The sequence below is a fragment of the Spirochaeta cellobiosiphila DSM 17781 genome, assembly GCF_000426705.1.
GTDB lineage: Bacteria > Spirochaetota > Spirochaetia > DSM-17781 > DSM-17781 > Spirochaeta_E > Spirochaeta_E cellobiosiphila.
The window spans coordinates 1-57,671 of the sequence record NZ_KE384555.1 but is presented as its reverse complement, the minus strand read 5'-3'; the positions used below and the strand labels follow the sequence as shown (position 1 = coordinate 57,671).

Here is a 57,671-nt window from a genome sequence, read left to right as displayed (position 1 = left end):
CAATAGAGTTCATGATCCGGGAAGGGTTAAATTCCTTCAAGATCATTTTGATCAGGCTTTAAGGGCTGTTAAGGATAATATCCCCTTAAATGGATATTTTGTATGGTCCCTCATGGATAATTTTGAATGGGCTGCAGGATATACAATTCGCTATGGGTTACATTACGTAGATTATGACACCCAACAACGTATCCCAAAGGATTCTGCATTGTGGTATAAAGATTTTATTGATTCGGGTAAATGAATACTGGAAGGATAGATGATATGAATAGAATGGATGAAGCTGTCCAACAATTGAAAGAGGCTAAGAACATAGTTGTTTTTACAGGAGCAGGAGTCAGTACCTCTTCAGGAATACCTGATTTTCGTGGCCCTAATGGTCTATATTCATTCGCAGAAAAGAAATACAATCTACCTTATCCAGAAGCTATCTTTGATATCAACTACTTTCATAAACATCCTGAGCCTTTCTTTATGTTGTCTAAAGAACTGCTGGCCCAGGATATTCATCCCTCTCCTGTACATGAATTTCTATCTTGGTTGGAAAGTAAAAATAAATTGGAACTTATTCTTACCCAGAATATCGATATGCTTCATACAAAAGCAGGAAATGAAAAAGTTCTTGAATGTCATGGTTCATACTTAACAGGCCATTGTATGGAGTGTCAAACAAGCTATCAATATGATGAGTATGCTCAAGATATTCAATCAGATCAAATTCCCATCTGCCAATGCGGAGGTATCATAAAACCTGATGTGGTTTTTTTTGGTGAAGCTCTGCCCGATGAGTTTTATCGAGTTGTCAGGAATCCACCAAAAGCGGACTTCATCCTGGTACTAGGAACAAGTCTCCAGGTTCATCCTGTTGCAGGTATTGCCTTGGATTGGGTCAAAAACGTCTCCTCTCTACTGATCAATCAAGAGCTTACAGGTGTAGAATCCTCCTTCTCCTTTACTTTTCAGAATGATCTGGATCAGACCATTAAGGAAATATGGGATAGACTAAGATAATTTATTCTATTTTTTGCATTTCCTTGTCCCTTAACTAATACTTAAAAGTAATGACAGTTAAGGGGTTTTATAGATGAAGATTCGTGGCAAGCTCGGTATTATGGTTGCTATTCCTATTCTTTCTGCAGTCATAGTTTTTATTATAGGACTAACTGGCTTCCTTGCTATACGTGAAGTAACAGAGTTAAATCAACAAATTGAAGAGTATCGCGCTTTACTTCTTAATGGTGATAGAGATGCTTACCAGGCATATGCAGATATTGTTGCCATTTTTAATAGTTCCAGTTTAGAAGAAGCACGTAATTTAGAAGATGATTACAATAAGAATCGAGACCAGACATGGGAGCGGATTAATGCTGGTAGTGAAATATATGATGATGAATTGTCAAAGATTTTAGAGGATTTTAGAACTAAATTTAAAACCTGGGATGAACTGAATAAAGAGATTCTAGTACATGCATTATCAGTAGTCGCATCTCGTGTTCAGATTGATGATTCCAATGCCAAGGCCGTTAAGCGTTTTGATGCTATGCGTGATCATATTGATTCACTAGGCGAGTTGATTGATAGTTCTCTTAAGACAAATATCTCCTCTGCAAGAAGGGCCAATCTTGAAAGTGCCTTATCCTTGGTTCTTAATGGAGACAGAGATGTTTATCAAGCCTATGTCGCCCAGTTATTGATCATCGACAGTAAAGCGAAAGAGGATATGATGGGCTATGCTGATAGTTTTTCTGAAAATGCCCAGCAAACAATTGATCGTGTATCAGAAGCTGCTAATATCTTTGGGGGGAGAGCTCTGTCTATCAGAGACTCCTTTATTGGGGACTATGAAGAATGGTTTAAGTATTCCGAAGAAACTATTAATTTGTCTCAACAGAATTTTGATGATTACGTGAACATGCTTTCCTTACAACCACAAACTGAGGAAGCGTTTAGGACTATGAGAGAAGATATTAATACCTTATCCGATGGTCTTGCCTCTTATTCAGATGCTCGAGCGAAGGAACTGCTCATGGAGATAAATCGTGACATCCTATCCTCAATAATCACGCTTATACTTGCTGTTGTTCTCTCTGTTAGTATTGTCATTAAGTTAGCCTATGATATCAGTAAAAATATCAGTAAAGGACTACATTTAACCGAGTCTCTGGCTAGTGGTCATCTATATGCTGTAGAACAATTTGATATCAATTCTAAAGATGAAATTGGTGCTTTGGTTCGTGCCCTCGTTACTATGGCTAATAAATTAAAGGGTATAGTCGCTTCAATTAATTTAATATCAGGACATGTCAACTCCGGAGCTGATCAGGTTGCTGAAAGTGCCCAGAATTTGGCTCAGGGCGCTACCGAACAAGCTGCTTCTACAGAAGAAACATCAGCAGCCATAGAAGAAATATCTGCTAATGTTGAACATACTGCTGACAATGCCAGACAGACAAATGCTATAGCACAAGCTGTTGTAGATGATGCGCGTAAGAGTGGACATGCTGTTGAAGAAACGGTGGATGCCATGAGTCTGATAGCAGAAAAAACCAGTATTATTGAGGAAATAGCCCGTCAAACTAATCTCCTTGCTCTGAATGCCGCGATTGAAGCGGCAAGAGCAGGTGAAACAGGAAAAGGCTTTGCGGTTGTCGCCTCAGAAGTCCGAAAGCTAGCTGAAAGAAGTGGCATGGCTGCAAGCGAGATTAGTCAGTTATCAGCACAGTCGGTGGATGTTTCTAAAACAGCTGGTGTGTTATTGAAAAAATTAATTCCGGATATTCAAAAAACCTCAGAACTTATAGAAGAAATATCCTCCTCCGTCCAAGAGCAAAAGATTGGCCTCGGTCAGATCAATAAAACAATGACCCAGTTAGAAGAGGTTGTGCAATCCTCTTCTGCTTCTGCTGAAGAATTAGCTGCAACAGCAGAAGAGTTTTCGGGACAGGCTCTTAGTCTCATGAATGAAATACATTTCTTTCAAGTGAGTAAAGAATCAGAAGACAGAATGTTATTGCCTGAGTCTTCTGATTCGAGTATGTAGTCTATCCTTTTTATGTGATATGGGACCCTCTTTATATATCTGTAGCAGTGAAAGGAGGGTCGCTGCTATGACTGGTCCAGCAATAAAACCTGTTAATCCAAAAAGGCCCATTCCTCCTAATGAACTAATGAATACCAATAGTTCATGCATTCTGGTATCTTTGCTTAAGAACACAGGACGAAGTAAGTTATCTACCCCATAGGACGCAACTGTTGCGGTGAACAAGATGAAGATAAATTGCCAGATATGACCACCTGCCAGAAATATAAGAGCTGCTGGAACCATTATAATATAAGATCCTACGAGAGGGACTATAGACAATATGGTCATAACAGCCCCCCACAACATCCAGGTATCTATTCCAACAATAATAAAAGTAATCGAGCCAATGACTCCTTGAAGGACACCAATAAATAAAGTGGCCTGTACAGCAGACTTACTTGTCCCTTTAAATTTTTGAGCTAAATGATCAATAACAGTAGGTTCCAAAGGAAGTAATTTCTTAAGACCCTCCATCATACGTTCCTGATCTTTTAAAAAGAAAAATAAAGAAAATAAAACTATGAACAAATAGGCTATACTTTGGAATACCCCGTTAGATGTGGTATTAACGGCTTTTGTCGTAAATTTTGTTATTTGGGATATCCCCTGTGATATTAGGGATTGCCAATCAATTTCATTAAGATTAATCCGATCGAGAAGTGGCCAATCATTGACCGTTTGAATAAACTGACCTATGCCTGGATCTTTCAGATAAGTTTGTATTTTGGAATAGACTTCAAAAGACTGTTTGATCAAAACCTGTAAAAAGAATCCTACAGGAATCAGTATAATTAAGAGAATTAATAAAGTCGTGATGACTGCAGCTAAGTTACTCTTATTATTAAGTTTTTTCTCTAATTTATGATAGAAAGGATTAATAAGCACAACGATTGTTAGGCTCAACATCAATGGTAAAAGAAAAAAACGGGTCATATAGAGGAATAATATAGACACAGCTAATAATAAAGTTGTCAAGATAATACGGTTTTTCATGGTACTAAATATATATGTTTAGTACTGTTGTTTACAATATAAAAATAGCAGTCTTGCCTTTCGTGGACTATGGCCTAGGTAAATAATTTGTTGAATTGTTATGCCAAATGCCTTACTATTAATGGTAAGGATCAAAATGGAGGAGCCGTGCATCCCATCTTAGAGCATCATAGCGGAGAATACGGGAAGAACCCTTTCAGTGTCGTTTCAGCCCCTGGCCGGGTTTCCTTGTTAGGGGAATTTTCAAGCCCCGGCGACGGTCTTCTCTTGCAATTAGCCATAGATAAAAGGCTTTATGTCGCTTGTTCTCCCCGCAGTGATAATAGTCTTAGATTTTATTCTGTTGACTTAGGGGAGCGTAAAAAAAGTAGTTTATCCGGCCTGAAATACAAACGGGAAGATCGCTGGGCCAATTATATAAAAGGTGTTATCTTCGCTTTTCTTAATAGTGGACATCCTATTAAAGGAATGGATATTACTATACAAGGTGACATACCACAGGGTGTCGGTCTTGGTTCTAGTGCTGCTCTATGTATTGCAGCTGCTTCGGCCATTTGCCAAGTCTTTTCTCTAGAGTTGAGTACCTTCCAGATTTTAGATGCAGCCAGACAATCGGAAGTTCTATTCCTTGGACAATATACAGGGATGGGGCAGGCTATGGCCGCTCTGAAATCTGAAAAAGGTAAACTTCTTTTTACAGATCTTAAGAATCTGGAGAATACTTCCATAGACTATCCTCGAGGGGATGCTTTTTTTGTCTTAACAGATTCCAAAGTGCCTCAAAATAGTTTTGAATCTGATGGTATTGACTATCAACAGGAAATAAAGGATTTAGTCACTTATCTGGGAAAACGTAAATCAGGCTCTTCGTTGAGGGATTTTTCAAAGGATGATTTACGAGAAGTTGTTGGCAAAATATCAGAAGAGGTTCGGCGTCGTTGTATTCATCTTTTAGAGGAATCTGAAAGAGTTGAAGATGGGATAAACTATTTGGAAAAAGGTGATTTCGAATCTTTTGGTCGCCTGATGAATCGTTCTCATGAGGGATTAAGGGATATGTGGGAAGTGAGTTGTCCTGAAATTGATTGGCTTGTCAAAAGGGCATGGGAGACCCCAGGAGTCTACGGATCCAAGATGACTGGAGAGGGATTTGGAGGCTGTACTGTTTCATTAATGACAAAATTAGCCTTAGAAGAGTATACAAAACATTTAGAAGAATATGATAGAATATTTGGGTTCACACCAGAATACATGATTCTTGAACCGTCAGATGGTTTGAGATTCGAAAATACTTTATAACAGAGACTAATAATCATGAACATAATATTAACAAACGATGATGGGTATTTTGCCCCCGGTATCCAGGCTTTATATAAGGCGTTAAAGGATAAATGCAATGTCACCATTCTTGCTCCCGATAGAGAACGGAGTGCTACTAGTCATTGGATTAGCATAAGAGAGCCTATGGTTATCAAGGAACAGGACAAAAATATCTATTCCTGTTCTGGAACGCCTGCAGATTGTACTACTTTGGCTGTAAAGGGGCCATTGGATTTAAATCCTGATCTGATAATCAGCGGCATCAATAATGGACCCAACTTGGGGACAGATATTATCTATTCAGGAACAGCTGCTGCAGCCAGACAGGCGGCTCTTATGAGTTTACCTGCTGTCGCTGTAAGTATGGCATCATTACGTGGTCCCTATAATTATGAAGCGGCTGCACAGTTTATTGCTGCCAATACAGATATATTTGTGAGAAAAGCTGATCCTGACCACTTTCTGAATATTAATATTCCTAACTTGGACAAGGAGTATGATGTTCAAATAACAACACCAGCCCGTAGGTATTATAATGATACAATTCATACTTATACAGCCCCTGACAAAGGGGTGTATTGTTTTGTTCAAGGTGCTTTACATGATGTTGTTCCAGAAGCCAACTCTGATTGGGCTGCTGTTCAACAGGGAATGATATCCATTTCTTCTATCTATATACATCCACTTAATCATGATAATAATGTTTATCAAAAGGTGGAATTTACAAAACCATGAGTTTAGATCTTGATGAGGGGATTCGATTATACAGGGAAGGACATTATGAACAAGCGTTAAAAGTATTTGATGCTCTCAATGAAGAAGAGTTCCCTTCCTTACCATATTATCTGGGTTTAGCTTGTACTAAACTAAAGGAGTATGAAAAAGCCCTGGAATATTTTGAGCAAGTAATTTCTCAAGACTTTGATTTGGTATATACCTATCAAAGTCGTATGGTTAAAGCTTTAATTTATACAGAGCTTGAAGAATATCCCCTCGCTGTCAAAGAGTTAGATAGTATTAGAGAAGAAGGGTATGAAAGCCCTATGGTTTTTTCAGCTCTTGGACATATCTACTGGCAAATGGGTAATATGACCGGAGCTCTTACAACCCTGCAAAAGGCTCTTGCCCAGGACCCCAATAATACAACAGCTCTTAACTCAACAGCCTATATATTGGCAGAAAAAGGTATGTATTTGGATAAGGCCTTTCAGTTTTGTTTGAAAGCTATCAAAGAGCAACCAGGTAATCCTGCCTATTTAGATAGTTTGGGCTGGATATATCATCAGAAAAAAGATTCGATCAAGGCAGAAGAATTTATTGGAAAAGCACTTAAACTAGCACCTGATAATCCAGTTATTCAAGATCATTATAAGATTGTCAAGAAGGCCAAAGGAAGGATAAAGTGAAAAAAATTATATTCTCTATAATGTTTATCCTTATAAGTATTTCTTCTCTAATGGCTCAAGTGGATATGGAACAAGTTAAAGCCAATGATGAGTTTGGCTGGTCTGTAAGAGCCTTCCATCAAGGTCGGTATAATGAAGCCATTTTAGGTTTGGAAAGATCTTTAAGTTTTAAGCCCAATAATTTGTTATTTCGCCAATGGCTGGGGCGGGCCTACTATTATAGTGGATTCGAAGGTTTGGCTATCAGTGAATGGCAAAAAGTAACGGCCAAAGAAGAGAATGGCGTTCTCAATAATTGGATTTCTATCTTATCTAGCCGTCGAGGATCTCTTCTTTCTGACAATAATACATCCCGGCTGGTACAAGCTCTGTCCCTGGAAGGAACAAGTGCTGAGCCTCCTCTCTTCCTGCAGCCAGCAGGTTTCCGTCCTTTGAACAATGGAAGTCTATGGATGGCTTCCTATGGATCACAGGAGTTAGTCAGATTGAATATGAATGGATCCATTCTTGATAGAATAAAAGGGGGGATTGAAGGCATTGACGCCCCTTTTGACATTATGATTAGGGATGATGATGTTGTTATCTCAGAGTTTCGAAGGGATATGCTTCGTATTCTCTCTCTGGATGGTCTTCATTCCAAGACAATCGGTCTTACAGGACGTAATCCTGGTCAACTCTTAGGTCCGCAATTCCTAACAGAAGATGATTATGGAAATATCTATGTTACAGAGTGGGGGAATAAAAGGGTAAGTAAGTTCAGCAGAGAAGGTGACTTTATCCTTGTATTTGGGAAAAAAGCCAGTGGTTTTGAAGGATTGGAAGAACCAACAGGGATATTATACGATTCAGGTTTACTCTATGTAGCTGATAAGCAATTGAATTCCATATTGGTTTTTGATGATAGTGGTAATTATCTAAGAACGATAGCTGAAAAAATGCTCTTTCAGCCTGAAGGAATAAGCTGGGCAAGGGAAGGAGAGGTTTTTTATATTGCCGAGGATAAGGGAATATATACTCTTGATATAAAGAATGAAATCCATACCCAGATATGGGAAAAGTCCAACAAAGGTGACCATAACTATATCATGGCCCAACCTGATATTAATGGTAATTTATGGGTATCTGACTTTAAAGGATCCCAAATAGATGCTCTTGTAGAACTCCCGGCAATGTATTCCGGTTTATTTGTAAAGATTCAGCGAGTCGTTAGCGATAATTATCCTCAAGTTTGGGTTGAAGTGGCAGTAGAGGACTATAAAGGTATTCCTATGGTGGGATTAGATAAAAGCAACTTTGTGTTATCTGAAAATGATATACAATTAGAGAATTTTGATTTAACAGCCACCAGTTCGGATATCAATAGGATCAAATTGTCCATGGTTATCGAAGAATCTGAAGATATGAAAGAGTATCAAGGACCTCTAAGACAGGCCCTGTTAGAACTTACGTCTTCCCTAACAGCTAGAGGGTATAATGATTTTAATATTATTAAAGCAGGACCACAACCTGAATACCTAAGGCAAAATGGTATACAGGATAATGTTAGCCTGAATAATGGAAACCTGGTCGATTCTAATGAAGGACAAATAGACCTGGGGCTACGTTTAGCCGGTAATAGTCTATTACCAGGTTCTCATCACAAAGTGATAACGTATTTCTCAACAGGTAAGATAGATCCTAATGATTTTGACCAATATAATGTTACTCAGTTAGCAGATTTTCTAAAAAATAATCAAATTCGGTTAGACGTTATTATTATGTCTTCCAATGAACCAGATGAGGAATTGAAGTATCTTGTTCAAAAGACTAATGGTAAGTTTATACCAATACTGAATCCTGAAGGATTAACTGAGTATCCTGATACCTTAACTAAGATTCCTGAGGGGCTTTACGTTTTTAAGTATAATTCCAAAGCAGATACTGATTTTGGTAGAAGGTACCTTCCTCTGGAAGTAGAATCAAAGATTCTTCAAAGAAGTGGTAGGGACGAAAGTGGATATTTCGCCCCCTTAGAATAAAAGAAGTTTTATTCAATTCCGGAAATAAGCCATGTTTTACCGGATGGTGTGAAAATAAAAGTTTGTTCACTGTTCCAAAAAGTAAATATCTGTGCCATTTGGTTATCATAAGTGCTGTTTGTTGAGACCGTTAGGGCATAGGTCCCATCTTCTCTATGACCAATAGTTATAGAGCTTAAGTCATACAAGGCATTAGGTGGTATAGATGTAAAATCCCTTGATTCAAACATCTTAGGCAATTGTATTTCCAACTGATTCCTATCGATTTTATTATCCATATTCCCAACATAAAGCTGTGAATCAAGAACAGATAGAAGCATTCCTGTGTTTTCTGTTACTAAGGCTCGGACCGCTTTTGTGAATTGATAATGGACAAGTCTTTCCACTTGTAGATTTTGCTGTCTAACTCTGGTAACCACTTCTTCTTTGATATTCTCTGAAGATGGAATGGATTCAGCCTCTTTATCTGTTTGAGGTACTGACATTTTAGGAACTTCTTGGCCAGGTTTATATTCTGGATATATTTTAAGTGCCATAGCTTTGTACTGTTTTGCTTTCTCAGCTTGATTGCTTTTGGCATATTGCTCACCTGCTTGATAATAGGCATCTGCAAGATCGGGTCTAAGCATTTCGGGAACATCATTCCAGAATTCACCAAATACGGATGTTGTAAGTATTAACATCAAAACTAATGCAAGATTTTTCAAATGAACCCCCCTCTTTAAATCTGGCTACAGTATATCTCATTAAAAGAAATTTGCAACTTATTATCTATTTTGATAGATTGGTTTTATGTGTTATAACTTGTCCTTGGACAGGAAGGCAAAAGAGTTGGAACGGCATTTTAACGCCTACCAACAAGATAACTTTCCCTCTCTTCCTTACTACCATTTTACACCATATAAGAAGGATTTCTACCCTATTATCTTACAGAACCACCAAATATTCAAAGGGGAATGGGGATTGATCCCCCATTGGGTCTCCTCATTGGAAAAAGCCAATAGTATAAAGAAAAATACAATAAATGCTCGCATAGAAACATTGAGGACTAAGGTCAGTTTTAAAGAAGCACTTAATCAACCTATCCTGATTCCTGTCACAGGTTTTTTTGAATGGAAAGCTCGAGATAAAAAACGTTATCCCTATTATTGTTATTGTGGCAATTCACCACTTTTTGCCTTAGCAGGATTGGCAAGCAAGAAAAAGTTTGATGATTTAGGGTGGTCTTTTACGGTAATAACACAGCCATCAACAGGTACTATGGAAAGAATACATCCCCGTATGCCTATCGTATTAGCAACAAACAATGAATATGAGGATTGGTTGACCAATCCCTATTGGATAATAGATAATTACAGAGATATCACTGAAGATAAAATCAAGATTCATCCCATAAAGAGGATGATTGATGAACCATCGACTACTGATATTTATCACAATCCTGAACAGCTGGAATTATGGAATGAGTAATGTATCAGACTTTCAAATATCCCAAACATAATAAGCTCATCAATGGTATAGGAATACTTTTATCCTTATCTATGATTGTTTATACAAACATTTATACCGATTCCCTTTATTGGCCTTTCAAGTTAGGTGTTAGTGTTGTTATGGCCATATTGGCTATTGTCCTTACGATCAGACTCTTTCAGTTACAAGCTCAATACATTATTGATGATAATCGATTATCAATAAAAGGACTCTTTTTTCAAAAAACAATATTATACAAAAATATAAAGTCCTTTGTGATTAATCCTAGTGCTGGCGTTTCCTATGTGAATGGACAGGATACAAAGATCCATATTTCAAGAAACCTTAAGGATTTTGATATCCTGGCTGACAATATTGAACGCCGGATGATTGAAAACTCAGGACATAAAAGGTTCAAAGCTCCCTTTGTCATTAATACAGAACGTTTTAGTTATTTCGTATTTGCTTTTCTCATTGTGTTAACCTCTTGGTTCGGGTATCGAATGTTTCTATTACTCTATAATAGTGAACGTGTAATTTTTGCTTTGGGTTTTCAGTCAGTTGTTATTATATTCATAGCTTACTTGCTATTTAGAATGGTTTTCATGATACCAAGACAGTATGTCTTTCTTAAGGAGCAGATAAGAATAAGGTACCTATTAGGAGAAACCATATTCTTGGTAAATAAACTGGATGTAATACATAAGCAAGTTTATTATTTTCGGGGGGCTAGGCTATCAAGATACAAACTTAAATTTCTAACGGGAAAAGAGTTTGATATTGATGAATTGACTATCGATCGAAGTTTGAAGGATTTGCAAGAATTCCTAAGGGTTCAATATCAGTATAGTCATTTTAGGCCGGGAGTTGATGGTTGAATAAAAAAGCAGTAAATTTGTCTATAAATATCCCCAGGAGGTTGTTTCTTGGCTGGAAATAAATCAGACATTAGTGAGAAAATTAAAAGTAGGGAAAAGGACGAAGTTCAAGAACCTAATAAGTATAAGGTGATCCTTCATAATGATCACTATACAACAATGGAATTTGTCGTGCATGTGTTGATGGTCGTTTTTCGTAAATCAACAGATGAAGCCTCAAAAATTATGTTAGATGTACATACGAAAGGTAAAGGCTTAGTGGGACTTTACTCACTTGATATTGCCAAAACAAAGGTGATTCAAGTGACACAAATGGCAGAAAAAGCTGAGTATCCTCTTAAATGTACTTACGAAAAGGCATAGGTGTATGAATATTAGTGAGACAGTGCAGGATGTAATCAATTCTGCTTACCAAGAAGCAAAAGAAAAGGGGCATGAATATTTAACCCCAGAACATATATTATTAGCATCTTTCAAGTTTGATCGTCCCATCGGTATATTAAAGGCCTGTGATGTAGATATTGAAGATGTTAAAAATAAAGTAACAGAATATCTTGATACGGAGATGACTTTTATTGATGAAGGGGAACCAACACAATCCATTGGTTTTCAAACAGTCATTGAGAGGGCTCTCTTCCATACAGAAGCCTCCAGTAAGCAAACCGTAGGGATTGGTGACATTTTTGTGGCTATCCTTGAAGATAAAGAAAGCTTTGCTACCTACTATCTACTCAGAGCGGGATTAACACGGTTGCGGTTATTAGAAGTGATCAGTCATGGGCCTTTAGCGGAAGACTCTTGGGAAGATGCAGAAACCTTTGATATGGATAGTGATGAAGATACGACAACCGAACAAAGTTCAAAAGGGAAGGCTACCTTTTTAGAACAGTTTACCAGAGATTTAACTCAAGCAGCCCGTGATGGCGAACTAGAGCCTGTTATCGGACGTGAAGAGATCATCGAAAGAACTCTTCAGGTCTTGTGTCGCCGAATTAAGAATAATCCTATTCACGTTGGTGAACCTGGAGTAGGTAAGACCGCTATAACAGAAGGACTTGCCCAGCGTATAGCAGAAGGCAATGTGCCAGAGTTACTTAAAAACTTCACCATCTATTCTTTGGATATGGGATCATTATTGGCTGGTACCCGTTATAGGGGAGATTTTGAAGAACGTATCAAAGGCATCATGAAAGAACTGGAAACCAAAAAGGATATTATCCTCTTCATTGATGAAATTCATACCATAGTAGGAGCAGGAGCCACTTCTGGAGGTTCCATGGATGCCAGTAATTTGTTAAAACCAGCTCTTACTTCAGGTAAATTAAGATGTATCGGTTCCACAACATATGATGAGTATAAGAGATTCTTTGAAAAAGACAGAGCCTTGGCCAGACGTTTTCAAAAGATTGATGTACCTGAACCAACACCTGGTGAAACAATTCAGATTATCAAAGGCCTGGCCCCCAAATATGAAGAATATCATCAAGTACGCTATGAAGAGACCGCTCTAGAAGAGGCGGTAAGTCTTTCAACACAATATATCAATGATAGACATCAGCCTGATAAGGCTATTGATGTTATTGATGAAGCAGGTGCTCTTAGTAGAATGTTAAGAACCAAAAATCCGGAAACCCCTGATGTCATTGGTTCTGAAATGATAGAGAAGATTGTATCAAAGATTGCCCATATTCCTGAGAAGAGTGTTACCACAGGAGAGTTAGGCCGTCTCAAAGACCTGGAGGTGAATCTAAAAGCAAGAGTCTTTGGTCAAGATCAAGCCCTTGAACAAGTGGTTCAAGCGGTAAGAAGATCCCGGGCTGGATTCCATAAAAAGGAACGTCCTGTTGCGAATTTCCTCTTTGCGGGACCTACAGGTGTGGGAAAAACAGAGTTGGCCAAATCATTGGCTGATGTATTGGGAATTGCCATGCATCGATTCGATATGTCCGAGTATCAGGAACGACACACCGTGTCTCGTCTCATAGGTTCTCCTCCTGGTTATGTAGGATATGAAGAGGGTGGGCTTCTAACAGATGCCATCCGTAAGACACCCCATGCGGTTCTCCTCTTGGATGAGATAGAAAAGGCTCATCCAGAGATCTTCAATATCCTGCTTCAAGTAATGGATTATGCTACTTTGACAGATAATTCAGGAAGAAAGGCTGACTTTAGAAATGTCATAATAATAATGACATCCAATGCAGGGGCACGGGATATCGGTAAACCTATCATTGGCTTCGGATCCCCTGTATTAACAGATTCTGTTGTCAATGATGCTGTGAACAAGATCTTTACACCAGAGTTCCGTAACAGATTAGATAAGGTCGTCACATTCGGTAGACTGCCTGAAGACATCATACAAAAGATCGTATGGAAAGAAATACATGAGTTTGAAAGCATGCTAGAGGAACGGAATGTTACCCTGGAAGTTAGTCCTAAGGTTATTCAGTTCTTAGCAGAAACTGGTTATGACCCAGAATATGGCGCTCGAAATATTGGACGGGTTATAGAACAGGAAGTAAAATCCTGGTTTGTGGATGAAGTCCTTTTCGGACGCCTGCTTAACGGTGGTACTGTTCGTCTCTACATGAAGAAAGGAAAAATCGCCCATCAGGTTAAAAATGGATCTACAGTTTCCTTATCTTAGTACAGAAGAGTATTTTCAATTCCCCCATCCCAATACGGCTACATCAGAAGGAGTTGTGGCCGTAGGGGGGAATCTCAGTCCAGGTATGTTATTATCTGCTTATAAACAGGGAATCTTCCCTTGGTTCTCTCCAGATGAGCCCCTTTTGTGGTGGTCTCCAGATCCTCGTTTTGTCTTATATCCTCAACATTTACATATATCAAAGAGTATGAAAAAAGTTCTTCGCAAAGGGGTCTATGATATAAGTTTTGATACAGCCTTTGATCAAGTCATCAAGAATTGCTCCAATGTGTATAGACCTGGACAGCCTGGAACCTGGATCACAGATGATATGGAATCTGCTTACAACAAATTTCATGAATTAGGATATGCCCATTCTGTGGAAGCCTGGGATGACAAAGGTAATCTTTGTGGTGGATTATATGGTGTCAGCTTAGGAAGGTATTTCTTTGGTGAATCCATGTTTGCTTTAGCCCCAAATGCATCGAAAGCTGCCTTTATCACATTAGTCAAAACATTAGAACAACAAGGTTTGTTCTGTATAGACTGTCAGGTCCACACAGAACACTTGGAATCCCTAGGGGCTCAGCATATTAAACGGGATGATTTTTTAGAAGAGTTATCCCTTAACTCACTGGGAAACGATTTTTTCGGAACTTGGCAAGGAATGGTCAAAGCACCAATCTAGAGCCTCTGTGTAGACTTTTCCAAACAATAATAGAAGTAAATTGGTCTCCTTCTGAACATTCATCTTCTTGTTAAGCTGTGCTTTTGAAAACTTCTCATTTAACATATCCTTATAAGTGGATAATATCTTCGCTGTGTCATCATCATCCATTCCTAATGAGGTTAAGAGATATGTCGACATAAGAATGATGATGGGATTCTTTGTCTGACCCAATAATTGAACCAGTACTTCCTTTCCGTCCTCTCGTCGTTGTAAATTCAGCAAACAAAATGCTTTGGCCCAATGAATCCAGTCCCTTTGATTACTTGTACTGGAAAAGTTATTGAAGTAATTATAGCCCTCCAGGGATTGGCCGTCCACGAGGTAGGGGATACCCAGTTCCAGAACAAACTTATTAAACTTTCTGGGGGCATTGGCTTTCAATTTATCTCTAAGTTCAACAATTTCATCGACCTTAGACAATACCAATGCTGTGTTTAGATACATTCGTATTTGACGGATTGATAATTGTCCTCTTTTTTGAAGTTTCGCTGATAAGTAGTCAAAGAGTCCTGACCAATCTTCTTTCTCCAAGTATTGAAACATTTTCCAATTCAGCAGGAAGTAAATATTCAGGACAACCATGGCCAATACAAACAATAAAGCCACATACCAATTGTTTTTTAAAAAAAGATGTCCATAATCCGCTCCTAATATCATAATTGGCATTAAAAACACAAATAAGAATGATATAATGATGATAGAATTGAAAAGAATGAAAATTGTCTTAAACTTCACCTGGAAAGACTCCTATAATATAATAATAGAAGTTTAAGTGACAGATGATGAAAGGTCAACGGAGTTTCCTTAATGAAAAGTATCTCTACCAATACAATTAAACCTAATACTTATTATGACTCAGATATATACTTGGATGATAAGTACATCTTATTAACACCAGAAACACCTGTTACAGAGGAGCTTATTAAGCGCCTGAGCAAATGGAAATATACAGAAATTGTTACAGAAGGATCTACCTCTGGTAAGATGACCATTCCTGGTATGGATGGTATTGGCCAGTTTGATTCAGACATAAAAGAAAAAGAAGCCTTGAAAGAAGTTAATGAACTTTTTGATAAAAGCCTGGATTATACAGAAAAGCTGTTTGATGACTTTTTGAGGAAATCAGACTTAGCGATTGCTCCTGCTACGGATATGGTAAAAGAAATCATAGCCATGGTTAAGAAAAATAAAAAATACATCCTTCGCCTTGCTGAGCTAGGTAGTACTGATTATGACTTTCTCATAATCCAATCGGTCAAGACCTGTGTTCTGGCCATCGTTATTGGGGAGGACATGCGTATGCCTGCCCATAAACTTATTGAATTGGGAATTGCCGGCTTATTACACAAGATAGGAATGTTCCGGCTTCCCCCGGCTCTTCGTAATCAAACTAATCCTTTGTCAGCAGAAGAGAAAAAAGCTCTCACAGCCTATCCCATTATAGGATATAGAGTCCTTAAAGAGTTCTCCCTTCCTGCTAATATTACTTTAGCGATTCTGGAACATCAGGAACGAATGGACGGAACCGGATATCCCCAAGGCTTGAGCGGTGATCGCATCAGTATGAATGCACGGATTATTGCCATCGCTAGTAATTATAGTGCTCAGATATCTTCCCGACCTTATAGGGAAGCACGGAATGGTCACACTAGTATAGTAGAACTGCTAAAAGGTTCTGGCAGAATCTATGATGAACAAATCTTGAAACGTTTGGTATTTATCATTAGTATCTATCCACTCGGATCCTATGTGATTCTGAATAGCGGCTCAATTGCCCAAATTGTTGATACGAATACCCAGGAACCCAGATTTCCCATGCTCAAATTACTAACAGATGAGCATGGTGCTTCCTTGCCAGAACCTCGTGTTCTTAAAACAAGTGAAGATTCTGAACTTCAGATAAGCCGGGTTCTTGATATGAGTGAAGTCAGCAAATTACGGGATAGGGGAATACTCCCTTCCTAGAATTTCCGTTGGATGGGACATGAACAGGTACAATCAAGATTCACTCCGTTTATTATTAATACGATTAGATCGATACCCTAGCTGGGAAGATACTCTGGGTATGGATATAGATAACTCCTTACTTAATCCCAGAGATGTTTATCATTCCTCTCATATCAAGGATACTCATTGGCTAAAGGAAGATTCTCTTACCATTTTAGATGCTTTAGAATCTACAACAAATGGTATGTTGAATCCCCAAGTTTTTAATAAGCTGGAGACCATTCCTCCAAAGCATCCCTATTATGAATGGAGGATATTCATTTATCTCTTGGAAGCTTTGTATACAGGGGGTAGGGACCGAGCGAAAGCCCTCTATCATCAGATTCCTAAGAATCACATTCTGCATAACCTGGATTTTTTATTTGATCAAAATATGATATCCAGTAAAGCCGGATCGAAACTCCTTTCAGAACTTACCGAACCCCAGGATGATGTTCTCTCCGCTCTTCAGCAAATAGAGGAGGCCGCTCTAAGTGGATTCGAAGATCTCTTCTTTGAATCCTTTCAATATGTGGTCGATAAACTTATAGATGATAACTATGAACAAATACAGCGTCTGACTCTTAGAGCCCTCCATCTTGTTATCACAGAGGATTTGCAATGTGATGATATTTATCCTTATGTGCAAAATATATTTGGAAAATCAGAAGGAAACAGGCTTATCGCCTTATCTTTAGTTCCTTATGATCTGGAAGGTTCTATTCTCTTCTTGATTCAAAGTCTGACCCATTATATAAGAGAAGGGCAAGAGCTGGAGAGCATTGAAGAAGGCTTAAACTATCTTCTATCACTCTGTACAGAATTGGGACCGGAATCCTTATCTGATGAAGAATTCCGTGAACATTTACGGATACTATTAAACATACTAGCTAGAGAACTGATCAGTGAGTTCGGTTCTAAATGGACAACTCTGGAGCATGCTATGGACATTGAAGACAGCCTTACCTCTATAGGAGATCTCATTAAGTGGGATGGCCCCCCCTTACTGAAAAGGATTGAAATCATTGAAAAGAAGGACAAGCCCGTCCCTGTAAAAGAATCCCCTGTAACAGAACCTACAAAACAATTAGAATTATTCTAGGAGTTCTTGTCTATGTCACAAAACAATAATAAAACATCTATCCACTGGACTAGCCCTGTGGCTTACAAGGATGCTCTGGATCTTATGAAAGACCTTTCCCCAAAGATAAAGTATGTGGGCCCTGGACCCTGGCTAAACTTCATAAAAGACCTTCAGAGAAATAAGAAATAACCTTGTACTCCCGGATAAGGCCTATTACATTGAAAGTATGGATAAAGTTAAAGTTTCTTACCCTTCCGGTGATGTTTATGAAGTACCCTACGGGACTCGATTAAAAGATTTATTTGGGACTCATCCTCTCTCTACTGAAGATAATCCTCTTGCTGTGAAAGCCAATAATAGAACTGTCAATATGAGTTATCGAGTAAAGAGTAATTGTCAGATAGAGTTAGTCAAAAAAGACTCTACAGAGGGCATGCATATTTACAGAGATAGTTTAGGATATCTCCTCTGCCTGGCAGCAAGGGAAGAGATCCCTCAATTGTCAATCAATATCAGTCATTCCCTTGGAGATGGCTATTACTACTACAGTGAAGAGGAAGATCTTTCTCTCTATACAGATCGCTTGACTCAAAGAATGAAAGTTTTCGTACAAGAGGCTCTGTCCATAGACAGAATTACCCTTAGTTATGAAGACAGTATTCAATACTTCAGACAATACAAACAAAAGCAAACTTTGGAATTGCTAGCTCACCAGAATTCCTATCAGGTATCCATATATCAATGTGGGGAGTATTGGGATGTGGCTCACACTACCTTAGTGGATAATACAAAATACTTAGACACCTTTGAACTAAAGCCCTATGGACAAGGTATACTGCTCAGAGGCCCCTTGAAGGGACATGTGAACAGATTGGCTTCCTTTAAAGACTATCCCAAGCTATTCAATGTTTATCAGGAATACAAAGAATGGGGGCATATTTTAGGTGTGAGTTCAGTAGGAGCTCTCAACAAAATCAACAAGGAAAAATCCATTCCCCAATTCATTAATCTGGCAGAAGCCTTACAGGACAAGAAGATTGCCCAACTGGCTGATAAGGTTGTGGCCAGTGAATCAAAGGTTGTGCTCATTGCCGGCCCTTCTTCTTCAGGGAAAACAACTTTTACGAAGAAACTAAGTATTCAACTCAATGTGTTAGGCCTTGAGACCGATCAAATATCCCTGGATGATTACTTTCTGGATAGGGAGAAGACTCCCCTGGATGAACATGGTGAGTATGATTTTGAAGCTATTGAAGCCATCAACGTGGATCGATTGAATGATGATCTCTTACAGCTTTTCGCAGGTCAGAAGATTACTTTACCCCGTTTTGATTTTAAAACCGGAGTGTCCACAGATGGACCTCGCTTATCATTAGGACCTAAATCTATTCTTCTTATAGAAGGAATTCATGGCCTCAATCCCGAGTTAACCCCTCGCATCAAGAGAAGTGATAAATTCTTAATCTATGTCTCCGCCTTGACCCAGCTGAATCTTGACAATCACAACCGAATATCAACGACAGATAATCGTCTTATTAGACGTATCGTTCGTGATTATAATTTTAGAGGGTATTCTGCGTTAGAGACTATAAAACGCTGGCCTAGTGTTCGAAAAGGGGAGGAGCGTAATATTTTCCCCTATCAGGAAAGTGCTGATGGACATTTTAATTCTGCTCTGGATTATGAACTAGGTGTCCTCAGGGGCAGGGCGGATTTGTTATTACGTCAGATTAAACCCTATCACAAAGAATACTCTGAGGCATTACGTCTTTTGGAGTTCCTGGACAACTTTGCCATGATCTCTGAGATCACAGTGCCCCCTTATAGCATCCTTCGAGAGTTCATAGGCCACAGTGGATTTCATTATTAGTACTGAGGAATAAAATTAGAAAGGCCTTCTAACTTTTTTAGCTGGCCCTTCTAAAAGTTTTAGAAGGACCTTCTAACATTCTTTCTAGCCTTAGAAAACATCCATATGAAACACTGGACAAGGCAATATCCTGTTAAAGGGAGACGCCCCTAAAAGCGTAAAAAAGAAAAAGCCCACCTTACACCAGGTGGGCCTGCTTAATATGAGCTTCTTTACTCTTCTTCTTTATTGTTCAAATTCTGAGGAAGAATTAAATTCAGAACAATACCAACGAGGGTAGCCAGGGCTACGCCCCCTAATTCAAAGTTAAGACTGGAAGTGATAGGGAATTGAATAAGACCTCCACCAATACCTAAGACCAGGATAACAGAAGTGATGGTCAAGTTACGTTTACAGGAATAATCGACACCACTTTCAACCACAGTTCTTATCCCCGCACTGGCTATAATACCAAAGAGCATCATACTGATTCCTCCCATAACAGGGCTGGGAATAGTCTGTATCAAGGCACCGAACTTATGTATAAAGGATAGACAGGTTGCTACTACAGCGGCTCCTCCAATCACCCATACAGAATACACATGGGTGATAGCCATAACTCCAATGTTTTCCCCATAAGTAGTATTGGGAGGACCACCAAAAAAGGAGGCAAAAGCCGTAGCTGCTCCGTCACCGGCTAAGGTTCTATGCAGCCCGGGATCTTTGTAAAAATCCTTTCCCGCTACCCGGGACATAACCAAAGTATCTCCCAGATGTTCTGCGATGGTTGCCAGAGACACAATCAAAAAGGTGATGATAGGAATAATACCAAATTTGGGAATGGCAAAATGGGGTAGGCCAAACCAGGCTGTCTTACCTACAGCGGTGAAGTCAATCAGATGAAAGCTTGGAAAAAAGAGTCCCATGATCAAAGTAAAAAGGTAACCACCTATGATACCGATCAAAACAGGGACTACTGTGAAAAATCCTTTTAGGAATATCGTTGCAAAAATAGCAATTCCCAGGGTTACCGCTGCGATTAAAAAGTAGCTGAGATGGTAATCTTCTGTTCCTCCTGTCATAGCCATATCCATAGCTGTAGGAGCCAGTTTGAGACCGATTACCATGATGACAGAACCAATGACAACAGGAGGTAGAACTCTATCTATCCACTTATAGCCAAAGAAACGGATGATCTGTGAAATAATGATATAAAAAATACCAACCGCAAAAGCTCCCCCTAAGGCATAGGCTACACCGAAGCTTTGACTGATCATAATAATGGGTGTAATAAAGGCAAAACTGGAACCTAGATAGGCTGGGACTTTACCTTTTGTAATCAAAATATAGATAAGAGTCCCTACACCGCTGGTAAACAAAGCGGATGATGTTGGTAATCCCGTTAATATGGGAACCAAAACGGTCGAACTGAACATGGCAAAGACATGTTGAAAACTTAAGGGAATCCATTTTTTGAGTTCAGGCTTTTCATTAACCCCTATTGAAATCATATTACCTCCTGATGGGATTTTCTCCTGTACAGAGGTTGAGTGTCAAGAAAAGTCAGTATTTGGGCAAAAAAAAACCTGATCACAGGATCAGGTTTTGCCACCGATGAGAATCGAACTCATGACACGAGGATTTTCAGTCCTCTGCTCTACCGACTGAGCTACAGCGGCGAAAAAAAGCATCCAAAAAGCTGGATGCTTCTTATAAATGTTAATGCCACCGATGAGAATCGAACTCATGACACGAGGATTTTCAGTCCTCTGCTCTACCGACTGAGCTACAGCGGCTTAACGGAAACAATTTATAGCTTATGAGGTGAAAAGTGTCAACTAGTGACTACAAAAAAAGAAATACTTCTAGTAGTATAGGGTCATGCCAGCCCAAATTACCCATTGGTTATTTTTTAACGAAGTCAAAGAGATTCTTCAAAATACTCATCCCTTGTATAAGGAAGACAAGAGCGATCCCGGGTGGCTTTTTCTAGCCTCTCAGGGAGGAGATGTTTTTTATCATAATCAACATAGTATGCCCAGTGGTGTCTCCTATGGTGCTTTAATGCACCGCAGGGATGGGGATTCCTTTCTTATGAACCTGGCCAAACAGATCGGTCAGAGCCATCCTTTATTCTGGCTGGCGTTTATGACACATGCCATACTAGATCAGGAAGGCCATCCCTATGTTGTGTATTTTTCTACTGCTGTTAATCCTACTGGAAGTATGCGCAAAAAGTGGTATCAAATGCATCCTTTCTTTGAACGCATCATGGATCGATTATGGTTTGAGCAAAGAACAGGTCAATCTTTGTTTGCTCATTGGCAGGAAGGAAAAGGCTTTGATCTAAATAGTTTACCAGAAAGAACGATTTTGGATGCTCTGGGACTAGCTCTTGAGTTGACCTATGGTGAGAAGGTTCGCCAGCCTGACCGCTCCCTTCGTATTCATAATGCTTATCGGGATACTATTGGTTTCTTACAGTATAGTGACCCCAGCCGTCGCGATAATGCCTTATGGGCGGCTCAGAGGGATCAGGAGGATGGTGAACAAGGAGGACGGAATCGTCTGGCTCTGTTCCATCCTGTAGGTGACCTGGACGCCTATGATTTTCTCAATCAGAATCATCAGAAGTGGCAGCATCCTGTATCGGGAGAACCTGTTTATGACTCATGGGAGGACATCTATGATCGAGCAAAGGAGAGGGTCTTGAAAGCAGGAGCTATCCTGGCTGACTCTCTTCAGGGCCATAATAGTCTGGAAGCTTTAAAAGATATCATAACCTCCCGAACCTGGAATGTAGGGGATCTGGATGGAAAGAGCCATTCTCCTGTGTTCACCAAACCTTTTCCTCTCCCAGATATCCTTAAGCAGGAATATTCCATTCTTGACGGCAAACAGTAGCCTAGTTATGATGATAACATGAAGTATAATCAGCATGGCATTAATGCCTATCGCAAAACATTGAATACAGTGAAGGAGGCTTCTGAAAAAGATGAAGATCTTTTTGCCTTCCTTTCTGATGTCCCTGATGAGGATATAAAATATTTATTCAATGATGAAGATCCGGGAACCTTAACTAAGGTGTTGCCTTTGCTGGATACTGCCAGAAAGAAGATCGTCATCAATTCTCTTCTTCCTGCCAAACAACAGGCTGTCATCAAGGGCTTATTGTCAAAGCAGGTTCTTATGGATGGTGAACAACAGACAATATCTAAAAGGCTAAGAGAAAAAGTGGCTTTGCTAGAGAAGGATAAAGCTGATCGTATCGATGGACCTTCTGTTTTGTCGGCGATTATGCTCGAAATGAATCCTCTGGAGAGACAGAGTCTTCTCAAAGATCTCCACCAAAGCTCTCCTGATATAGCCAGACTGATTGAGAATAAAGTGGTAGAGCTTCGCACTCTGGAGGATGTTGTAGAACGGGACAGGCAAGAGTTTTTATCCTCATTGGATGATAATACTATTCTCACTCTTATGGCCGTCTATGGAGATAAGAGTGCCGATCTCATTCTGAATCAATTATCCAAGAGACGACAGGCTTTTATTATTCAGTACCTTAAGAGCTCTCCTCCTCCTTCTGCCAGTGAAAGGGCCGCTATAAAAGACAGCTTTCTTGAACAGCTTAAACAAGGGGTTCTCGATGGTAATCTTCGTCTTAAATCAGATGAATGGATCGAATAAATTTGGTAGTCCCCATAAAAAATAGTATAATAGTACCATTATTAAAGATAGGAGTATGAAATGTATTCTCTTCCAATAGCTTATCTTCTGTGGGCCTTAGGTGGTTTTGGAGCTCTCGGATTACATAGATTTTATATGGGGAAATTTGGAACAGGAGTTCTGTACTTGTTTTCCGGTGGCCTTGGAATGATTGGGTCTGTGTATGATTTTTTCACACTGCCCGGTCAAATAGAAGAAGCTAATATCCGTTTATCTTATCGCAAAGCAATGATTCAACATGGGGCGGAAGCCTATGCCAATCATCATTATTACAAATCAGAATCAAAGGATACTCTGGAAAGAAAGGTATTAAAACTAGCTAAGAAAAATAATGGCGTTGTATCTCCTTCTGAACTGGCTTTAAGTTCGGATATTAGCATTGAAAAAGCCCAAGCTCAGCTGGATAAGTTAGTCAGTAAAGGTTTTGCAGAGATCAAGGTTCGTAAGTCAGGATCTCTTGTCTATTTCTTTCCGGATTTCATGACTGATCCTATTGATGGATCCGATTGGGAAGTCCTTTAATATTGACATAAACCAGACTTAAACATACTATCTATCCCATGACAGCGAATGAATTAAGACGAAAATACATAGATTTTTTTGTATCACATGATCATGTAGAAATATCAGGTAAATCCTTGATTCCAGAAAATGATCCCACTGTGTTATTTACCACTGCCGGGATGCATCCCTTAGTTCCTTACTTATTAGGTGAACCTCACCCGGCTGGGAACCGTTTGACAGACGTTCAGAAGTGTATTCGTACCGGTGATATTGATGAAGTAGGGGATCCTTCCCACTTAACATTCTTTGAAATGCTTGGCAACTGGTCATTAGGGGATTATTTCAAAGATCTATCCCTTCCTATGAGTTGGGAGTTCTTAACATCATCCCAATGGCTTGGTTTAGAGAAAGAACGCATCTCTGTTACTGTTTTCGCAGGAGATGACGATGCTCCAAAGGACGAAGAATCTGCCTCAATATGGTTGAAACTCGGTGTTCCTTCAGAACGTATCTATTACCTTCCCAAAGAAGACAACTGGTGGGGACCTGCTGGCGAAACAGGACCCTGTGGTCCAGATTCTGAGATATTCTATGATACTGGTAAGGAAGCTTGTGGTCCTGATTGTCGTCCAGGCTGTCATTGCGGTAAGTATTTTGAGATCTGGAATAATGTTTTCATGCAGTATAATAAACAGGCTGATGGTTCCTTTAAACCCTTAACAAGAAAATGTGTTGATACCGGTATGGGAATTGAACGAACAATTACGATGCTTCAAGGTAAGAAGTCTGTTTATGATACAGAGTTATTTCAACCTATATTTAAGTGTATAGAAGCAGATTGCGGTAAGAAATATGGACAGGATGATAGTATAGATAATTCTATCAGAATTATTTCGGATCATGTGAAAACCTCCACATTTATTTTGGGTGATGATCATGGCATTACCCCTTCAAACTTAGGTCAGGGGTATATCCTGCGTCGGTTGATTAGAAGAGCCCTTAGACATGGCCGTAAATTAGGTTATGAAGGGAAGTTCCTAGGAAAGCCGGCTTCTATTGTTATTGATATGTATGCCGAAGTTTATCCAGAACTGGTTGAACGAAAAGACCTTATTCTTGCGGAATTTGATAAAGAAGAAGAGAAGTTCCTTAAGACTTTGGAAAAGGGTGAAAAAGAATTTGAAAAGCTCCTTCCTAATCTCTTAAAAAATCCAAAGAAGATCATTCCTGGACGAATGGCTTTTAAGCTTTATGATACTTATGGTTTTCCAGTTGAAATCACTGAGGAATTGGCCCAGGAAAATGGATTAACCGTTGATAAAGAGGGCTTTAATAGCTCTTATGAAAAGCATCAGGAATTAAGTAAAAAGGGTAGTGAGAAAACGTTCAAAGGAGGATTAGCTGATAACTCAGAAATGACAACAGCCCTCCATACAGCAACCCACCTTCTTCATAAAGCTCTTCGCATGGTACTCGGTGATCATGTAGAACAAAAAGGTTCTAATATAACCGCTGAACGTCTTAGGTTTGACTTTAGTCATCCTGATAAGATGACCCCAGAAGAAGTGCAAAAGGTAGAAGATATAGTAAATGAACAGATCAAAAGAGAACTTCCTGTTTTCATGGAAATGTTGACTGTTGAAGAAGCTAAGTCCCAGGGGGCTATGGCTTTATTTACGAACAAATACGATGAAGTTGTGAAGGTTTACAGTATAGGTGATTTTAGTATGGAAGTTTGTGGTGGCCCTCATGTGGAGAATACAAAATCCCTAGGTACCTTTAAAATACAAAAAGAACAATCCAGTTCTTCTGGTGTAAGACGTATTAGAGCTGTTCTTAGCCATTAGATAATGATTTGTCTTATAACTAGGAAAACCCGCTAAAAGCGGGTTTTTTTATATCCTCTGATAAATATAATTGTGAGATGAGTGGATTAAAGTTCCCCGAATTTTATTTTCTCATACATTTCCATGACAAAGGTATTTCTGATACCCATGCGCATAAAAGAAGCTAAAATATCCATGGCTTCTTCTTTTTGTCCTACAGCCATATAACTTTCAGCAATCTCTGTATATAGTCTGTGATTCTTAGGGTCATTCTTAATCAACCCTTTAAGGCTGACAATGGCTTCTTCGTGGTTACCTTTGGCCTTATTGATCAATGCTAAACCAAGGATGGCATAGATATCAAATTCGATGTTAAGTGCTCTTTTGTAGAACTCTTCCGCCTTGTCATAGAGGCCCATGTTACGATAAGCATCACCAGCTCTTGTTAAGATAACTTTATTACGTGGATCTCTATCGAGTATTCTTTCCCAGTACTCTAGTGATTTATCTTGTCTGTTCATACCTCGATAACAATCAGCTAAGCCAAAAAGAGCGTAGAAGTTATTAGGTTCCATTTCCAGGGCTCTATCGAAGTAGGGAACACCTTGTTCGTAGGTCTTCATTTTTCTGTGACAGTTACCTAAGGAGGTTAGGACTCTTATATCCACATTATCATTGACTTGAAGCATTCGTTCCCAATAATAAAGGGCATCTTTAAATTCTTTAAAGTCATAATGTAAGTGTCCCAAACCAATAAGGGCATAGGGGTTGTTTTCTTCCATTTCCAAGACTTGAAGATATAACTCTTTACTTCTTTGAAAATTTCTTACTTTACGATAAGCATCTGCCACTCGAGTTAGTACTGTTACGTTAGTATCATCATGTTGTAGATACCTTTCCCATATATCAATCGCCCTATTGAATTGATTCAGAGCTTTATAACAATCTGCTAGTCCAAAAAGGGCATAATTGTTATCTGGATGAAGTTCAAGACATTGTTGATAATAGCTTATAGCCACACGGAAGGATCGCTTTTTTCTAAAAACATCACCTAAGCCAACAAGGGCATAATTATTGTTATCGTCCAAACTTAATATTTCTCGAAAGGCTTCTTCAGCTCTTTCAAGGAGGTTTTCTTTTAGTAGTTGATATCCGCGTTTTGAAAGCTCTGATATCTCATTGACAGTTTCATCATCTAAATTTTGATCATCACTAAAAAAATCTTCAAAATCGTCAATCATTTTTTATCCCTTCTTAATATTTAATTCTTCTTTAATCCACCCACTTATTATTTGACTCATTTTTTCAATTAAAAACTCCGTCTTATCAGGGGAAGGGGCTAACTTATACATTCGAAACGCTTCTAGTGGTTGATTCTGTTTCATGTACAGATCTCCCACACGAATCATTCCATCCGTATAGGAAGTTGTTACGAAGATCCGCTTTGCTTGGTCTATTTTGCCTTGGTTAAAGAGCTCGTTACCTCTGCGAATAAGAACCGCACGTTGAGCAGAGGTTAGGTTTGTTTGTGTATCTCCAGTAAGCTTGAGGAAACCATCATGAGGAATCATATCCAAAGCTGTATCTACTCGGCTTTTCTTCATAAACTTTTAATACTTGTCAATGTAAGAGAAAAATAACCTAAAATCAAGAGTTTTTATAAAGAACCCTTAGTGGACATTTGGCTCTCATCACCTGTGAGTGGGGCATAGGCTTTTTTTAGCGCTTTACCGAAAGCTTTGAATAAAGCTTCAATCATATGATGACTGTTCTCTCCATACACACAGTTAAGGTGCAGGGCTATGGCCGAACGTTGGACAAAGGCCAGGAAAAATTCTCTGAATAATGCCATATCGAATGTCCCCACCACGGCCTGGGGATAATCCGCTTTATACACCAATGTTGGTCTATTGCATACGTCGATAACAACAGTACTCAAGGCTTCATCCATAGGTATTCGAGCATCCCCATAGCGTTGAATTCGGGTCACATCCTTTTGCCATTGGCTAAAAGCGTCTCCCAGGACTAAACCCACATCCTCTACTAAGTGGTGGTAATCCACTTCTGTATCACCTGTGGCTCTTATTTTTAAGGAAAAGTTTCCATGAAAAGCCATAGCTGTAAGCATATGATCAAGAAAAGGAACGGAAGTGGAGATAGCCACCTCAGAGTTATTATCAAAGGAAAAAGTCAGATCAATGTCTGTTTCTTTTGTTTTACGGGTAATCTGTATCAAGCTATTCATCCCCCTTGGCTATGGTCTGAAGTAAGGTATTGATTTGCTTGTATCTTAGTTTGTAGTAAGCAGGATTAGCAATAAAATACACTTCAATATCGGCTAACTTCTTAATGACTTCCAGATGATTCGCTTTAAGTGTACCCCCTGTTTCGACTAAATCCACAATATAAGGGGCCAAACCTAATATAGGGGCCAACTCAACACTACCGTTGAGTTTTATGATTTTGACGGGAATCCCCAATTTATGGAAATAATCCGTAGTGAATTTAGTAAACTTGGTAGCCAATGTAAGAGAACCTTTTGTCTCATCCATAGGAGAATCTTTCTTCCCGGCCAAACAAATCTTAGTACTACCAAAGGGTAAAGTCCTTAGTTTGTTAAATTGAAGTCCTGATTCGTATATAACATCGTCTCCACAAACTCCTAATCCGGCAATTCCGTGATGGACATAGGTGGGAAGGTCTCCGTTTTTTACAAGCATTATCTTAAGGGTTCTTTCTTGATCCCATGCTACAAGTTTTCTTTTTTCAAAGGAGAAATGGATTCCCGCTTTGGCAAAGTACTCCTGTGTCTGGTCAAATAATCGCCCTTTGGGAAGGGCTAGTGTTAATGGTTCTATATTCGTCTCTTTCATTAGAAAATCACCTTTTTCCCTTCTTGACGAAGGAGTTTTGCCTTTTGATAACGTTCTGCAAAGGATGCTCCTTCACCTATTGTCATTACTTCCTTATCCTTAACGCTTTCTGTTACAGATTCTACTTTGCGAAGAAATAAGCTAAATCCTGCACTAGGTGCATCAAATCCAAAGTGGGACAATAATTTGTCATACCGACCACCTGTAGCAATTTCTGTAGGAATACCTTCTGTATACACCTCAAAAAAGATACCGGTGTAATAACTTTTCTGACCGACTTCAGAAAAATCCAAAGTAATCCAGTTTTGCTTATCCAGCTTTGTTAATTCTGCAAAGAGCAGTTTCAGGTCATTGATTGCTCCTGTTAGTTGAGGAAAATCTTTGACAGCATTCTTTAACGTCTCTTCCGATTCCTCGGGCGACCCTACAAAGGATAAGAGGTCCAGGAGCTTTTTTGTGTCATAATCCGTATCATCTAATAGGGCTTCAAGAGCACTCCAATTCCTCTGTCTAATATGTTTGGCTAACTGAACTTTAAGGGAAGGATCTAAATCCCCGAACAGATCCGTTAATATGCGATGAGTTCCCAAATGGATCTGGGAAGGAGGAAGTTTTAAAGCCTCCAGACTCTCGATTAAGAGTAATAGCACTTCCAGATCGGCATCACTTCCTTCTTTTCCAATTAATTCGGCACCAACCTGGAAGAATTCCTGTCTGGATATATCTTCACTATGTTGATAGCGAAGAATGGAGTCTGCATAACTAACGCGAACTGGTAGATCTTTGTCTTCCAGAATCACACCCATTTGCTTTGCCAGAAAGAGGGTTATATCACTACGTAACATGAGTAGTTCCCCTTTCCTATCAAAGAGACGGTAAATGTCTTCTGCCTTGTCTCTATCAATGAGGGCCTGATAGATATCATAAAAGTCGAACACAGGAGTCTGAACAGGCAGATATCCCCATGAATCGAATAAGTTCTCTAATTGTCTGGCCAAATGACGATGTCGGGAGGCCTCTTCAAGATAAAATGTTTCAGTCCCCTGGGGGATCTGCAAAAGCTTATGTCTTTCCTTCGCCATAAGACCTCCAATGTATAAAGTTAAGCCTCACTATAACAAAATCATTATTTCTAATAAAGTCTATAAAGGAAAAAGGCCGATGAAGAGGATTATGAGATGGTTATATTTCTTACTTTTTAATCTAGGAATTAGTGTTCTTTTTGCTTCTGACATAAAAATTGTCTCTCAACCTCAAGATGATCTGCGTCCCAGGATTGTAGCTATCGCACGGTCTTATCTGTCTGTTCCTTATGAACTGGCAGGACAAGGGAGATATGGGCTGGATTGCAGTGCTTTTGTCCAGGATGTTTTTAACCATGTAGGTATTAAAGATATACCCCGAGTTGTAAGGGATCAAGTCCATTGGGGTGAGGCCTTACAAGGGCCCTTGAGACCGGGAGATGTTATCTTTTATGACACAGAAGGGGCTGGTCCCAGTCATGTAGGAATCTATGTAGGGCAGGGAAAGGTTATTCATGCTGCTTCTGAAGGATCCTATGAAGGGGTTATCGAATCGCGAATTACTTCCCCTTATTATACAAAGCACTTTTATCAAAATCGTCGTTTTCTGTCAGATTCTCTACAGGTTAAACTAAATCTTGATAGTAATAAAATAGAAGAAACACTTCCTTCTATATCAGGAAATGAAGATCTAAGTCTCGCTCTTACTTCTACTGAACCTCAAAGAGTTGTTCTTAGCTGGCAAAGGGAAGATAAGGTGATAATCAATAGAGCTATGTATCTTTCCCATAAGGAAAGGCAACTAACTTTGAATCCAAATGAAGAGGGCCAATGGCGATTAATCGTGAAATCAGAGGATCAGGTTCTAGCGGACTTAACAATCAATTATTCTGAAACCGACCGTTGATAGAAGATCAGGTGGGATCTGCCATATTCCCGAAAATCAACTCTGTTATAAAGGCCTATGGTTTCGGGATATGATTCTTCTCCCGGGTAATGCATCATTAAGTATCCTCCAGGTGTTACAAGATCCTTTGACGCTATTGTTTTAAGTAGGTCTAATTTGTACTTGTAAGGAAAGGGGGGATCCAGATGAATAACATCCCATTGACCCTTAGCGAATTTTAGAAAACGCTCTGCAGGCATCATGATTAATTTAATGGGGCATTCAACAATGGAAATATTTTCCAGAATAACCGATCTCTTGATTCTGTCCTTTTCTACCAGATCTACGTTTACAGCTCCCCGACTGGCTGCTTCAATCCCAACGCATCCGGAACCGGAGAACACATCCAGAAATCGTTTACCTTCCAGAGAGCCCAGGATGGAGAACATGGATTCTCTCATTCTATCCATGGCAGGACGTATTTCCCCTTTAGGCATTTTAATGATACGGCCCTTGTATAGGCCACCGGTGATTCGCATGGCGGAGATTGTATTATAGATTGGCACAAGAGGGAAGGTGTGATAACTTTAGTACATGGAATTTACGTCTGCTGTCATAACTTTAATATTGATTATGGATCCTTTTGGGAACATCCCTCTCTTCTTATCTATTCTGAAGAATTTTGATCCTAAAAAGAAACGCAAGATCATTATTCGTGAAATGATTATTGCCCTCTTTATTTTGATAATGTTTCTCTTCTTTGGTCGTTACATCATGAACGGACTGCATATTACTCAACCCGCCTTAGGTCTGGCAGGGGGGATTATCCTGTTTTTGATATCCATAAAAATGATCTTCCCATCAGAAACGAAGAAGGAAAAGGAAAGTGTTGAACAGGAAGATGATCCGTTTATCGTTCCTATGGCTATTCCTATGATTGCCGGCCCTTCTTGTATGGCCACCCTTATGCTTATGGCCTCTCAGTATCCAGATCGTAAGATTGATTGGTTGATCGCTTTGATTATTGCTTGGGCTGTTACATTAGTTATACTTGTATCTAGTGCCTTTTTTAATAAACTTTTAGGTAGACGTGGTTTAAGAGCCGCTGAACGATTAATGGGAATGATCCTGACAACAATGAGTGTACAAATGCTTCTTAATGGCATTGATGTTTATTTAAAATAGTATTAAGGGGATATTTGTGAAAATCACTACTTTTATAGCTTTATTTGCCTTCTTTCCTATGATCATCCTAGCTCAGGAAGGCCCCAAACGGCTTGGTGTTTTGTTAGATTATGAGGGAGAGGGATTCCTTCTGGTTCGACAAGGTAAATCTCAGGAGTATGACTTCACAGAAGATCAAACAGGAACAGAGTTTTTGGAAGGGGACTTTATATCTACCCGGGAAGAGACTACCTTACTTATTCAGCTGGAAGGTAACTACAAAGTTCTTAATGTATATGAGAACACAAGTTTGACCTTCTTTGTGAATCCAGCTAATGAAGAACCGGATATCAATATGGTTTATGGAAAAGTAGATATGGAGTTAACCAATGCTGGACAAGCTAGAATAGGTGATTTTGATATATCGACTAGTCAGGATTCTGCAAAAGTAGAGTATAAGATTGTTGTAAATCCTGAAACAGGAAAACAGGAAGAATCTCTTACCTCCATAGGAGGCACCGTTGATGTCACTTCTGTTGAAACAGGAGAGGTTTCTGCCTTAACAGATGGAGAAGGAAAAGTCGCTGTTGCAGAACAGGGAAAGGATGTTAAAGAATTTGTAAATACCGGCAAAACTCCTGAGCCGGCACCTGAGCCTGTTCAGCCTCCCCAGGAGATTAGTCCTGCTCCTAGTGTAGCAGATAAAACAGAGCCAAAGGATTCGGGTGGTTTATTAGGACAGTATTTGCCTGGTTTAGCCGGATTAAAACATGTATCCCTAGAAACAGGGGTAGGTCTTTATACTTTAGTTCCTGATAACGATGGATCGAAGGAAGGTCAGTTCTTATCGACCCTTGTAAGCTTATTGGCCTTAAGATTAGGTGGTACTGTTCATATCGCCTATAAACCTGTCAAGAATTGGGGGATAGGTCTTGAAACAGGCTATTATCAAGGATCTACTGTAGAAAGTGGTGAGTCCAGTTCGACTTCCTATTCTATTCCTGTTCAACTAACAATGCCTATGTCTTACGGGCCTTTATTTATTCAACCTCAGGCCGGGATTGATATATGGGGAGCTTCATCCTCTGGGAATAGTTCCGCTACGACCTATGCCACTGTCTTTACCAAAGCTGGTCTAAAGTTCTCAACTTTCTCTTTATTTTTAGACTATGGTTACTTAATTCCCAAAGATAGTTTGACTAATTTTGGTGATTACATTCCAAGGATCGGTTTGGGATTCTACATTAATGCTGGTCAGCTAATAGGATTATCCGAGTAATTGGATTTTATTAAGTATATATTCGATTTTGTCTGTCCTTAAGACAGTCCTGAAGGTGTTTTCTGTCACTTCCTCTGAAGGATTGGGAGAGATGGAAAAACGCTTTTTAAGGTGATTGTCATACCAATGCACCAGATTGAGGCGACCCTTATCATATTCGATTGCCGTTACTCCTCTCTTGCCTACAGCGGTTCCTGAGTTAAAGAGACAGGGGACAATAACATTTTCTGAGTATAATCGATGACTCAATTCTTTCTTTTGACTCAATAATTGTTCAAGTTCTTCTTTGAGATGATTGATCTCAAGGATCACCGATTGCTGCTGCTGTTCGTTATATTCATGATAATGGCGGCATAAATGTTCAATACGAAACTTAATAGAGTCTTCTCCCGACAGGGATTCGAATAAGGGTCTATGGGTATGTCCAATAAAGCTCATGATCCCCTTGTTTACAGACCACTTGTACCCGTTCTTCTCTACACTAAATTGTCTGTGTGAGTTGTAGGCCACAGAGTAGTTCTTGATCCCTAAAGGTTTGACTAAGTACCTAAGAAGGAACTCAATCATGTTATTATATTTGTTATATCTTTGATTCAGCTGATGACCATGAAAGAAGAAAAGTTCCTTATCATGATACAGGTATTTGATAGCATTATAGATAGGGTAACGATTGAAACCTTCTATTTTAAAAAACAAACTTTCATCATGATTACCATGAATTTTGAATAATTTTCCCTTATTGTGATAGGCATCAAAAGCTTCATAAATCTGAGGCCATGCTTTTATAATCTTATCCATTCGGTACTTCTGAAGTTCTTCAATGTCCCCATTCAGGATAAGCGTATAACCCTGGGGCATATAATAATCGACTAGTGCGGAATAGACGATGGATGAGCTTAAGCGAAAATCATCCCTTTTAGAGCCATTACCCATGTGAAAATCACTTAAAACTACAAAACGATCTTCATCAGTAAGAGGAAAGGCTGGTGCTTTATCAAAAAGCTGGTTAACTAATAATTCTACTTTTGTTAGTGACATGTCTCTATAGTTTACTACTTCTGAATAAGAAAAGAAATGTATAGATTTTTATTTTTGGATAGGATTATAAGGAAAGAAGGGAAGCTTTACGCTTCCCCTACAAGACACATCCAGTCTGCTTCTGCGGCTATTTCATCACCAACATAAGCTTTTCCAGATTGTTTGATCATTCTTGCTGAGATTCTAACATTGGTTATTTCCATGCGAACCTCATCATTAGGTCTTACCTGTCTTCGGAATTTTACCTTATCAACAGTGGCCAGGAAGAAAAGGGCCTTGTCACCCAGTTTACCTAAGTGGCGGATTCCTGCTCCTCCAGCTTGTGCCATAGTTTCTATCAGAATAACACCGGGTACAACGGGATATTCCGGGAAGTGACCTTTAAAAAAGTACTCATCCTCTTTATAAACCCTATAGGCTGTCAAACCTTCATCAGTTACATTATCAAGTTTATCCACATAAAGAAAAGGCTCCCTGTGAGGGAGAAGTTCCTTGATATTATCTACCATGATACCTTCCTCGGTTGTGTTTTTCCTGGAGTATAGCTATATAGCTGAATATAGGCAAGTATATTTTCAGTTTAGCCCAGATCTATTCCGCAATCAGTTGAGCCAATAGATCTTTTACATCCTTTTGGTTCCAATCTCTTGTTCCCACAAGACGACCGCGAACCATTCCATTCTTATCTAATACAAAGGTGGTTGGAATCCCTGTAACACCAAACCATTGACTTCCGATAGCTCCATCATAGTCCATTAACACAGGGTAAGTATAAGCATTGTCTGTTAAAAAGCTTTGAACCGTGTCTTTCTTCTCACTAAGGTTGATAGCGACGATTTCAAAACCTTTTCCGGACCATTCATTATAAAGTTTTTGCATACTGGGCATTTCTTCTCGGCAGGGAGGACACCAGGTTGCCCAAAAGTTTAATAAGACAACTTTCCCTTCATAAGTAGATATAGGTTTCATGGTCCCCTGTAGATCTTCCAATTGAAACTGGGGAACCTTAAAGTTTTCAGTAGGTAGATCAAAACCAAGACTGGAAAGTTGATTATTTATGCTGTTTTCTTCTGCCCATATGCCCCCTAAAGGGAGAGCTAAAAGAATAAAAACTAGTACCTTATTTATTTTCATAGTAAACCTCTTATATATAGAAATATACCAAAGAATAGAAAATAAACAATGATTTAAGTCGGAATTAAGGTGACTATTAAAAGAATGGAAAAGTCATACAAACCATGAATGAGGGCATTTTGCCACAAACTACGAGTCCGTTTATACAACCAGCAAAAAAACAATCCAAGAATAAAAGAATTGATCACCCCCGGCCATCCCAGATACAAATGACCACTGGCAAAGAGCAGGCTTGATAGCAGTATGCCCCTTGCCGCTGATATATAGGGTGGTTTCCACAGGGTCAATAAATAGGAACGAAAATAGAGTTCCTCCCTTATTCCTGTTAATAAACTTGTGATTAATAAAAAGGGAATCATACTTAATGGTGTGGAAGGTAAAGCGGGTACTTCAGGAATGGGAATCAAGAGAGTTGCCAAATAAAGAATTGACTGTATGAGAATAATAACAGCAATTAATACAAGAAAGTGAAATCCTAAATGACGGCTATCCCTTTTGTTCCATTTACGGATACCCATGATTGGTAAAAGCCTTTTGTCCTTGAGGTACACAATATAAACCAACAAAAGGACTTCCGGAATCGTACTGAGGGCATAGAGGAAATGGAACCTGTATTGGCTGAATGTCAGATTACCTAAAGTACCCGTAAAGATTCCAGGTAAGTAAAAAACAGCAAAGATTAGTAGAGGTTCATAGAGGGATATTTTGTTCTTGTTCACCCCTCTTATATAGCCAAATAAGGGATAAAAGTAAAGCTTTGCTACATATTGACGATATCATATATAAAAGTAGAGTTTAGGGAGTCCTATACATGTTAATATTAGTCCTGGTTCTACTTCTATTAGCTGCACTGGGTTTGGTCGGGTATAAAGTATCAGAGGGAAAGAGTTTCCCCTGGTTTCAGTTTTATTTTAAAGGCCGCGAATCCGGTTTTAGCATCAAGGAGATCCAGCTTCTAGGTAAAGCTGCTCGTGAGACGCGGCTGGATAATCCTATCTCACTCTTTTGGTCTATAAATAAGTTAGATAGGATGATCCGGGCTGTGATTATTAAAGCCAAAGCTAAAGGAAGTAATGAACATCCTGATACGGAAGAGTTTATTGGTAAACTCTATGATTTCCGTAAACAAGTAGAGTTTAATACTCCCAAATATCGCCTAGGCTTGAACTCCACTAGAGGAATATCTCCTCATCAAAAAATAAGAATAAACGTGCACGGTATTGGCACTTATCATTCTCAAGTGATTGAAAACTTGCGCCGTTATATCGCCATATCCTATCCACAAGGCAAGAAACTCCCTATGGGATATTCCTGGAAGGGTAAGAAACTAAACATTTACTTCTGGCGTGGAGAAGATGCAGGTTATTTCTTTGAAACCAGAGTGATTGATGACTTTTTAGATAGAAAATATCCCCTTCTCTATATTGAACATTCGGATTCTTTGATTCGAAGTCAAAAAAGGCGGTCCGTCCGGGTAGAAGCTAATGGCCCTGTTGCTATCTTTAATCTGGAGAATATAGAGAATGCCAATGAAAACTTTGAGAGGGGGAGTGGTTTACGAGGTCGTTTAATGGACATATCCGAAGACGGTCTGGCTATTCTCGTAGGAGGACGGGCCAAGGTTGGTTTGCCATTAAAGGTTCAATTTACCTTATCAGAGTTTGCCCTTGTTATGTGTGGGGTTGTAAAGGGGGTTACCTTTGATGAAAAATCTAACCGTTCCCTCTTGCATATACAGGCGAATCCTCCTAGCAATCATATAAAGAATTCCATTCTTAGCTACGTGTACAATATCTTTGATGAACGGGAAGAACGAACAAAAAGGAGAGTCTAAAATGAATAGAAAGTTAGGAATAATCCTGCTCCTGTTGATTCCCTATTTCCTTTTCTCCGGTGATTTAGATGACTTTGAACGTGATATAAACAAACAAAATCCCCCTTCATCCCCCCAAAAGGATAACAGCGGGACAGATGGCTGTTGGGATGGCTGCGCGGAAGGTTGTTTTCACATTATGGGAATCATAGTTTTTGCCGGTGTAGATTATAGTATGATGCGTTCTGGTATGAAATCCTCTCATGAGGATTTAAGTGTCATTCCTCGTAAGGTGGGAGAACCCTTACTCCCTCTGATTCAGGTTAGTACTCTGGGCCAATATCTAGGAACAGATAAAGTGGAAATGAGAAACCAGGTCGAATTAGGAATAGGGCCGGTAGCTTTTCGCTACAGGGGACAAAATATCTTTGAAGGTTATGATGATACTCTTTTTACTCATCAGTTTTTAGGAATCCTAAGAGTATCCCTGGGCAACAAAATAGAGTGGGGCTTAGGATCCGGACTTCAGTTATTTTATGGCAATAGGGAAAGGACAGGTCTCGTGCTCACGATGCCCATTAAAATTGGATTAACAGATCATCTATTTCTTGATATGACTCCCAATATGATAAGTCAAAATAATACTTCAAGCGCTCTTTATGAAGGAGAAGCTCTCCTGTCTTATCACAGGGGCTCCCTGGCTCTTCGGGGAGGATGGGGATGGTTTGGTAACAGCAATGCCATGCTAACAGGCCCTGTCTTAGGCCTAGCCTTTACTTTGTAAATAATCCTATCTGAAGCATGCTCTGGATTTCCTCTGTTCTATGGGTATGCAGTCCCAGCAGCTAACACCCTTTGATCCCCTTTCTCTTATTCTGTTCTCTTCTTTGCTCTTTGTGATATTACCTCTCCCTGCTCTTATTATCATTTTACCTTGTTTATGTCTTTTACCTAAAAGAATTAGGATCATAGGTTTATGCTTGCTAATAGGAGCCGTTCATGGTCTATCTATTAGGAATAAAGAGCCCATACCCTATGTGAAAAATAGGGAAATCAATAAAACAATGCTCTTATTAGAAGACGTAGCTCCCGGAGCAGAGGCAAAAGGGGCCTGGTCCAAAGTGTTAATTCTTAGGACTAGTAAGGATAATTCTATAAAACAAAAGGGCTATAAAAAAGCCTATGTCCCTATTGTCACATCAAGGAGGCTCTATCGAGGGCAGATCCTCCGTATGGATCCAGAACTTCACCTCTATAATGATTCTCCTTATCCCGTGAGAGCTGCTTTCTGGCAGGCCCTTGATAAGCAAATGTTGTCATGGAAGAGAGAAGAAGGTAGTCTTTGGTTAGCCTTAACGACAGGAGAACGGATAGGTTTGAGTGAAGAGGTGAAATCCTTATTTACCATGTCAGGAGCCGCTCCTTTACTGGCCCTTTCAGGTTTGCACATAGCCTTGATAGCTCTGTGTTTTCAGTTTATCCCTGAGAGAAGAATAGCCTATGCCTTACAGGTTGTCTTTCTTGTTTTATACCTTTATTTGATTAATCCAGGCCCCAGTTTGATAAGAGCCGTTCTTCTTGTGATCATATCAGGATTATGGGCCCTCACAGATTATCAGAGATACCCTGGCAATACTCTGGGACTTACTTTTTTAATACACACCCTGATTCAACCGGCGAATCTATATTCCCTGAGCTTTCAACTATCCTATGCTGCATTATTTGGCATCATGTACGGAGCTCCTTTATTAAAAAATCTCTTATGGAAGGAGTATCCTTTGTGTCTATTAAATAAATTCACTGTGCCTTTGAGTGTCTTCCTCTTTACTTCCCCTCTATTAATAAAGTCCTTTGATGTTCTCTATTGGGTTGGTTTGATTAGCAATACCCTTCTTGTCTTTCCCATGGTTTTGTTTATACTGGCAGGTCTGTTGACTCTTATGATTAGGGATTGCCAACCCTTACTCTCCTGGTCTTATCAATTCTTTATCATGGCCTTAGAAGTTTTTGCAAAATTCCCTCCCCTGTATAATCTGTAACTTCCCCTAATTAAAGCAATAGTTTAGACTAGCTGCCTATGTTTGATCATTTGAATTACGATAGTCCTAACGATATAAAAGATTTATTACAGAGTTTTGGTTTTAATCCAAGGAAGAAATGGGGACAAAATTTTCTCATTAATCCCCAAGCCCGGATACGGATAGTGGAAGCTCTTCAATTGGAAAGAGATATGTCTGTGTGGGAAGTAGGGCCGGGACTGGGAGCCATTACTCATCATCTATTAGACGTTAGTTCTCATCTTACTGTATTTGAAATCGATCCCGGTTATATCGCTTTATTGCAAAAATGGTTTGGTGATATAGAAGGCTTCTCTATTGTTGAAGGGGATGTGATCAAGACCTGGAAGTCTGTTAGAGCAGAAAAAGGGGAGGCTGCCCGTGTTGTTGGGAATCTTCCTTATAACGCTGCTAGCTCTATCATATCGAGTTTTATCGATGCCCAATATTATCCAGAAGTATTAGTCATTACGGTTCAGAAAGAAATGGCTGAACGAATGATTGCCAAGCCTGGTAATAAAAACTATTCCAGCTTCTCTATCCTATGTCAATCAACTTTCGATGTGAAGTTAACAGGGGACTTGAAGCCCGGAAGTTTCTTCCCTCGTCCCGAGGTTGTGTCCAGTATAGCTCAGATGAAACCTCATGGTCACATAGAGGATATCATTAATAAGGATCAATTCTTCAAATTGGTTCGTGAACTCTTTTCTTCTAAAAGAAAGACTTTAAAAAATAACATTCTAGGTTCGCCTTTGGCTAACTCCCTTGGCAGGGAACGTGTTCTGGATGCTTTCTCAGATATGGGGATCGATATTAAGTTACGACCAGAGACCATATCTGTGGAGCAATACATCGGTGTCTCCAATAAACTCCAAAACAAATAGATTTTGATATATGAGGTAAATGCTTGAATCAAAGTAATGAAATGGTTCAAGCAAAGCGGAGAAATGCTTAGACCAAATTGGCATTTTGGTTGCTAGGCTCTTTATACTTCACTATAAGGAGTGTCGTAGATGAAGATAAAAAGATCTGTTATTGCTTTGTCTTTGTTGTTTCTTTTTGTGCTATCCGGGTTGGTTTTTGCTGATTCTCAGACTAATACTGTCTATATCACCAAAACAGGCTCTAAATATCATGTCTCCACTTGCCGGTATTTAAGTAAATCATAAATCCCCATTACCCTAGAGTAGGAGGTCTCCATGAATTACAAGAACAAAATCGCAATCGTAACAGGCGGTGAACCTGATGTGAGGGGGAACTGTATTGTTCCTGGTGCTGTTGAGACGAGATGGTGGGCAGGTGATGAAGATAAGATGGAAATGCTGGCAGGATAGTTGCCCTTAGGTCATATCTCTACCCCTGAAGATATAGCAGAATTAACCTTAGCTGTGATGGCTAGTCCCTCAATGACGGGGCAACTTGTGATAGTTGATAATGGCCAGACCCTGTAAAAGGTCTGTAATTCACAACCATTATTATTTAGAATTTAGTCATATCGTAATCAGGGCCTAAAAGCTTATAACTTAATCTGATAAAATCTTTTAGTTCTTCAGGAGTTAGTCTTTTCAGGAAAGTTTCTTCCATTTTGGATAAGGACTCACTGCACTGAGGAAATACTTCCTCTCCCTTATCGTTGAGTTTAATAATAAAATGGCGAGTATCTGCTGCATTCACTTCTTTAGAGATATATCCTTTTTTTTGCATAGACTTAAGGGAATGAGTGATAACCGGGCTTGTGACTCCAAATGTCTTTTCTAAATTCTTCTGGTTAACCCCATTTTCTCCATTGATTTTTAAGTGCACAATGATAAGCAACTGGAGAAAGCTCATGTTTAAATTACTTAAGTGAATGTTCTGTACAAAAACTACCATCTTGTCTAGTTCATGAATCAGTCTTGGTAGATAGTTTTCCGGTGGTCCAAAGATCTTTTTTTTTATAGTTATTTTATCCATGGTCTCTATTATACAAAGATATATTTTTTATGTCATCATAGCTTATTACTCAAAAAAAGCAGAAAGTCTTTGACTTCTGGATAAGAGATAGTTAATATGCTAGCTATCTTTTTTAAACAGGAGAATCAATTTGAATCAAATAATAATTACTAGCTTAGTTATTACTTTACTCCTTTCTGCTTTACTGTTGTGGAAGAGCAGAAAAAGAGTAAAGCTTTTTACTGTATTTCTACTCCTGACTATTTTAGTAGTTGGAATACACATTGGTACCATACGTTACAGCAATGTAATAGATATCTATTTCACAAAAATGGATGAGGATGCACCAGTAACCAAAGAGGCGAGGGCGAAGGCTAAAGAGATGACCGAAGATGTTCAGGCAGAAGGAATAGTCCTTTTAAAAAATGAAGATGATCTATTACCTATGACATCCCAAAAGGTTAATTTATTCGGTTACACTTCTATTAACATAACCTATGGGGGGAGTGGATCCGGGGCAGGTGATGAGAAAAAGAATGTCTCATTAATAAAAGCTCTTGAAGATCAGGGGTATGAAGCTAATCCTTCTCTTATATCCTTCTATCAGCAGCATATTCAGGAGAAGCAAAAAACGAATGTCTTTCACCTAATAGGGGGGGACTACAATAACTATGAGCCAGAAGCTTCTCAGTTCTCAGATACTTTGATACAAGAGGCAAAAGATTATTCAGATGTCGCTTTTGTAGTTTTTACCCGTAATGGTGGAGAAGGGGGTGATCTCCCTTATGATACGGCAGATTATACAGGGGGAGCCCAGGGGCAGCACTATCTAGAGCTAACTAATAATGAAAGAAGCATGCTTGATATAGTCAAAAAGAACTTTAATAAGATTGTTGTGCTTATTAACTCAAGTAATGCTATGGAGTTAGGGTTTCTGGATGATCCCAAGATAAAAGCCGCATTGTGGATAGGGGGCCCCGGTTCCACTGGTACCATAAGTGTTGCTAAAGTTTTGGATGGTGAAATTAATCCCTCTGGTGCCTTGGCTGATACTTATGCTTATGAGTTGGAATCAGCTCCTGCATACTATAACTTCGGGGATTTCCAATATCTTAACACTAACAATATTTACGATGCTATGTATGTAGATCTTGATCATTATTCTTACGTTGATTATATCGAAGGTATTTATGTTGGATATAGATTCTATGAGACAAGATTTGTAGACAACAGAACAAATAGAATGGATGAAGAAGCTTATCATAAGCTTGTTCAATATCCCTTTGGTTATGGGTTAAGTTACACAGACTTTACACAAAGTATTGAAGGGTTACATGAGTCAGGTGATCATTATGAGCTTACAGTAAAGGTAACCAATATAGGAAATGTTCCAGGTAAAGATGTGGTTCAAGTATATGTGACTGCTCCCTACACTATTGGTGGGATAGAAAAACCATTTGTGTCTTTACTGGATTTTGATAAGACAAAGATGCTACAGCCTGGGGAAAGGGAGACATTAACCATATCCTTTGCCAAGGAAGATTTAGCTTCCTATGATTATATTACTGATAGGGCTTATGTGCTTGATAAAGGGACCTATGAGATCAAGCTTATGGATAATGCTCATGATTTGATTGAATCACGAAAACTAAATATCCCAGAAAAAGTTGTTTACAATGAAAATAATAAGAGGCCCAGTGATCAAGTAGCTGCTGTCAATCACTTTGATGATGTATCCTTTGCTAATAATAATCAGTATGTGACTAGAGCGGATTGGGAAGGGACTCTTCCTACTGTTAGACCTGAGCCTAAAGACGCCACCCCTGAGATGGTTAGGAAGATTGAAGATGATTCCGTGGAACAAGGAACCGCTCTTAAGTCCTATAAACCAGAGAATAATCATTTGGTTCTTAATGATTTGAAAGGTGTTCCCTATGATGATCCTAAATGGTCACAGCTTATAAAACAAATTCCTGTTCAAGAGTTAGTGACTTTGTTGGGCTATGGAGGCTTTGCCACTGCTAGTGTTCCATCAATTGAAAAGTACAAAACAAGTGATCTTGATGGTCCTGCAGGTATCAATGGTTTGGTTAATGGTGCTTCAGGTAACCACTATACTAGTGCTGTTGTTGTTTCCTCAACCTGGAATAAAGAGCTGGTTCAAAAGCTGGGAGAAACGGTAGGTACAGAAGCTAGAGCATATGGGGTAAGTGGACTATACGGACCTGCAATGAATATTCATAGGACACCCTTTGGTGGACGTAATTTTGAGTATTATTCTGAGGATGGTGTTTTGGCTGGAAAAATCGCAGCTGCTTTTATCAAAGGTGCACGTTCTCAAGGTATTTATCCTTATATTAAACACTTTGCCATGAACCCACAGGAAGTCAATCGTTTAGGTATGAGTTCCTGGGCTACAGAACAGTCTATGCGGGAAGTGTATTTTAAGCCATTTGAATTGGCTGTAAAAGAAGGTGTTGCTACTGCTGTGATGGCCGCGGATGTTCGACTTGGTCTAACTTGGACAGGACAGAATAAGGCTCTATTACAAAATGTTTTAAGATCAGAATGGGGTTTTAAAGGTTTTGTGATTTCTGATTATGTTGTCGATAATTATAAGAATCCTGATATAGCTGTGCGAATGGGTACGGATATGATGCTTACTTCTACTGGTGCAACAGTTTCTAAGGCTACTACCCAGGATACTCGAGGGATTGAGGCCATGCAAGAAGCTGCTCATCACATACTCTACACGATCTCTAATAGTGATGCCCAAGAGATTTCAGTACCCCAATTCCCCTTTTGGATTTTTATACTGATTGCCTTAGATATGGTCCTTGTAGGGACATTTGCTTTATTTCTTTTCTTAAGAAAGCCTGAATAGATACAAGGGCTTAGTGATTTATAGCCAGCCATCTTCCTAGATTGGCTGGCTTTATCTTTTAATCATTTCCAAAACTTAATATCCGCTTATCATAGGCTACAACCTTCCGTTCCAGGTAGTCCGGATAGGAGCTTAAATTGACATTTACCTGGAAAGATCCTTCGTAGCCCCAATATTTGGGAATGGCAGTGACCTTGAATTTGTAATGCCCCTTACCAGAGGGGATTACTTTGTTCCAATGAGGACTCATGGTAAATATATCTGGTTGATCAGTATTAAATCCCAAGGTTATTTCGCCTTTTGTGGCTCCCGTTAACTCATAGGCAACTTCAACAATGAATTTTGTTCTTTTCCCATTTATGAGGTTAGATTCGGGTGTTATAGAGACGATTGAGAGGGATCCTTTGGGAATAGGAACTTCCTTGTTTTGTTTAAGAATCGTTTTAATGGCTTCTTCCTGTTGTTCTGGTGTAGCGAACTGTAAAGGATAGGTATCAAAGGCAAAGGTTCCCTTATCAGACTTTGAAGAGAGGGGACTTAGGTTGACATCCAGTACAAAGTCTCCTTTTTCTTTCCAATCACGGGGAATGGCTGTTGTTTTAATTATTCTACGTCCGGAGCCTTTGGAAACGATGATTCTTTGTGAAGGATCCATTTTGTACTCTAGTATTTTCTGTGAATTGAAGCCTACCAAGATCAGGGCTTCCTCAAGGTCTTCGAATTGATATTCCAATTCTATAGTGAATTGCGTCTCTAATCCATCCACAAGATTTGTGTCTGGTTTGACTGAGATGATATCAATAGAAGCTGACTCGGATAGCTTTTTTAGGTTGATGCTTTGAGTAGAATGACAGGAATACAGTAATATAAGGCTCAGAAGAACGCCTACTTTTTTAATCATTTATGTCTCCTTTTTATAATTTTTTTATGATTCTAAAAAAAGCCATCAGTTAACTGATGGCTTGATACTCAATTCGTCTTGTATTATTTTATAGCATTTTATTGGTAAATCCATAATCTTTTAAGGTTTTCTCAAGCAAAGCCTGGTTGGCCGGTGCTGGTGGAGCCAAAGGAAGCCGATAGTTGGGTTCCATATATCCCATATAAGCCATGGCGGCTTTGATTGGAGTAGGGTTTATCTCACAGAACAGAGCCTTAAATAGAGGGGTTAAACGATAATGTTCTTCCCTTGCGTTTTCTACTTCCCCCTGTAAAGCCATTTCGACCAGTCTACCCATGGTTTTGGGAGCTATATTACTTGTGACAGAAATAACACCATGTCCCCCCATTAGAACGAGGGGTACTGTCAATCCATCGTCTCCTGATATTACTGAGAAATCCTCCGGTGCTTGGCGGATAATCTCAAATATTTGATTGATGTCACCACTGGCTTCCTTTACTCCTACGATGTTAGGATGTTCTGCTAATCTCAATAAAGTCTCAACTTCAATATTTCGACCTGTTCTTCCAGGAATATTATAGATAATCAAGGGGATTTCTACACTGTCTGCTATGGTCATAAAGTGTCGGTACAGACCTTCCTGATTAGGTTTGTTATAATAAGGGGATACTTGCAGACTCGCATCTGCACCCATTTCTTTTGCTTGTTTTGTGAGAGATATGGCTTCCACAGTAGCATTTGAACCGGTTCCGGCAATCACCTGTGTACGTCCTTTGGTCATTTCAATAACCATTTTGATCACTTCCGCATGTTCCAGATGACTCATGGTGGGGCTTTCCCCTGTGGATCCCATGGGGACAATACCTGTGATGCCTTGTGCTATTTGTTCCTCAATAATCCGAGATAGCTGATCTTTGACTACAGCTCCTTCCTTATCGAAGGGGGTTACTAAGGCGGTATAGGTTCCTTTAAACATTATTTATCTCCTAGTCAAAGAATTGTTCTATAAAATCTTCTACACTGTAGAAGCCTTTTTTATTAATTAGCCATTCACCTGCTAAGACAGCACCCAGGGCAAATCCTCCTCTGGAGCGTGCTGTGTGTGTGACTTCAATAGTATCAAAGAGGGAATCAACTGTGACTTTATGAGTCCCCGGGATGTTTCCTCCCCGAATGCTTGCGACATGGAGTTCCTGTGGTTCTATCTGTCGATCCAGTTTTTCCGGCTGAATAATAGTTTTTCGATCCACATTATCTATGATCTTCTGGGCTGTTGTCAGGGCTGTCCCTGAAGGGGAATCCTTTTTGAATTTATGGTGGTATTCGGTTACCATCACGTCATATTCTGGTACAGGGTTGATGAGGGCGGCAGTTTTTTCTACCATTTTAAAAAATAGATGGGCTCCTATGGAGAAGTTCGATCCATAGATATAAGAACTCCCAGATGACTCAATGAGTTCTTTCACCTCTTCCAGATGATCTAACCAGCCTGTTGTTCCCATCACAACAGGAAGTCTATGTTCTCCATAGAATTTTATGTTGGCCATTACCTTTGTAGGCAGACTGAAGTCTATAGCCAAATCTGAACCTTCTATAGCCTCTGGACATAGTTCACTGTAATCGGCGGACTCTTTATGTAAATCTATCCTTGATATTATCTTATGTCCCCGGTCTATCAATATTTTTTCGATTTCATGACCCATTTGGCCATATCCGACTATTACTACATTCATGGTTTGATACTAGTAAGATTTTGAGAAAGGTGCAAGGAGATTCCCCCCTTCTTATTTGAAGGAGGGATATTATATTATTCTGCTTGAGCTAATGTGGCTGCGCTTGTGTTGATGATTTCTTCAACAGAACAACCTCTGGATAAGTCAGATACAGGCTTTGCAAATCCTTGTAGGAACGGACCATAGGCATCTGCACCAGCAAAACGTTGTACTAATTTGTATCCAATATTGCCAGACTGTAGGTCAGGGAATACTAATGTATTGGCTTGTCCTGCCACTGGAGATCCGGGAGCTTTCTTTTCTGCAACAGAGGGGATAATGGCTGCATCTGCTTGCATTTCACCGTCTACATTAAGTTCTGGATGTTTTTCCTTAACAATAGCCAGGGCATCAATAACCTTTTGGGCATGTTCGTGTTTAGCAGAACCTTTTGTAGAAAAGCTTAACATAGCGACTTTTGGCTCGGTTTGTAGGAAGTCCTTACAGGATTTTGCAGCTGCGGCAGCGATTTCTGCTAATTGTTCGGCTGTTGGATCTGGTATGGTGGCACAATCAGAGAAGATCATTAAACCATCTTTGCCCCATTTTTTATCGGGCATATCCATGACAAAGCAACTGGAAGCTGATTTAACACCAGGAGCCGTTTTAATAATGGTAAAAGCAGCTACTAAAACCTTGCCTGTAGCATTTTCCGCACCAGCTACCATTGCAGTAGCATCTCCTTTTCTAACCATCATGGCACCAAAATGAAGAGGATCAATGATTTTGGCTTTAGCATCTTCTATTGAGATCCCTTTGTGCTTACGAAGTTCATAGTATTCCTGAGCATAGCCTTCTAACCGTTCACTGGTTGTAGGATCTATAATGGTAATACCCGTTAAATCAGCCCCTTCAGCTTCAGCTACTTTTTTGATTTCCCCTTCTTTTCCTAAGAGAATAACTTCTTTTGCTAATCCTTCTGTTAAGATAGGTGAACAAGCTTTGACTGTTCTAGGTTCTGTTCCTTCAGGAAGGACTAGAGTTCCTTTCTTTTGGCGGGCGCTTTCCCACATCCTTTCGGTAAAAGTCATTTATACACTCCTGATTAATTGAATTTAAAAGTTAACCGAAATTATTATGAGTTTTTCATATTAAAAAGACAAGCAAAAAGCCTTTGAAAAAGATTCTCAATTATCCTAATATAGGGCCATGATTAAAATAGGCGTTTACGGCCTAGGAAGATTCGGTTCCTTCTGGGCTGGTCTTCTTAGTACTAAGTTTGAAGTATATGGATATACAAGAAGTTCTCAGAGACCCACCCCAAAGGGTGTTGTCCGGGTGAATTCCCTGGAGGATTTAGCAGAGGTAGATGTTCTGTATTTGTGTACTTCCATATCAAGTATGGAAGAAACTGCAAGGTCTTTAATACCGGTTTTAAAGAGTAATACTCTTATCGTGGATACTTGTTCTGTCAAGGTTGAACCATTGAAGACCCTGGAACGATTGTTAGGTGACACCAATCCTATTATGGGTACTCATCCTATGTTTGGACCTGATTCTGCCAAAGAGGGCGTTAAGGGCTTACCCGTTGTTTTAACTCCTGTCACTAATAGCGAGAAAGATTTAGCGTATTGGAAAGATGTTTTTGCAGAGATGGGAATGAGGGTTTATATTATGACACCTGAGGAGCATGATCAACAAGCTGCCTATACCCAGGGGATTACCCATTTCATAGGCCGCGTTCTTGATGAGTTGAGTCTGGAGAGCAGTCCTATTGGAACCTATGGGTATCAGCGTTTGTTAGAGATTAGACAGCAAACCTGTAATGATCCCTGGCAGTTATTTGTTGATCTACAACATTATAATCCTTATACCTATGATATGCGCCAGGATCTAAAAAAGGCAATGAATAAGATTATGAAGGAATTACACCATTCTTGACATCCCATGAGGGCGAAGTTAGGATAGTTAATAAGGAGAATTAGTAGGTGCCAGATTTACATTTGAAACGAGTAGATGAACGTGAGATCGACACGATTCTTGCTGAGGATATTGACTTCAGTGGTGAACTAACATTTACCGAACCTTTGATGATCAAGGGACGCTTTCATGGACAAATCAAAAGCCAGGGCGAATTATATATAGGGGCTGAAGCTCGTGTGGAAGCTGATATTAAAGCCCCTCTTTTATCTATACGAGGTGCTTTAAAAGGGGAGATGTCCTGTTCTCGTAGAGTTGAGCTGTATTCTTCTGCTGAAGTATCAGGAAATATGATTAGTCCTGAAGTTATCATGGAAGCAGGGGCAAAGTTTAATGGTAATATGGTTATGGGAGAGGATAATGAATAAAGGTTTCTTTATTGTAATAGGATTGTTGCTTTCTTTCTCTCTTCCTTTGTTTTCCCAGAGGGCCGATGCCTTAGCCTTATATCGAGAAGGTAAGTATGATGAGGCTATTGCTGCTTGTCGTGCTGATTTGCAGATGAATGCAGAGAATATGGATGCTTATACCATTATGGGCTGGAGTCTTGTTCGAAAAGGTAGTTATGATCAGGCCCGGATTGAAATGGAGAAAGCCCTTAAGGTTAGACGTTATGATTATAGGATTATTGAATCCTTAGGGGAAAGCTATTTTTATCTAGGACGGAATTTGGATGCCCTGAAATACTTTGAAGAGTATTCAAGCATAGCTCCTTCTGAGGACAGAATTGATACTGTTTTCTTTTTTATGGGGGAGATTTTTATTCGATTAGGAGAGTATCACCATGCGGATATAGCTTTATCTACAGCAGTTCATCATGCTCCCAATGTGGCCAGATGGTGGGCTCGTCTAGGGTATGCCCGGGAAAGAGCTAAAGATTATACCTGGGCCAAGGTGGCTTATCAGAAGGCTCTTGAACTTAATCCTGGATTGGAAGATGCTATCCGTGGTTTAGAGCGTAGTCAACAAGGTTAAGTATTTATCTATTCTTGTACTATATAGAGAACTCTCCCTACAGGGGAGAGTTTTTTTATACTTGTTAACTATGCCATCATTGGAGATATTAGTAGTATAAGATTTTTATAAGAAATGAAGTATAATATATGATGTGAACTGTTAGTGAGGAGGATACCATGAAAACAAAAGCAATCATTATGTCAGTCATCATTACCGCCTTAAGTCTCAGTAATTGTGATGTAATTGGTACCAACCTTTTTGAAAGTATAGATAAATATCAATATAATGTAAGTTCCAGTATGTCAAATCATGACATAGCGAAAATTCTCAATAATGTTAATCCCGATGATCTGAGTAGTAGTGATGTCGCAAAAATGAGCGAATCTTTGCAAAAGACCATGAGTCAAGGGTCTACAACAGACAAGCAGGAGGCTGCTCTCTTGATGGTGGATCTTAAGCTTAGTAGATCTGAGGGCAATACAGCTGTAAACAATGTACCTTATGTTATTAATACATTACTTAGTGATTCCAGTGACATTGGAAGCAAGCCCTCTATAACACAAGAGCTGTTTACTAATCTCTTGGGGAGTCCTTCAAGTATTGAAGAGGTGGCAGATCTTATTGATATTATGACCACAGTTGAAGATGCTCTTGCAGTATTCAATGTAAGTTCCTCACAAGTGTTACTCGATATGGATGAGGCTGCCTTGAGTACTCTCGTTCAGCAAGCTATTGTGGTAACAGCAATTAGCATGATTGTGGATATTATAAAGAGTTCTAACTCTTCGGGTTACAGTACAGAAGAGGCCTTTTATATCTTGTTAACTGCAGATGTTAATGGAGATAATGATTTCGTATATAAAGGAAATACAGTTGGCTATGATAAGATTATAAATGAGACAGGTTTACAAAATAATATTGATGAACTAACTGGTATTATGGATTCTACAGGATCTGGTAACACAAGTTATCAGTATTTAGAATTAGTGTTAGACACTTCTGGTCTAACTTTTTAAGGAGGTGATTATGAGACGTATATTATTGATGATTATTGTTTTGACTGCTTTCACCTCTCTCTATGCTGAAGATAATTACGATAAGCCATTCAAGGTGTATAATCCTATATTATTAGGTAAAGGCGATACTAGTGTTGCAACTGCTCATGGCTATGTGTCGTTGTTTACAAATCCCGCTGGTTTCAGCCGTGAAGGGGGGGATGTTACCTTCATTAGTGCCTCTATTGGGACCTGGGGGAATCCTAAAGATTTGAAGCGAGTCATTGATTACATGACTGATTCTAATAGTGACGACTTATTGGATAATGATGAGTTTGTGAGTATTATGAATTCTCTTTTATTGGATACTGGGGTTGGGCTTAATGGGAATGGTAGTGCAATCGGAATTGTTGGTAAAGGATTGGGATTGGGATTCTTTCAGTCTACTGATATATATGCTAGTGGTGAAAGCTTGTTAGGAGTTGAGGTTGAGCTTATCTCTGATACTTCTTTTGTAGCTGGTTTATCACATAAGTTTGATTTTTCCGGTTTTCCAATTCATTTAGGTGGTGACATAAGGCCTGTTTATAGAATTAAAACAAATCCCTTGTTGAAAAATGTCATATCAAATAAGAGTTCTGATGATAATTCAACATCCTTAGATGAAACAATTGTCTATCAAGGTTTTGGTCTTGGTATAGATGCTGGTTTGATCGCTGAAATTAATGAGTTCACAATAGGATTTAGTATCAGAGATTTGTTTGGTACTAGGATGTATTATTCGAAGGAAACTATATCTGAAGTTTTTGATAAGGGGGCTAGTAATTTAGATTCCAGTGAGGGAAGAAATGCACAAGCATCTACACCTATGACTATTGCTTTAGGCGCATCCTATCATCCTGACTTGAGAATGAGGAAAAAATACATAGATCCTTCTTTTAGTGCAGAGTATAGACATGAGATATCTACAGAAAAGGAAAAAAGTTTTTTAACTCAGACTCATTTTGGTACAGAGCTAACTTTGTTCAAATATTTCACTCTTCGTGCTGGACTAAATGGCGGAGATGTTAGTCTTGGTGGTGGGGTTCATTTTGCAGTATTTGATATAAATTTAGTAGGATTTAGTGAAGAGTTGGGTAATTATGCTGCCCAGGCAGATAAAAGAACTGGATATATGATAGAAATAGCATTGAGAATATAAAACTCTGTGCCGAAAATATTTAGGACTTAAGTTAAGGGAGCGATAATGAAAAAGACCTTGTTTATAAAGATGATAATTAGTTTAGCTATTCTTAGTTTATTCGTTTCTTGTGAAGATTTGTTTACCATGAGTTTAGCCTCCTATCTACAAAGGGATTACTCCTCTCTCCCTGTAAGTGCTCAAATTGAACGAGCAGAACAAGCTCTCTATTCAGACGATCCTGGCGAAGCTGATGAGGCTTTTAATGCAATACAAAAAATATTAGGGGATAAGAGTCCTTCAGATAGTGATTATGAAGATATCGTAGGGCTATCTGTTGATTTAGCCGTTAAAGCGAGTGGGGTCGAGGACGCGATTACTTCATTAGCCGATACTACCAGTGATGGTGGTGATATTGGTTCTGCATTGAATGATATCCTTACATCAAGTAGTTTGGATTTAGACTATTTTGATACGGCTTACAGTAATGTTTCTAATATCGATTCCTCCAAACTGGATGACGATCAACTCTTGTTTCTGGCTGCCGGATTAGCTTTGAAACAGGCAAAAGAAACAGGTACTAATGATTTAGACTCATTAACATCGGGTACGCCACGAACGGATGCTGCTTTAGCTTTAGTAGGACAAATTAATGCAGAAGAAGGAACGGATTTAGCCAACTTAGTGGATCAGCTGAATACTATGATTTCTTAAAAAGGAGCAATATGTTGATAAGTAATAAGACCCCCATCGCTATAGTGGTTCTCTTTTTTTTTAGTCAGTACTTTATAAGTGCTTATGATATATCAACAGTACGTAGATCAGCTATAGGAGGCCCTCATGCTGCTCTAGCTGATGATAGGGATGCTTTGTTTACGAACCCTGCTGGATACCTTACAGCAGAGCCTGAGATCACTATTACCCAATTAGACCTACTATTGACGGGACCGGTATTTACTATTGCCAATGTTTTTCTTTCTAATAAAGATTCCTCAGGCGGCTTGCCGGATGGAGCAGTGGAAACTTTGACCGGTTTGTATGCGGGGATGGATTTAGCTGGTCCTTTAAGCTTTGCCTATGTAGGTAATGGTTTAGGGGTTGGTTTGTTTAATAAATCAGGTGTGACAATGAAGACATCCACTGATGTTGATGCTGCCTTTGAGGAATCCACTATTCTTGTAGGAGGGTACAGCTTTAATTTGCCTATTAAATCAGATATTCATCGGGTAGATGCAGGATTTAATCTAAAGGGATATGTTTCCGGTGGTGTGAATCTCTCAGAATCTCTTGTCGATGTTGTAGATGTGATAAGCAGTATGAGTTCTAATTATTTGTCTGAACAGCCCTTTATCTTTACAACAGGCATGGGAAGTGATTTAGGTTTTTTATACAGTTACAAAAGCCGGCTGAAGGTCGGAATGTCTGTTATGGATCTGATCACTTATGAAAATATGAAGATCTATTCCTCATTAGATGGTTTTATGAAAAATGCTCAAACAAATGAACTAAGTACTAATAATGAGTTTTTACCACAGCGAATTAATTTGGGTGTCATGTATAGACCTTCTTTTTTGAAAAATAATAAGTACTTATCTGACTGGAAGTTAATGGCAGATTACTCGGATATGTTTGATTTTCTTCTTCAGCCAAAAAATGGTGTTAATCCTATTTTGCATCTTGGTATAGGATCTGAGGTTACATTACTGGATATTTTGTCTCTTCGATTAGGTGTCTATCAAGCTTTATTAAATGCTGGTATGGGTATGAATTTACAATTTTTAAGATTAAATTTAGCTATTTATGGAAAGGAACTAAGCACTGAACCAGGAGTAAAGTCAGTCTATAACTTACGATTAGGAATGGAGTTTTCCTATTAAGAAATTATAGATTTAATATGTGGTTGACACTTTTTTGTAAAAACTATATATTCCTTTCCGTGCTCAAGGGCCGCTAGCTCAGCAGGTAGAGCAACGCCCTTTTAAGGCGTGGGTCACTGGTTCGAATCCAGTGCGGCTCATTGATTGTGTCCCGTTCGTCTAGTGGTTAGGACACCGGGTTTTCATCCCGGCAACAGGGGTTCAACTCCCCTACGGGATGTTAGGCTTTCATTACTATTAGTGATGAAGGTCTTTTTTTATACTAGCGAATGATTGGGATAAAAAAAACACACCATGCGGTGTGTTTTTTTTATTTGTGAGTTTAACGCTTTAGTTGAACCAGAACCTAAGTCCTAGGCCAGCCTGAAAACCCCACACGGGAAATTGAAAGTTATCACCAACCTGAATACCGGCTGTTGGTGCTCCCTCAATAAAGAGTTCAAGTGGTTCTATGGGGAAGAATTGTAATCCGATTGGCATCCTTGCTCCAAAGTTAGGATCTATTGTATCTCCATCCCCTTTTATGCGTACATAAAAACCTGGTCCCAGGTAGACGCTTAAAGGTCCTGCTATCATTTGACGGTATAACCACCAGTCATCATACATTCCCACATCAAACGAATCAGCATCAATGTTTAGTGAGAGGCCGAGCACAGTCCCGGGGATTTTGGGTGATGCAATATTAAAGGATATGCCTGGTGTTGGGCCATTCATGAAGTGAAACGCAGCTCCTAATCCTGTTTGTGCAAAAGCACCAACTGAAATACTAAGAAAGGCCAGGGCTATAATGATCTTTTTCATATTAACTCCTACATAATTGTTATCATACATACAAATATCTATTATAGTATAGTCGATCTGTCAATTGATGGGAATGGAAATTAACCAAATGGTATAGGAGTGAGGATGTCTAAGGAAATATTAAGAGCAGAAGATTTGGATGGATTTTTAAATGAGAGTGATAAGCTTGTTCTGGAAGATATGCATAGTTTATTTGATCAAGCTTTAAAATCGTGCAAAATCCTGGATGGAAATCCAAATGAAGGGACTGTTCTTAAGGAAAAACAGAAGTTAATTAATCTCTACAATGAAATGGGACAAAAAATGCAGAATATCTTAAAAGAGTTCCCTCGTATTCATGTCTATTCATTTGAAACACCCAGTCAGGTTCATGGAGAGGCTAGTCGGCTTATTGCTAAGTTAAGGAATACCAGAACGGACCATCAGGAATTTGTGTATTATATTCAAAGAGCTTATGAGTTGCTGTTTAATTTAGCATTTGGTGGGGCGGTTAAAGAAAATAAGAACCACCTTATTGTTAAAACTCCTGTAAATGTTCCCACACAGAATTTTGCTGTTCACAAAATACCGGATATTGATAACCTTATAGAGAATTCTGTCATGTGCGTCATGTTGCGTGGGGCGCTTTTGCCGTCTATGATCATGAGTAAAGAGATTCAGGAGTATTCCTCTACAGGATATGTAACTCCTTTCGCGTTATTTAAAATAAAAAGAAACGATGAGAAAAAAGCTTCCAATATGGAGTACATCCTTGATTTAGATAAGTCTTACTTTGATCTGGATCAACTTAATGGTAAGGATTTGATTTTTGCCGATCCAATGAATGCAACAGGTGGTAGTTTTGTTACTATTGTTACTTATCTTGAACAAAATAATATCAAACCGAAAAGCATTAAGTTTTTTAATGTTATTAGTGCTTTGAAGGGCGCATTGAATGTTGTTCGTGCACTTGACTCTGTAGAGATGTATACTTTGTGGATGGATCCCGTTTTGAATGATCTAGCCTATATTATGCCAGGGTTGGGTGATGCCGGTGATCGATTGAATGGGGTAGATGCAGAAGATTATCCCAGGAATATTTTACAATTAATAGCTGATTATGGAACCAATATTGTTGATCTTTATCGTTGGCAGGTGAGGAAAATTGAAGAAACTATTCTTGGGGTTTAGTTTTCTATTTTTTATGGGCTGTTCATCATTTAATGAAGAACATAAGAATATTGGGGCTGCTTATTATAATTTGGCACTTAGTTATTCAGAGCTAAAAAAATATGATGATTCTGCTTCTGCTCTTGAAAAAGCGCTTAAGTGGGATCCTCATTTAAAAGCAGCTTCGTATAACCTGGCTATAGTTCTGGCTGAACAAGGTGTATGGGAAGATTCAGAAGTTTTTCTTGATGAATTATTGGCCCAGGACCCGTCGAATACTAAAATTCTTAAAGCCCAGGCTTATCTATATTATAAAAAGGGTGATTTTTCTCACTCGATTGATCTGTACAATAGGGTTTTGTTGTTAAATGAGTTTGATTTTGATGTTATTTGGAACTTATTTATATTAACCAAAGATGTTGATGAAGCTAAGGCTAATGGTTATTTGGATAAACTGTCTCCTTTCAATGAGCTTTCTTTGAATCAGTTAGATAAAATATTGGTTTTTGCTGATCATGTGGAGAATTATCTATTGATGGAGCAGGTTGCTATACTAAGTTTGTCAAAAGATGAAAATAATTTCCATGGCTTAGAGTATCTTGGAAAAGCCTATGAAGGCGAGAAGCTATATGGAAAAGCTGTTGATTTGTATAGTGATAATATAAGAAGAGCCGATGGATTGTTTTTATTTCTCAGAGGACGTTTGTATATTCTTTATTTAGGTGAAAAAGACGCTGGATGGGAAGATATTAGGATGGCAATTGAAAAAGGGTTTAAGGATGATGAGTTGATATCTAATCTTCGTGATAAAATTGATGATGTGGATGTTAAGACTTTTGATTCTATTTTAGATGAACATGGAATTAGCTTGAAAGGAGATGATAAGACTGCCCATTAGATGAACAGTCTTATCGGATTACTTGAGAATATTTAAAACAGATGTGAATACATTTTCTGGAGCTTCTGCTGCATTGATATCTACTAGCAATTGCTTGTTGTTGTAGTAATCAATAAGGGGTTGGGTTTGTTCTTTATATACGGATAGTCTATTTTTGATTGACTCGATTTCGTCATCTTTTCGAGTATAAAGCTCTCCACCGCAGTGGTCACATATGCCTTCTTTTTTAGGTGGAACAAATAGAACATGGAAGGAGGCTCCACATTGTTTACAGACCCGTCTTCCGCTTAATCTTTTGATTAGTTCTTCTTCTTCTACATAAAAATTTAAGGCTTTATCTATATTGGTTATTTTCTGTAAGGCTTCTGCTTGAGCTTCTGTACGGGGGAATCCATCAAGTATGAAACCATTTTGACAATCTGCTTGGTCTAATCGTTCTTTAACGATTGCAACAGTTAGTTCATCTGGTACTAAATCTCCTCTATCTACAATCGCCTTAACTTGTAAACCAAGATCGCTTTCGCTTTTAATGGCTGCTCTAAATAGGTCTCCTGTAGAGATGTGGGGAAGCTTTTTCTCATCCTTTAGTTTTACTGCTACTGTTCCCTTTCCTGCTCCTGGAGGGCCAAGGAAGATAAGATTCATTTTTTACTCCTTTAAGTAATCAGGTAATCTGTGGCTGTAAATAATACTGCATTCTTCACTGCAGAACTCAGATTCTTCTGATGTATAAGGAAAGTGCTTGTTACATGTTGGGCACTGTTTGTAGGCAATTGCACATTCCGGCGAGCAGTATAACCCCTTTATAATGCTTTGCAAAGGCACATAAGTACCGCATGTTATACATGCTTTGAATTCTTTATATTCCATATTAATATAGTATAGCATAAGGGGGGTTTGTAGTATGTCTTTATGGGATGATGTAAAAGAGCGCTTTTCTTACGGTGTTAGGGGATCAAAAAGAGCTATCTCTATAGCCAAGGAAAAAGCACAAGATTTGGGAGAGAAAAGCGTAATTCACCTGGAGTTGACTCAGTTGCGTCAGGATTTGGATAAAACGTATAAACAGCTAGGAAAGACGGTTAAGTCTATTTTAATGGATCAAGGGCGTGGCTCGGTTAGTTTGAAGACAGCAGAGCTTAAAGATCTATGGACTTTGATAGAAGATATAGAGGGAAATATCACTATAAAAGAAGAACATTTAAATAGTGATGAGAAAAATGACAAAATGAGTTGACAAAAATCCGTGATACAGTTAGATTACCCCTCGTCCTTAAGTAAGGGTGTTAAACAGATTATTCGCAATACTGAATAGTTTGTTTTTTTAAATTGTTATTTGACAAAGAGATAGGGAAGGGAGAGAAGGAACCTTGAGAGGTTTCTAAGAGTTAAAGAGACACAACTCTTTAAAGAGCAAACAGATGCAAATACTCTTTATTAGAATAAAGAAAAGCTCATCTTTATGATGAGTAAATAGATAATGGAGAGTTTGATCCTGGCTCAGAACGAACGCTGGCGGCGCGTTTTAAGCATGCAAGTCGAACGGGATTCAAGTGCTTGCACTTGATGAGAGTGGCGAACGGGTGAGTAACACGTAGGTGATCTACCTAGAAGTTGGGGATA

At 39.1% G+C, this 57,671-nt stretch carries 60 protein-coding genes, 4 tRNA genes and 1 rRNA gene (1 of these 65 running past the window's edge); 42 read left to right on the top strand and 23 right to left on the bottom strand.

The window, feature by feature from the left end:
- From K345_RS0110635 to K345_RS20700, 3 genes are all read left to right on the top strand, one after another.
- Positions 1-244: the final stretch of a GH1 family beta-glucosidase gene (locus K345_RS0110635; protein WP_028974128.1), read on the top strand. It extends 1,094 nt beyond the left edge of the window; the window shows 244 of its 1,338 coding nt (coding positions 1,095-1,338); the start codon falls outside the window, past its left edge; its stop codon occupies positions 242-244.
- Between the two features lie 20 nt (positions 245-264).
- Positions 265-1,011 carry a Sir2 family NAD-dependent protein deacetylase gene (locus K345_RS0110630; RefSeq protein ID WP_028974127.1) on the top strand — a complete coding sequence of 249 codons (747 nt, stop codon included), beginning with the start codon at positions 265-267 and terminating at the stop codon, positions 1,009-1,011.
- A gap of 73 nt (positions 1,012-1,084) precedes the next feature.
- Positions 1,085-3,040 carry a HAMP domain-containing methyl-accepting chemotaxis protein gene (locus K345_RS20700; RefSeq protein ID WP_053228226.1) on the top strand — a complete coding sequence of 652 codons (1,956 nt, stop codon included), beginning with the start codon at positions 1,085-1,087 and terminating at the stop codon, positions 3,038-3,040.
- Here K345_RS20700 and K345_RS0110620 read toward each other — a convergent pair.
- Positions 3,008-4,075, bottom strand: a complete 1,068-nt coding sequence (locus K345_RS0110620; RefSeq protein ID WP_028974126.1) for an AI-2E family transporter — start codon at positions 4,073-4,075, stop codon at positions 3,008-3,010. The genes K345_RS20700 and K345_RS0110620 overlap by 33 nt on opposite strands.
- Positions 4,076-4,162: 87 nt before the next feature.
- On the opposite strand from K345_RS0110620, the gene galK reads away from it, so the two are divergent.
- The 4 genes from galK to K345_RS0110600 are packed head-to-tail and all read left to right on the top strand — an operon-like array spanning position 4,163 to position 8,819.
- The gene (gene galK, locus K345_RS0110615) at positions 4,163-5,374 is read left to right on the top strand and encodes a galactokinase (RefSeq protein WP_083963728.1); all 1,212 of its coding nucleotides are present in this window, start codon (positions 4,163-4,165) and stop codon (positions 5,372-5,374) included.
- A gap of 15 nt (positions 5,375-5,389) precedes the next feature.
- Positions 5,390-6,130, top strand: coding sequence for a 5'/3'-nucleotidase SurE (surE, locus tag K345_RS0110610; RefSeq protein ID WP_028974124.1), 741 nt, complete (start codon positions 5,390-5,392; stop codon positions 6,128-6,130).
- Positions 6,127-6,801, top strand: a complete 675-nt coding sequence (locus K345_RS0110605) for a tetratricopeptide repeat protein (protein WP_037572051.1) — start codon at positions 6,127-6,129, stop codon at positions 6,799-6,801. The genes surE and K345_RS0110605 overlap by 4 nt, the downstream gene beginning before the upstream one ends.
- Positions 6,798-8,819 carry an NHL repeat-containing protein gene (locus K345_RS0110600; protein ID WP_028974122.1) on the top strand — a complete coding sequence of 674 codons (2,022 nt, stop codon included), beginning with the start codon at positions 6,798-6,800 and terminating at the stop codon, positions 8,817-8,819. Before K345_RS0110605 ends, K345_RS0110600 begins: the two co-directional genes overlap by 4 nt.
- 8 nt (positions 8,820-8,827) lie before the next feature.
- On the opposite strand, the gene K345_RS0110595 is transcribed toward K345_RS0110600, so the two are convergent.
- A complete protein-coding gene (locus tag K345_RS0110595) occupies positions 8,828-9,526 on the bottom strand; it encodes a tetratricopeptide repeat protein (protein WP_037572047.1) in 699 nt (232 codons plus the stop codon).
- An 85-nt stretch (positions 9,527-9,611) separates the two neighbouring features.
- Here K345_RS0110595 and K345_RS22375 point away from each other — a divergent pair, with 85 nt between their 5' ends.
- From K345_RS22375 to aat, 5 genes are read left to right on the top strand one after another with little or no spacing between them, the layout of a single operon-like run.
- A complete protein-coding gene (locus K345_RS22375) occupies positions 9,612-10,289 on the top strand; it encodes an SOS response-associated peptidase (protein WP_083963727.1) in 678 nt (225 codons plus the stop codon).
- Positions 10,289-11,167, top strand: a complete 879-nt coding sequence (locus K345_RS0110585; protein ID WP_028974120.1) for a hypothetical protein — start codon at positions 10,289-10,291, stop codon at positions 11,165-11,167. The genes K345_RS22375 and K345_RS0110585 overlap by 1 nt, the downstream gene beginning before the upstream one ends.
- Positions 11,168-11,215: 48 nt before the next feature.
- Positions 11,216-11,530, top strand: a complete 315-nt coding sequence (locus K345_RS0110580; protein ID WP_083963726.1) for an ATP-dependent Clp protease adaptor ClpS — start codon at positions 11,216-11,218, stop codon at positions 11,528-11,530.
- Positions 11,531-11,534: 4 nt separating this feature from the next.
- Positions 11,535-13,814 (top strand): ATP-dependent Clp protease ATP-binding subunit ClpA, encoded by a 2,280-nt coding sequence (gene clpA / locus K345_RS20690; protein ID WP_037572044.1) that lies wholly within the window; start codon positions 11,535-11,537, stop codon positions 13,812-13,814.
- Entirely contained in the window at positions 13,789-14,502 is a 714-nt protein-coding gene (aat, locus tag K345_RS0110570; RefSeq protein WP_028974118.1) for a leucyl/phenylalanyl-tRNA--protein transferase, read from the top strand. Before clpA ends, aat begins: the two co-directional genes overlap by 26 nt.
- On the opposite strand, the gene K345_RS0110565 is transcribed toward aat, so the two are convergent.
- Positions 14,446-15,279 (bottom strand): hypothetical protein, encoded by an 834-nt coding sequence (locus K345_RS0110565; protein ID WP_028974117.1) that lies wholly within the window; start codon positions 15,277-15,279, stop codon positions 14,446-14,448. The two genes, aat and K345_RS0110565, sit on opposite strands and share 57 nt — an antisense overlap.
- 72 nt (positions 15,280-15,351) lie before the next feature.
- Between K345_RS0110565 and K345_RS20685 the strand changes: the two genes are divergently transcribed.
- The 3 genes from K345_RS20685 (at position 15,352) to K345_RS0110545 (ending at position 19,484) form a co-directional block, all read left to right on the top strand.
- A complete protein-coding gene (locus tag K345_RS20685; RefSeq protein ID WP_053228224.1) occupies positions 15,352-16,509 on the top strand; it encodes an HD-GYP domain-containing protein in 1,158 nt (385 codons plus the stop codon).
- 19 nt (positions 16,510-16,528) lie between these two features.
- Positions 16,529-17,632 carry a hypothetical protein gene (locus K345_RS0110555; protein ID WP_028974116.1) on the top strand — a complete coding sequence of 368 codons (1,104 nt, stop codon included), beginning with the start codon at positions 16,529-16,531 and terminating at the stop codon, positions 17,630-17,632.
- 208 nt (positions 17,633-17,840) lie between these two features.
- Entirely contained in the window at positions 17,841-19,484 is a 1,644-nt protein-coding gene (locus tag K345_RS0110545; protein ID WP_028974115.1) for a nucleoside kinase, read from the top strand.
- A 212-nt stretch (positions 19,485-19,696) separates the two neighbouring features.
- Here K345_RS0110545 and K345_RS0110540 read toward each other — a convergent pair whose 3' ends face one another.
- The 3 genes from K345_RS0110540 to K345_RS0110530 form a co-directional block, all read right to left on the bottom strand.
- Positions 19,697-20,974 (bottom strand): solute carrier family 23 protein, encoded by a 1,278-nt coding sequence (locus tag K345_RS0110540; RefSeq protein ID WP_028974114.1) that lies wholly within the window; start codon positions 20,972-20,974, stop codon positions 19,697-19,699.
- Positions 20,975-21,069: 95 nt separating this feature from the next.
- Positions 21,070-21,142 (bottom strand) — tRNA-Phe (locus K345_RS0110535).
- 44 nt (positions 21,143-21,186) lie between these two features.
- Positions 21,187-21,259: transfer RNA gene (locus K345_RS0110530), tRNA-Phe, on the bottom strand.
- An 85-nt stretch (positions 21,260-21,344) separates the two neighbouring features.
- Here K345_RS0110530 and K345_RS0110525 point away from each other — a divergent pair.
- Genes K345_RS0110525 through K345_RS0110510 form a run of 4 tightly spaced genes read left to right on the top strand, consistent with a single transcriptional unit; the run spans position 21,345 to position 25,537 of the window.
- Positions 21,345-22,367, top strand: a complete 1,023-nt coding sequence (locus K345_RS0110525; RefSeq protein ID WP_028974113.1) for a hypothetical protein — start codon at positions 21,345-21,347, stop codon at positions 22,365-22,367.
- An 18-nt stretch (positions 22,368-22,385) separates the two neighbouring features.
- The gene (locus tag K345_RS0110520) at positions 22,386-23,147 is read left to right on the top strand and encodes a FliG C-terminal domain-containing protein (RefSeq protein ID WP_028974112.1); all 762 of its coding nucleotides are present in this window, start codon (positions 22,386-22,388) and stop codon (positions 23,145-23,147) included.
- A 60-nt stretch (positions 23,148-23,207) separates the two neighbouring features.
- Complete coding sequence (locus K345_RS0110515; RefSeq protein ID WP_028974111.1) at positions 23,208-23,708, top strand: TM2 domain-containing protein; 501 nt, start codon at positions 23,208-23,210, stop codon at positions 23,706-23,708.
- Positions 23,709-23,746: 38 nt separating this feature from the next.
- Positions 23,747-25,537, top strand: coding sequence for an alanine--tRNA ligase (locus K345_RS0110510; RefSeq protein ID WP_028974110.1), 1,791 nt, complete (start codon positions 23,747-23,749; stop codon positions 25,535-25,537).
- A gap of 86 nt (positions 25,538-25,623) precedes the next feature.
- Here the strand turns inward: K345_RS0110510 and K345_RS0110505 are convergent, their stop codons facing one another.
- The 5 genes from K345_RS0110505 to K345_RS20680 are packed head-to-tail and all read right to left on the bottom strand — an operon-like array spanning position 25,624 to position 29,471.
- Positions 25,624-26,757: a tetratricopeptide repeat protein gene (locus K345_RS0110505; RefSeq protein WP_028974109.1), complete on the bottom strand. Its 1,134-nt coding sequence runs from the start codon at positions 26,755-26,757 to the stop codon at positions 25,624-25,626.
- Between the two features lie 3 nt (positions 26,758-26,760).
- Positions 26,761-27,120 (bottom strand): hypothetical protein, encoded by a 360-nt coding sequence (locus tag K345_RS0110500; RefSeq protein ID WP_028974108.1) that lies wholly within the window; start codon positions 27,118-27,120, stop codon positions 26,761-26,763.
- A 53-nt stretch (positions 27,121-27,173) separates the two neighbouring features.
- A complete protein-coding gene (gene hisB / locus K345_RS0110495; RefSeq protein ID WP_028974107.1) occupies positions 27,174-27,761 on the bottom strand; it encodes an imidazoleglycerol-phosphate dehydratase HisB in 588 nt (195 codons plus the stop codon).
- Positions 27,754-28,389 (bottom strand): ATP phosphoribosyltransferase, encoded by a 636-nt coding sequence (gene hisG / locus K345_RS0110490; RefSeq protein WP_028974106.1) that lies wholly within the window; start codon positions 28,387-28,389, stop codon positions 27,754-27,756. The genes hisB and hisG overlap by 8 nt, the downstream gene beginning before the upstream one ends.
- The gene (locus K345_RS20680; RefSeq protein WP_053228223.1) at positions 28,389-29,471 is read right to left on the bottom strand and encodes an ATP phosphoribosyltransferase regulatory subunit; all 1,083 of its coding nucleotides are present in this window, start codon (positions 29,469-29,471) and stop codon (positions 28,389-28,391) included. Before K345_RS20680 ends, hisG begins: the two co-directional genes overlap by 1 nt.
- A 91-nt stretch (positions 29,472-29,562) precedes the next feature.
- Between K345_RS20680 and K345_RS22370 the strand changes: the two genes are divergently transcribed.
- Positions 29,563-30,318 (top strand): C40 family peptidase, encoded by a 756-nt coding sequence (locus tag K345_RS22370; RefSeq protein WP_169714802.1) that lies wholly within the window; start codon positions 29,563-29,565, stop codon positions 30,316-30,318.
- On the opposite strand, the gene rsmD is transcribed toward K345_RS22370, so the two are convergent.
- Positions 30,297-30,836, bottom strand: a complete 540-nt coding sequence (rsmD, locus tag K345_RS0110475) for a 16S rRNA (guanine(966)-N(2))-methyltransferase RsmD (protein WP_028974105.1) — start codon at positions 30,834-30,836, stop codon at positions 30,297-30,299. The genes K345_RS22370 and rsmD overlap by 22 nt on opposite strands.
- A gap of 55 nt (positions 30,837-30,891) precedes the next feature.
- Between rsmD and K345_RS0110470 the strand changes: the two genes are divergently transcribed.
- Entirely contained in the window at positions 30,892-31,482 is a 591-nt protein-coding gene (locus K345_RS0110470) for a YhgN family NAAT transporter (protein ID WP_028974104.1), read from the top strand.
- Positions 31,483-31,498: 16 nt separating this feature from the next.
- Complete coding sequence (locus K345_RS0110465) at positions 31,499-32,740, top strand: hypothetical protein (RefSeq protein WP_028974103.1); 1,242 nt, start codon at positions 31,499-31,501, stop codon at positions 32,738-32,740.
- On the opposite strand, the gene K345_RS0110460 is transcribed toward K345_RS0110465, so the two are convergent.
- From K345_RS0110460 to K345_RS0110445, 4 genes are all read right to left on the bottom strand, one after another.
- A complete protein-coding gene (locus tag K345_RS0110460; RefSeq protein WP_028974102.1) occupies positions 32,729-33,778 on the bottom strand; it encodes a metallophosphoesterase family protein in 1,050 nt (349 codons plus the stop codon). The genes K345_RS0110465 and K345_RS0110460 overlap by 12 nt on opposite strands.
- Before the next feature lie 86 nt (positions 33,779-33,864).
- On the bottom strand, positions 33,865-34,287 hold the full coding sequence (gene fabZ / locus K345_RS0110455; RefSeq protein ID WP_037572040.1) for a 3-hydroxyacyl-ACP dehydratase FabZ: 423 nt from the start codon (positions 34,285-34,287) through the stop codon (positions 33,865-33,867).
- Positions 34,288-34,369: 82 nt separating this feature from the next.
- Positions 34,370-34,912 carry a TlpA family protein disulfide reductase gene (locus tag K345_RS20670; RefSeq protein WP_053228221.1) on the bottom strand — a complete coding sequence of 181 codons (543 nt, stop codon included), beginning with the start codon at positions 34,910-34,912 and terminating at the stop codon, positions 34,370-34,372.
- 53 nt (positions 34,913-34,965) lie between these two features.
- On the bottom strand, positions 34,966-35,631 hold the full coding sequence (locus K345_RS0110445; RefSeq protein ID WP_028974100.1) for a CPBP family intramembrane glutamic endopeptidase: 666 nt from the start codon (positions 35,629-35,631) through the stop codon (positions 34,966-34,968).
- A 92-nt stretch (positions 35,632-35,723) separates the two neighbouring features.
- Between K345_RS0110445 and K345_RS0110440 the strand changes: the two genes are divergently transcribed.
- From K345_RS0110440 to K345_RS23670, 6 genes are all read left to right on the top strand, one after another.
- The gene (locus K345_RS0110440) at positions 35,724-36,746 is read left to right on the top strand and encodes a flagellar brake protein (protein WP_028974099.1); all 1,023 of its coding nucleotides are present in this window, start codon (positions 35,724-35,726) and stop codon (positions 36,744-36,746) included.
- 1 nt (position 36,747) lies between these two features.
- Complete coding sequence (locus K345_RS0110435) at positions 36,748-37,509, top strand: hypothetical protein (protein ID WP_028974098.1); 762 nt, start codon at positions 36,748-36,750, stop codon at positions 37,507-37,509.
- A gap of 46 nt (positions 37,510-37,555) precedes the next feature.
- The gene (locus K345_RS0110430; protein ID WP_169714801.1) at positions 37,556-38,764 is read left to right on the top strand and encodes a ComEC/Rec2 family competence protein; all 1,209 of its coding nucleotides are present in this window, start codon (positions 37,556-37,558) and stop codon (positions 38,762-38,764) included.
- A gap of 38 nt (positions 38,765-38,802) precedes the next feature.
- Positions 38,803-39,666, top strand: a complete 864-nt coding sequence (gene rsmA, locus K345_RS0110425; protein ID WP_028974096.1) for a 16S rRNA (adenine(1518)-N(6)/adenine(1519)-N(6))-dimethyltransferase RsmA — start codon at positions 38,803-38,805, stop codon at positions 39,664-39,666.
- Positions 39,667-39,795: 129 nt separating this feature from the next.
- A complete protein-coding gene (locus K345_RS23145; RefSeq protein ID WP_156888374.1) occupies positions 39,796-39,951 on the top strand; it encodes a hypothetical protein in 156 nt (51 codons plus the stop codon).
- Between the two features lie 30 nt (positions 39,952-39,981).
- Positions 39,982-40,116 (top strand): hypothetical protein, encoded by a 135-nt coding sequence (locus K345_RS23670; protein WP_281169317.1) that lies wholly within the window; start codon positions 39,982-39,984, stop codon positions 40,114-40,116.
- A 145-nt stretch (positions 40,117-40,261) separates the two neighbouring features.
- Here the strand turns inward: K345_RS23670 and K345_RS0110410 are convergent, their stop codons facing one another.
- Positions 40,262-40,735: a MarR family winged helix-turn-helix transcriptional regulator gene (locus tag K345_RS0110410; RefSeq protein ID WP_028974095.1), complete on the bottom strand. Its 474-nt coding sequence runs from the start codon at positions 40,733-40,735 to the stop codon at positions 40,262-40,264.
- Between the two features lie 130 nt (positions 40,736-40,865).
- On the opposite strand from K345_RS0110410, the gene K345_RS20660 reads away from it, so the two are divergent.
- A complete protein-coding gene (locus K345_RS20660; protein ID WP_053228220.1) occupies positions 40,866-43,598 on the top strand; it encodes a glycoside hydrolase family 3 protein in 2,733 nt (910 codons plus the stop codon).
- 58 nt (positions 43,599-43,656) lie between these two features.
- Here the strand turns inward: K345_RS20660 and K345_RS0110400 are convergent, their stop codons facing one another.
- From K345_RS0110400 to pta, 4 genes are all read right to left on the bottom strand, one after another.
- Positions 43,657-44,499, bottom strand: coding sequence for a hypothetical protein (locus K345_RS0110400; protein ID WP_028974094.1), 843 nt, complete (start codon positions 44,497-44,499; stop codon positions 43,657-43,659).
- A gap of 88 nt (positions 44,500-44,587) precedes the next feature.
- Complete coding sequence (gene dapA, locus K345_RS0110395) at positions 44,588-45,475, bottom strand: 4-hydroxy-tetrahydrodipicolinate synthase (protein WP_028974093.1); 888 nt, start codon at positions 45,473-45,475, stop codon at positions 44,588-44,590.
- Between the two features lie 10 nt (positions 45,476-45,485).
- The gene (dapB, locus tag K345_RS0110390; RefSeq protein WP_028974092.1) at positions 45,486-46,232 is read right to left on the bottom strand and encodes a 4-hydroxy-tetrahydrodipicolinate reductase; all 747 of its coding nucleotides are present in this window, start codon (positions 46,230-46,232) and stop codon (positions 45,486-45,488) included.
- 74 nt (positions 46,233-46,306) lie between these two features.
- Positions 46,307-47,302, bottom strand: a complete 996-nt coding sequence (pta, locus tag K345_RS0110385) for a phosphate acetyltransferase (RefSeq protein ID WP_028974091.1) — start codon at positions 47,300-47,302, stop codon at positions 46,307-46,309.
- A gap of 118 nt (positions 47,303-47,420) precedes the next feature.
- Between pta and K345_RS0110380 the strand changes: the two genes are divergently transcribed.
- The 9 genes from K345_RS0110380 (at position 47,421) to K345_RS0110340 (ending at position 53,420) form a co-directional block, all read left to right on the top strand.
- Entirely contained in the window at positions 47,421-48,152 is a 732-nt protein-coding gene (locus K345_RS0110380; protein ID WP_037572031.1) for a prephenate dehydrogenase/arogenate dehydrogenase family protein, read from the top strand.
- Positions 48,153-48,199: 47 nt separating this feature from the next.
- Positions 48,200-48,559 carry a bactofilin family protein gene (locus K345_RS0110375; protein WP_028974089.1) on the top strand — a complete coding sequence of 120 codons (360 nt, stop codon included), beginning with the start codon at positions 48,200-48,202 and terminating at the stop codon, positions 48,557-48,559.
- The gene (locus K345_RS0110370; RefSeq protein WP_028974088.1) at positions 48,552-49,166 is read left to right on the top strand and encodes a tetratricopeptide repeat protein; all 615 of its coding nucleotides are present in this window, start codon (positions 48,552-48,554) and stop codon (positions 49,164-49,166) included. Before K345_RS0110375 ends, K345_RS0110370 begins: the two co-directional genes overlap by 8 nt.
- A 158-nt stretch (positions 49,167-49,324) precedes the next feature.
- Positions 49,325-50,164, top strand: coding sequence for a hypothetical protein (locus tag K345_RS0110365; RefSeq protein ID WP_028974087.1), 840 nt, complete (start codon positions 49,325-49,327; stop codon positions 50,162-50,164).
- Between the two features lie 10 nt (positions 50,165-50,174).
- Positions 50,175-51,344, top strand: a complete 1,170-nt coding sequence (locus K345_RS0110360; protein ID WP_028974086.1) for a conjugal transfer protein TraF — start codon at positions 50,175-50,177, stop codon at positions 51,342-51,344.
- Positions 51,345-51,389: 45 nt separating this feature from the next.
- Positions 51,390-52,037 (top strand): hypothetical protein, encoded by a 648-nt coding sequence (locus K345_RS0110355; RefSeq protein WP_028974085.1) that lies wholly within the window; start codon positions 51,390-51,392, stop codon positions 52,035-52,037.
- Positions 52,038-52,051: 14 nt separating this feature from the next.
- The gene (locus K345_RS0110350) at positions 52,052-53,200 is read left to right on the top strand and encodes a hypothetical protein (protein WP_169714800.1); all 1,149 of its coding nucleotides are present in this window, start codon (positions 52,052-52,054) and stop codon (positions 53,198-53,200) included.
- A 67-nt stretch (positions 53,201-53,267) separates the two neighbouring features.
- Positions 53,268-53,340: transfer RNA gene (locus tag K345_RS0110345), tRNA-Lys, on the top strand.
- Positions 53,341-53,348: 8 nt separating this feature from the next.
- Positions 53,349-53,420, top strand: a tRNA-Glu gene (locus tag K345_RS0110340).
- Positions 53,421-53,530: 110 nt separating this feature from the next.
- Here the strand turns inward: K345_RS0110340 and K345_RS20655 are convergent.
- Entirely contained in the window at positions 53,531-54,001 is a 471-nt protein-coding gene (locus K345_RS20655) for a hypothetical protein (protein WP_053228219.1), read from the bottom strand.
- 105 nt (positions 54,002-54,106) lie between these two features.
- Here K345_RS20655 and K345_RS0110330 point away from each other — a divergent pair, with 105 nt between their 5' ends.
- Both K345_RS0110330 and K345_RS0110325 read left to right on the top strand, forming a co-directional pair.
- Positions 54,107-55,171 carry a uracil phosphoribosyltransferase gene (locus K345_RS0110330; protein WP_028974083.1) on the top strand — a complete coding sequence of 355 codons (1,065 nt, stop codon included), beginning with the start codon at positions 54,107-54,109 and terminating at the stop codon, positions 55,169-55,171.
- A complete protein-coding gene (locus K345_RS0110325) occupies positions 55,146-56,048 on the top strand; it encodes a tetratricopeptide repeat protein (protein ID WP_028974082.1) in 903 nt (300 codons plus the stop codon). Before K345_RS0110330 ends, K345_RS0110325 begins: the two co-directional genes overlap by 26 nt.
- 18 nt (positions 56,049-56,066) lie before the next feature.
- Here K345_RS0110325 and K345_RS0110320 read toward each other — a convergent pair whose 3' ends face one another.
- Positions 56,067-56,693, bottom strand: coding sequence for an adenylate kinase (locus tag K345_RS0110320; protein WP_028974081.1), 627 nt, complete (start codon positions 56,691-56,693; stop codon positions 56,067-56,069).
- Positions 56,694-56,952: 259 nt separating this feature from the next.
- Between K345_RS0110320 and K345_RS0110315 the strand changes: the two genes are divergently transcribed.
- A complete protein-coding gene (locus tag K345_RS0110315; protein ID WP_028974080.1) occupies positions 56,953-57,285 on the top strand; it encodes a hypothetical protein in 333 nt (110 codons plus the stop codon).
- A 240-nt stretch (positions 57,286-57,525) separates the two neighbouring features.
- Positions 57,526-57,671 (top strand): 16S ribosomal RNA (locus K345_RS0110310); the annotation flags it as partial.

Coding starts and splice junctions, on each gene's coding strand:
- K345_RS0110630 (WP_028974127.1), top strand. CDS start 265: ATGAATAGAATGGATGAAGCTGTCCAACAATTGAAAGAGGCTAAGAAC.
- K345_RS20700 (WP_053228226.1), top strand. CDS start 1,085: ATGAAGATTCGTGGCAAGCTCGGTATTATGGTTGCTATTCCTATTCTT.
- K345_RS0110620 (WP_028974126.1), bottom strand. CDS start 4,075: ATGAAAAACCGTATTATCTTGACAACTTTATTATTAGCTGTGTCTATA.
- surE (WP_028974124.1), top strand. CDS start 5,390: ATGAACATAATATTAACAAACGATGATGGGTATTTTGCCCCCGGTATC.
- K345_RS0110605 (WP_037572051.1), top strand. CDS start 6,127: ATGAGTTTAGATCTTGATGAGGGGATTCGATTATACAGGGAAGGACAT.
- K345_RS22375 (WP_083963727.1), top strand. CDS start 9,612: ATGTGTTATAACTTGTCCTTGGACAGGAAGGCAAAAGAGTTGGAACGG.
- K345_RS0110585 (WP_028974120.1), top strand. CDS start 10,289: ATGTATCAGACTTTCAAATATCCCAAACATAATAAGCTCATCAATGGT.
- clpA (WP_037572044.1), top strand. CDS start 11,535: ATGAATATTAGTGAGACAGTGCAGGATGTAATCAATTCTGCTTACCAA.
- aat (WP_028974118.1), top strand. CDS start 13,789: ATGGATCTACAGTTTCCTTATCTTAGTACAGAAGAGTATTTTCAATTC.
- K345_RS20685 (WP_053228224.1), top strand. CDS start 15,352: ATGAAAAGTATCTCTACCAATACAATTAAACCTAATACTTATTATGAC.
- K345_RS0110555 (WP_028974116.1), top strand. CDS start 16,529: ATGAACAGGTACAATCAAGATTCACTCCGTTTATTATTAATACGATTA.
- K345_RS0110545 (WP_028974115.1), top strand. CDS start 17,841: ATGGATAAAGTTAAAGTTTCTTACCCTTCCGGTGATGTTTATGAAGTA.
- K345_RS0110540 (WP_028974114.1), bottom strand. CDS start 20,974: ATGATTTCAATAGGGGTTAATGAAAAGCCTGAACTCAAAAAATGGATT.
- K345_RS0110525 (WP_028974113.1), top strand. CDS start 21,345: ATGCCAGCCCAAATTACCCATTGGTTATTTTTTAACGAAGTCAAAGAG.
- K345_RS0110520 (WP_028974112.1), top strand. CDS start 22,386: ATGAAGTATAATCAGCATGGCATTAATGCCTATCGCAAAACATTGAAT.
- K345_RS0110515 (WP_028974111.1), top strand. CDS start 23,208: ATGTATTCTCTTCCAATAGCTTATCTTCTGTGGGCCTTAGGTGGTTTT.
- K345_RS0110510 (WP_028974110.1), top strand. CDS start 23,747: ATGACAGCGAATGAATTAAGACGAAAATACATAGATTTTTTTGTATCA.
- K345_RS0110505 (WP_028974109.1), bottom strand. CDS start 26,757: ATGATTGACGATTTTGAAGATTTTTTTAGTGATGATCAAAATTTAGAT.
- K345_RS0110500 (WP_028974108.1), bottom strand. CDS start 27,120: ATGAAGAAAAGCCGAGTAGATACAGCTTTGGATATGATTCCTCATGAT.
- hisB (WP_028974107.1), bottom strand. CDS start 27,761: ATGAATAGCTTGATACAGATTACCCGTAAAACAAAAGAAACAGACATT.
- hisG (WP_028974106.1), bottom strand. CDS start 28,389: ATGAAAGAGACGAATATAGAACCATTAACACTAGCCCTTCCCAAAGGG.
- K345_RS20680 (WP_053228223.1), bottom strand. CDS start 29,471: ATGGCGAAGGAAAGACATAAGCTTTTGCAGATCCCCCAGGGGACTGAA.
- K345_RS22370 (WP_169714802.1), top strand. CDS start 29,563: ATGAGATGGTTATATTTCTTACTTTTTAATCTAGGAATTAGTGTTCTT.
- rsmD (WP_028974105.1), bottom strand. CDS start 30,836: ATGCGAATCACCGGTGGCCTATACAAGGGCCGTATCATTAAAATGCCT.
- K345_RS0110470 (WP_028974104.1), top strand. CDS start 30,892: ATGGAATTTACGTCTGCTGTCATAACTTTAATATTGATTATGGATCCT.
- K345_RS0110460 (WP_028974102.1), bottom strand. CDS start 33,778: ATGTCACTAACAAAAGTAGAATTATTAGTTAACCAGCTTTTTGATAAA.
- fabZ (WP_037572040.1), bottom strand. CDS start 34,287: ATGGTAGATAATATCAAGGAACTTCTCCCTCACAGGGAGCCTTTTCTT.
- K345_RS20670 (WP_053228221.1), bottom strand. CDS start 34,912: ATGAAAATAAATAAGGTACTAGTTTTTATTCTTTTAGCTCTCCCTTTA.
- K345_RS0110440 (WP_028974099.1), top strand. CDS start 35,724: ATGTTAATATTAGTCCTGGTTCTACTTCTATTAGCTGCACTGGGTTTG.
- K345_RS0110435 (WP_028974098.1), top strand. CDS start 36,748: ATGAATAGAAAGTTAGGAATAATCCTGCTCCTGTTGATTCCCTATTTC.
- K345_RS0110430 (WP_169714801.1), top strand. CDS start 37,556: ATGCAGTCCCAGCAGCTAACACCCTTTGATCCCCTTTCTCTTATTCTG.
- rsmA (WP_028974096.1), top strand. CDS start 38,803: ATGTTTGATCATTTGAATTACGATAGTCCTAACGATATAAAAGATTTA.
- K345_RS23145 (WP_156888374.1), top strand. CDS start 39,796: ATGAAGATAAAAAGATCTGTTATTGCTTTGTCTTTGTTGTTTCTTTTT.
- K345_RS23670 (WP_281169317.1), top strand. CDS start 39,982: ATGAATTACAAGAACAAAATCGCAATCGTAACAGGCGGTGAACCTGAT.
- K345_RS0110410 (WP_028974095.1), bottom strand. CDS start 40,735: ATGGATAAAATAACTATAAAAAAAAAGATCTTTGGACCACCGGAAAAC.
- K345_RS0110400 (WP_028974094.1), bottom strand. CDS start 44,499: ATGATTAAAAAAGTAGGCGTTCTTCTGAGCCTTATATTACTGTATTCC.
- dapA (WP_028974093.1), bottom strand. CDS start 45,475: ATGTTTAAAGGAACCTATACCGCCTTAGTAACCCCCTTCGATAAGGAA.
- dapB (WP_028974092.1), bottom strand. CDS start 46,232: ATGAATGTAGTAATAGTCGGATATGGCCAAATGGGTCATGAAATCGAA.
- pta (WP_028974091.1), bottom strand. CDS start 47,302: ATGACTTTTACCGAAAGGATGTGGGAAAGCGCCCGCCAAAAGAAAGGA.
- K345_RS0110380 (WP_037572031.1), top strand. CDS start 47,421: ATGATTAAAATAGGCGTTTACGGCCTAGGAAGATTCGGTTCCTTCTGG.
- K345_RS0110370 (WP_028974088.1), top strand. CDS start 48,552: ATGAATAAAGGTTTCTTTATTGTAATAGGATTGTTGCTTTCTTTCTCT.
- K345_RS0110365 (WP_028974087.1), top strand. CDS start 49,325: ATGAAAACAAAAGCAATCATTATGTCAGTCATCATTACCGCCTTAAGT.
- K345_RS0110360 (WP_028974086.1), top strand. CDS start 50,175: ATGAGACGTATATTATTGATGATTATTGTTTTGACTGCTTTCACCTCT.
- K345_RS0110355 (WP_028974085.1), top strand. CDS start 51,390: ATGAAAAAGACCTTGTTTATAAAGATGATAATTAGTTTAGCTATTCTT.
- K345_RS20655 (WP_053228219.1), bottom strand. CDS start 54,001: ATGAAAAAGATCATTATAGCCCTGGCCTTTCTTAGTATTTCAGTTGGT.
- K345_RS0110330 (WP_028974083.1), top strand. CDS start 54,107: ATGTCTAAGGAAATATTAAGAGCAGAAGATTTGGATGGATTTTTAAAT.
- K345_RS0110320 (WP_028974081.1), bottom strand. CDS start 56,693: ATGAATCTTATCTTCCTTGGCCCTCCAGGAGCAGGAAAGGGAACAGTA.
- K345_RS0110315 (WP_028974080.1), top strand. CDS start 56,953: ATGTCTTTATGGGATGATGTAAAAGAGCGCTTTTCTTACGGTGTTAGG.